General features: G+C 43.9%; 50 protein-coding genes and 1 riboswitch (2 of these 51 running past the window's edge). Of the genes, 27 read left to right on the forward strand and 23 right to left on the reverse strand.

Annotated elements, in window-relative coordinates; genetic code table 11:
* Both ccoN and AB6E85_RS04780 read right to left on the reverse strand, forming a co-directional pair.
* Positions 1-203: the 5' end (the start) of a cytochrome-c oxidase, cbb3-type subunit I gene (gene ccoN / locus AB6E85_RS04775; protein WP_019825043.1), read on the reverse strand. The gene continues 1222 nt to the left of window position 1, outside the view; 203 of the gene's 1425 nt are visible here — the first part of the coding sequence; its start codon is at positions 201-203; its stop codon lies off the left edge, out of view.
* A gap of 37 nt (positions 204-240) precedes the next feature.
* The gene (locus tag AB6E85_RS04780) at positions 241-615 is read right to left on the reverse strand and encodes a cytochrome c (RefSeq protein WP_372141660.1); all 375 of its coding nucleotides are present in this window, start codon (positions 613-615) and stop codon (positions 241-243) included.
* Between the two features lie 464 nt (positions 616-1079).
* Here AB6E85_RS04780 and AB6E85_RS04785 point away from each other — a divergent pair, with 464 nt between their 5' ends.
* Positions 1080-1535: a hypothetical protein gene (locus AB6E85_RS04785; protein WP_372141661.1), complete on the forward strand. Its 456-nt coding sequence runs from the start codon at positions 1080-1082 to the stop codon at positions 1533-1535.
* 9 nt (positions 1536-1544) lie between these two features.
* Complete coding sequence (locus AB6E85_RS04790; protein ID WP_372141662.1) at positions 1545-2570, forward strand: diguanylate cyclase domain-containing protein; 1026 nt, start codon at positions 1545-1547, stop codon at positions 2568-2570.
* A gap of 446 nt (positions 2571-3016) precedes the next feature.
* On the opposite strand, the gene AB6E85_RS04795 is transcribed toward AB6E85_RS04790, so the two are convergent.
* The 6 genes from AB6E85_RS04795 to AB6E85_RS04820 all read right to left on the reverse strand — a co-directional run bounded on the left by AB6E85_RS04795 (position 3017) and on the right by AB6E85_RS04820 (position 10875).
* Positions 3017-3904: an FRG domain-containing protein gene (locus tag AB6E85_RS04795; RefSeq protein WP_372141663.1), complete on the reverse strand. Its 888-nt coding sequence runs from the start codon at positions 3902-3904 to the stop codon at positions 3017-3019.
* Positions 3905-4435: 531 nt separating this feature from the next.
* Positions 4436-5383: a hypothetical protein gene (locus tag AB6E85_RS04800; RefSeq protein ID WP_372141664.1), complete on the reverse strand. Its 948-nt coding sequence runs from the start codon at positions 5381-5383 to the stop codon at positions 4436-4438.
* 18 nt (positions 5384-5401) lie between these two features.
* Entirely contained in the window at positions 5402-5983 is a 582-nt protein-coding gene (locus AB6E85_RS04805; protein WP_372141666.1) for a hypothetical protein, read from the reverse strand.
* Position 5984: 1 nt separating this feature from the next.
* Complete coding sequence (locus AB6E85_RS04810; protein WP_372141668.1) at positions 5985-6848, reverse strand: hypothetical protein; 864 nt, start codon at positions 6846-6848, stop codon at positions 5985-5987.
* A 592-nt stretch (positions 6849-7440) separates the two neighbouring features.
* On the reverse strand, positions 7441-9840 hold the full coding sequence (locus AB6E85_RS04815) for a putative bifunctional diguanylate cyclase/phosphodiesterase (protein WP_372141669.1): 2400 nt from the start codon (positions 9838-9840) through the stop codon (positions 7441-7443).
* A 3-nt stretch (positions 9841-9843) separates the two neighbouring features.
* Positions 9844-10875 (reverse strand): spermidine/putrescine ABC transporter substrate-binding protein, encoded by a 1032-nt coding sequence (locus tag AB6E85_RS04820; RefSeq protein WP_372141671.1) that lies wholly within the window; start codon positions 10873-10875, stop codon positions 9844-9846.
* Between the two features lie 362 nt (positions 10876-11237).
* On the opposite strand from AB6E85_RS04820, the gene AB6E85_RS04825 reads away from it, so the two are divergent.
* From AB6E85_RS04825 to AB6E85_RS04855, 7 genes are all read left to right on the forward strand, one after another.
* Entirely contained in the window at positions 11238-11888 is a 651-nt protein-coding gene (locus tag AB6E85_RS04825) for a LysE family translocator (RefSeq protein ID WP_372141672.1), read from the forward strand.
* 278 nt (positions 11889-12166) lie between these two features.
* Positions 12167-12967 carry a PhzF family phenazine biosynthesis protein gene (locus tag AB6E85_RS04830; RefSeq protein ID WP_372141673.1) on the forward strand — a complete coding sequence of 267 codons (801 nt, stop codon included), beginning with the start codon at positions 12167-12169 and terminating at the stop codon, positions 12965-12967.
* Between the two features lie 142 nt (positions 12968-13109).
* A complete protein-coding gene (locus tag AB6E85_RS04835; RefSeq protein ID WP_372141674.1) occupies positions 13110-13613 on the forward strand; it encodes a YgjV family protein in 504 nt (167 codons plus the stop codon).
* A gap of 59 nt (positions 13614-13672) precedes the next feature.
* On the forward strand, positions 13673-13987 hold the full coding sequence (locus AB6E85_RS04840) for a cupin domain-containing protein (protein ID WP_193840315.1): 315 nt from the start codon (positions 13673-13675) through the stop codon (positions 13985-13987).
* 127 nt (positions 13988-14114) lie between these two features.
* A complete protein-coding gene (locus AB6E85_RS04845) occupies positions 14115-14597 on the forward strand; it encodes a GNAT family N-acetyltransferase (RefSeq protein ID WP_372141675.1) in 483 nt (160 codons plus the stop codon).
* 165 nt (positions 14598-14762) lie between these two features.
* The gene (locus tag AB6E85_RS04850; protein WP_050633506.1) at positions 14763-15020 is read left to right on the forward strand and encodes a hypothetical protein; all 258 of its coding nucleotides are present in this window, start codon (positions 14763-14765) and stop codon (positions 15018-15020) included.
* Positions 15021-15151: 131 nt separating this feature from the next.
* Positions 15152-15448: a hypothetical protein gene (locus AB6E85_RS04855; protein ID WP_017064710.1), complete on the forward strand. Its 297-nt coding sequence runs from the start codon at positions 15152-15154 to the stop codon at positions 15446-15448.
* Positions 15449-15575: 127 nt separating this feature from the next.
* On the opposite strand, the gene AB6E85_RS04860 is transcribed toward AB6E85_RS04855, so the two are convergent.
* Positions 15576-16073 (reverse strand): fasciclin domain-containing protein, encoded by a 498-nt coding sequence (locus AB6E85_RS04860; RefSeq protein WP_372141676.1) that lies wholly within the window; start codon positions 16071-16073, stop codon positions 15576-15578.
* 204 nt (positions 16074-16277) lie between these two features.
* On the opposite strand from AB6E85_RS04860, the gene AB6E85_RS04865 reads away from it, so the two are divergent.
* Together AB6E85_RS04865 and AB6E85_RS04870 are read left to right on the forward strand one after the other, a co-directional pair.
* Positions 16278-17264, forward strand: coding sequence for a DUF2860 family protein (locus AB6E85_RS04865; RefSeq protein ID WP_048608552.1), 987 nt, complete (start codon positions 16278-16280; stop codon positions 17262-17264).
* A 166-nt stretch (positions 17265-17430) separates the two neighbouring features.
* On the forward strand, positions 17431-17925 hold the full coding sequence (locus tag AB6E85_RS04870; protein WP_333009120.1) for a GNAT family N-acetyltransferase: 495 nt from the start codon (positions 17431-17433) through the stop codon (positions 17923-17925).
* Between the two features lie 142 nt (positions 17926-18067).
* Here AB6E85_RS04870 and AB6E85_RS04875 read toward each other — a convergent pair whose 3' ends face one another.
* Positions 18068-18850 carry a response regulator transcription factor gene (locus AB6E85_RS04875; RefSeq protein ID WP_372078993.1) on the reverse strand — a complete coding sequence of 261 codons (783 nt, stop codon included), beginning with the start codon at positions 18848-18850 and terminating at the stop codon, positions 18068-18070.
* 167 nt (positions 18851-19017) lie between these two features.
* Positions 19018-19117: riboswitch (purine riboswitch) on the forward strand.
* Between the two features lie 88 nt (positions 19118-19205).
* Here AB6E85_RS04875 and AB6E85_RS04880 point away from each other — a divergent pair.
* The 3 genes from AB6E85_RS04880 to AB6E85_RS04890 all read left to right on the forward strand — a co-directional run bounded on the left by AB6E85_RS04880 (position 19206) and on the right by AB6E85_RS04890 (position 21483).
* Positions 19206-20231 carry an adenosine deaminase gene (locus AB6E85_RS04880; RefSeq protein ID WP_372141677.1) on the forward strand — a complete coding sequence of 342 codons (1026 nt, stop codon included), beginning with the start codon at positions 19206-19208 and terminating at the stop codon, positions 20229-20231.
* Between the two features lie 256 nt (positions 20232-20487).
* Complete coding sequence (locus tag AB6E85_RS04885; RefSeq protein ID WP_050712525.1) at positions 20488-21204, forward strand: Crp/Fnr family transcriptional regulator; 717 nt, start codon at positions 20488-20490, stop codon at positions 21202-21204.
* 120 nt (positions 21205-21324) lie between these two features.
* Complete coding sequence (locus AB6E85_RS04890) at positions 21325-21483, forward strand: hypothetical protein (RefSeq protein ID WP_017070406.1); 159 nt, start codon at positions 21325-21327, stop codon at positions 21481-21483.
* Positions 21484-21570: 87 nt separating this feature from the next.
* Here AB6E85_RS04890 and AB6E85_RS04895 read toward each other — a convergent pair whose 3' ends face one another.
* The 5 genes from AB6E85_RS04895 to AB6E85_RS04915 all read right to left on the reverse strand — a co-directional run bounded on the left by AB6E85_RS04895 (position 21571) and on the right by AB6E85_RS04915 (position 28168).
* Positions 21571-22236, reverse strand: a complete 666-nt coding sequence (locus AB6E85_RS04895) for a DUF2057 family protein (protein WP_050646096.1) — start codon at positions 22234-22236, stop codon at positions 21571-21573.
* 106 nt (positions 22237-22342) lie between these two features.
* Entirely contained in the window at positions 22343-22768 is a 426-nt protein-coding gene (locus AB6E85_RS04900; protein ID WP_372141679.1) for a hypothetical protein, read from the reverse strand.
* A 13-nt stretch (positions 22769-22781) separates the two neighbouring features.
* Positions 22782-25172 (reverse strand): ATP-binding protein, encoded by a 2391-nt coding sequence (locus tag AB6E85_RS04905; RefSeq protein WP_372141681.1) that lies wholly within the window; start codon positions 25170-25172, stop codon positions 22782-22784.
* Positions 25165-26253 (reverse strand): cytochrome-c peroxidase, encoded by a 1089-nt coding sequence (locus tag AB6E85_RS04910; RefSeq protein WP_372141683.1) that lies wholly within the window; start codon positions 26251-26253, stop codon positions 25165-25167. The genes AB6E85_RS04905 and AB6E85_RS04910 overlap by 8 nt, the downstream gene beginning before the upstream one ends.
* 352 nt (positions 26254-26605) lie before the next feature.
* Positions 26606-28168: an arylsulfatase gene (locus AB6E85_RS04915; protein WP_048611100.1), complete on the reverse strand. Its 1563-nt coding sequence runs from the start codon at positions 28166-28168 to the stop codon at positions 26606-26608.
* Positions 28169-28514: 346 nt separating this feature from the next.
* On the opposite strand from AB6E85_RS04915, the gene AB6E85_RS04920 reads away from it, so the two are divergent.
* From AB6E85_RS04920 to yegS, 10 genes are all read left to right on the forward strand, one after another.
* Positions 28515-30062 carry an arylsulfatase gene (locus AB6E85_RS04920; RefSeq protein ID WP_017060009.1) on the forward strand — a complete coding sequence of 516 codons (1548 nt, stop codon included), beginning with the start codon at positions 28515-28517 and terminating at the stop codon, positions 30060-30062.
* A gap of 192 nt (positions 30063-30254) precedes the next feature.
* Complete coding sequence (locus AB6E85_RS04925) at positions 30255-32663, forward strand: tetratricopeptide repeat protein (protein ID WP_372141685.1); 2409 nt, start codon at positions 30255-30257, stop codon at positions 32661-32663.
* 95 nt (positions 32664-32758) lie between these two features.
* Positions 32759-33742 (forward strand): MoxR family ATPase, encoded by a 984-nt coding sequence (locus AB6E85_RS04930; protein WP_052879668.1) that lies wholly within the window; start codon positions 32759-32761, stop codon positions 33740-33742.
* Positions 33743-33754: 12 nt separating this feature from the next.
* Positions 33755-34717: a DUF58 domain-containing protein gene (locus AB6E85_RS04935; RefSeq protein WP_048608531.1), complete on the forward strand. Its 963-nt coding sequence runs from the start codon at positions 33755-33757 to the stop codon at positions 34715-34717.
* Positions 34718-35278, forward strand: coding sequence for a DUF4381 domain-containing protein (locus AB6E85_RS04940; RefSeq protein ID WP_372141687.1), 561 nt, complete (start codon positions 34718-34720; stop codon positions 35276-35278).
* On the forward strand, positions 35271-36350 hold the full coding sequence (locus tag AB6E85_RS04945) for a VWA domain-containing protein (protein ID WP_050650505.1): 1080 nt from the start codon (positions 35271-35273) through the stop codon (positions 36348-36350). The genes AB6E85_RS04940 and AB6E85_RS04945 overlap by 8 nt, the downstream gene beginning before the upstream one ends.
* Entirely contained in the window at positions 36343-38049 is a 1707-nt protein-coding gene (locus AB6E85_RS04950) for a VWA domain-containing protein (RefSeq protein ID WP_372141688.1), read from the forward strand. Before AB6E85_RS04945 ends, AB6E85_RS04950 begins: the two co-directional genes overlap by 8 nt.
* Positions 38046-39428, forward strand: a complete 1383-nt coding sequence (locus tag AB6E85_RS04955) for a BatD family protein (protein WP_372141689.1) — start codon at positions 38046-38048, stop codon at positions 39426-39428. The genes AB6E85_RS04950 and AB6E85_RS04955 overlap by 4 nt, the downstream gene beginning before the upstream one ends.
* A gap of 78 nt (positions 39429-39506) precedes the next feature.
* The gene (locus AB6E85_RS04960) at positions 39507-40412 is read left to right on the forward strand and encodes a LysR family transcriptional regulator (protein WP_048613320.1); all 906 of its coding nucleotides are present in this window, start codon (positions 39507-39509) and stop codon (positions 40410-40412) included.
* Between the two features lie 19 nt (positions 40413-40431).
* Positions 40432-41337: a lipid kinase YegS gene (gene yegS, locus AB6E85_RS04965; protein ID WP_372141691.1), complete on the forward strand. Its 906-nt coding sequence runs from the start codon at positions 40432-40434 to the stop codon at positions 41335-41337.
* A gap of 62 nt (positions 41338-41399) precedes the next feature.
* Here the strand turns inward: yegS and AB6E85_RS04970 are convergent, their stop codons facing one another.
* Together AB6E85_RS04970 and AB6E85_RS04975 are read right to left on the reverse strand one after the other, a co-directional pair.
* Positions 41400-43874 (reverse strand): EAL domain-containing protein, encoded by a 2475-nt coding sequence (locus AB6E85_RS04970; protein ID WP_372141692.1) that lies wholly within the window; start codon positions 43872-43874, stop codon positions 41400-41402.
* Positions 43871-44989, reverse strand: coding sequence for a substrate-binding domain-containing protein (locus AB6E85_RS04975; RefSeq protein ID WP_372141693.1), 1119 nt, complete (start codon positions 44987-44989; stop codon positions 43871-43873). Before AB6E85_RS04975 ends, AB6E85_RS04970 begins: the two co-directional genes overlap by 4 nt.
* Before the next feature lie 81 nt (positions 44990-45070).
* On the opposite strand from AB6E85_RS04975, the gene AB6E85_RS04980 reads away from it, so the two are divergent.
* Positions 45071-46165, forward strand: coding sequence for a substrate-binding domain-containing protein (locus tag AB6E85_RS04980; RefSeq protein ID WP_372141694.1), 1095 nt, complete (start codon positions 45071-45073; stop codon positions 46163-46165).
* A gap of 138 nt (positions 46166-46303) precedes the next feature.
* Here the strand turns inward: AB6E85_RS04980 and AB6E85_RS04985 are convergent, their stop codons facing one another.
* Both AB6E85_RS04985 and AB6E85_RS04990 read right to left on the reverse strand, forming a co-directional pair.
* The gene (locus AB6E85_RS04985) at positions 46304-47986 is read right to left on the reverse strand and encodes an alkaline phosphatase family protein (RefSeq protein ID WP_372141695.1); all 1683 of its coding nucleotides are present in this window, start codon (positions 47984-47986) and stop codon (positions 46304-46306) included.
* 165 nt (positions 47987-48151) lie between these two features.
* Entirely contained in the window at positions 48152-48940 is a 789-nt protein-coding gene (locus AB6E85_RS04990; RefSeq protein WP_048608517.1) for an SUMF1/EgtB/PvdO family nonheme iron enzyme, read from the reverse strand.
* Positions 48941-49077: 137 nt separating this feature from the next.
* Here AB6E85_RS04990 and AB6E85_RS04995 point away from each other — a divergent pair, with 137 nt between their 5' ends.
* Both AB6E85_RS04995 and AB6E85_RS05000 read left to right on the forward strand, forming a co-directional pair.
* Entirely contained in the window at positions 49078-50409 is a 1332-nt protein-coding gene (locus AB6E85_RS04995) for an anaerobic sulfatase maturase (protein ID WP_048611131.1), read from the forward strand.
* Between the two features lie 87 nt (positions 50410-50496).
* On the forward strand, positions 50497-51555 hold the full coding sequence (locus AB6E85_RS05000; RefSeq protein ID WP_372141696.1) for a hypothetical protein: 1059 nt from the start codon (positions 50497-50499) through the stop codon (positions 51553-51555).
* Positions 51556-51702: 147 nt separating this feature from the next.
* Here the strand turns inward: AB6E85_RS05000 and ggt are convergent, their stop codons facing one another.
* The 4 genes from ggt to AB6E85_RS05020 all read right to left on the reverse strand — a co-directional run.
* Positions 51703-53433 (reverse strand): gamma-glutamyltransferase, encoded by a 1731-nt coding sequence (ggt, locus tag AB6E85_RS05005; protein WP_372141697.1) that lies wholly within the window; start codon positions 53431-53433, stop codon positions 51703-51705.
* 261 nt (positions 53434-53694) lie between these two features.
* Entirely contained in the window at positions 53695-54786 is a 1092-nt protein-coding gene (locus AB6E85_RS05010) for a sulfate ABC transporter permease (RefSeq protein WP_372141698.1), read from the reverse strand.
* A gap of 1 nt (position 54787) precedes the next feature.
* The gene (locus AB6E85_RS05015; RefSeq protein WP_017094534.1) at positions 54788-55264 is read right to left on the reverse strand and encodes a hypothetical protein; all 477 of its coding nucleotides are present in this window, start codon (positions 55262-55264) and stop codon (positions 54788-54790) included.
* A 9-nt stretch (positions 55265-55273) separates the two neighbouring features.
* Positions 55274-57671, reverse strand: the 3' portion of a protein-coding gene (locus AB6E85_RS05020; protein ID WP_372079262.1) for a response regulator. The gene runs 806 nt beyond the window's last position; only the last 2398 of its 3204 coding nucleotides appear in the window; the start codon falls outside the window, past its right edge — the gene reads right to left on this strand; its stop codon occupies positions 55274-55276.

Consider the following 57671-nt stretch of genomic DNA (forward strand, 5'->3'; position numbering starts at 1 on the left):
ACGAAGCCGTAAATTACTCCAGAGGTATGTAGCGGACGCAGTCGACCAAATTGGAAATATTGAGAATCAAAGTTTAAGACTGGCCAATATAATTGCGCGGCGAGAATCACGCCGATGATCATACCTACAATCGCCCACACTAAGGAGGCGATGATGAAGTACTTCACGACCTTAATGCTGTATTGCGTTGTCACTTGTTCCATAACAAGGCTCCTTGCCTAGATATTTTGAATCGCTGACTTAATTTGAATCTCTGAGCGAGCTTGCTTCGTTGCCGAGCACTGAATAGAAATAGGAAATGTCACGGATGTCTTGATCTGAGAGCGTGTCTGCTTGTTGCTGCATGAGAATCGCTAAACCACTGGTTCTTTCTCGAGTCTGATAATCTTTCAGTGAGGAGATGAGATATCCCACTTTTTGACCGCGAAGGTTCGGGTAGGGATCTTGTGTTGAGATGCCATCAGCGCCATGACAGGTCATGCACACTTTGGCTTTTTGTTTACCTAACTCGAATTGTTCTTGGTTAACTTCAGCAGAAACAGGAAACACGACCAGCGTCATTACTAGGGTAGAAAGTGTCGCCATGGGGTTAAATTTTTTTATATTCAAACTCATTCTCGGTTCCCTTGATTATGAAATGAGTAAGCTTTTTAAGATCAACGCACGAGATCAACTGGTGAAGTAGAAACGACTGGAACTCGTTATTAGGTCTCTTAAAGCTGCTTACGTTCGATTAAAGGTTATGCATCAACCAGCATTCTCGCTACTTACTTACTCATATTTATTGTTAATTTTGTTGTTTGATACGTATTCATAGGGGTTATTGGATTACTTCTAACGTTCAAAATATGTGTTTTTATCGCTAGACGGTCGAGAGGTAATGTTCAGGCGGCAGCACTATTGAGCCATTGTGGAGGTCGAAGGACTAAAGGAAAGGGAGACAGAGAGCTTGATAACACTTGGTGGATGCTGGGGGCTTGGCACAAAGTGATACCGTTCAATCCGAATGGCATCGATACGAGTTAAATGGTCATTTTAGGCTAGACTCAAATTAGTTACCTTTTTAAATGGAGTTTAGAATGAGAACTGTATTCCTGTTTGTGCTCTGGTTTTGCTCGTTTTCGATTTTTGCAGCCTCAGAGTTAACTGTGTTCGACCACTCCGGAAAAAAGCATGCGTTAAGTAGAGAACAACTCCTAACACTTCCTCAGACAGAAATTACCACCATCTTGCCATGGGTTGAGGGTCTGACCGTTTATAGCGGTGTGACGTTGCAAACAGTGCTTGAAAATATGGATCTACCCATATCACCGCAAGTCACTTTCGTGGCATTGAATGACTACAAAATTGCCGTGCCTAAAGAAGATTTCGATACCTATGAACCCATTATTGCGATCAAAAAGAATGGTGAGTTTATGTCTGTGAGACAGAAAGGCCCTTATTGGTTGATATATCCAATCTCTGCCAACCCTGAGACCAATACCCCTGATTTCCATGCCAAAATGATTTGGCAGATTCGTGATATTCACCTGTAGAGGCTAATTATGAAGAAGCTGTTGTCTATGGCGGCAATCAAAGTTGTTGTTTTGTCTTTGGCCGTGGTTGTTCTATCCGTCAATGTCTACAGTGTTACTCGAATTAATGACATCAACAAGAGTTTTTCTAACCGCCAAAATGAGGCTACTTGGTTTGTTTTTCAACTCGTCAAAGAGTATGCAAACTTCTTGATGGTTAGCCACGCAAAGACGATCGATTATGATGAACTGTGGTTGGCTTATGACATTACTTGGAGTCGCTTTGATATTCTGATCAACAGCACTGAATCGTCCAATTTTATTCGCTCAGCAAACTTTAAGCCGTACTTTACCGCAGAGTTTGAAAAATTTAAGTCGTTAGAGTCGTCAATCAAGTTGGTCAGTACAGGGCAATTACCTAAAGAATCCCTACAGAAGAAAGTCGATATTTGCTACACCACCTTGGTCGAGTTCATTAACGAAAAATTTCGATTACAAAGTCCTGTCATTGAAGAAAATACGTCCATGGTAGGAAAATTTGTTGTTGTTCACCAAATCAGCAGTGCCTTCCTTGTCTTGGTTTTGTTGATGACGGGCACCATTTTCTATCTCGACTTTGCCATCAAACGAAAACTTCATTCTACCGACTTCATTACCGGTTTTCGTAATCGAGTCTCTTTAATGAAATTTGTTAAGAACAGTTATCCAACAAACAATAACTTTGATCTCTACTTTGTACGAATCAGAAACCTCAATGAGATTAACCAAAAGTACGGTCTGGAATATGGTGACTTGGTGGTGAGCTCAGCTGCTAAGTCCCTGACGGCAAAGGTTCCGGAAAGTACCATCTCGTTTCGTAGCAGTGGCAGCCAGTTTCTATTCTTCATTCCTGAGCACTTGTACACAAGTGATGAGATACAGGAAAAGTTCAATGACGTGCTCAAGGATTATATCTCGGCGGGCAATTTAGAGTTGATGATTGATGCTGTAGTCAGGCATAAGAAGAATATCAGCTCTAAAGATATGATGGAGCTATTAACGACAATGCAGAGCTAATCCCCGCATTAGCCAAAAGTCAGAACGTTACGTTTAGTTGCTTTCCGCTCACCACGCTCCCGATTCATTAACATGGCTTTTTCCATCCTTTATTTGCCTCATCATTCAATGCTGAACCCACGTAGAGCTCCGATACTTATTGTCGGAGGACAATATAGTTTGATCTGAAATGTGCCTCTTTCAAGCTCCCCATAACGGTATGACCACTAACATTTGATCATTTTGAGGCGCGTTGCTAGCAACAAGACTTTGAGATATGACAGTAAAGATTGATCAATTCCTGAAACGTTTTTGGACATAAGCGTGTTACGTACTTCATATTACAGTGTGAAATCGCATAACGTCAGCTACTGTTAAAGCCCTTCAATTGCGTACAAAGTCATGGCCAATTTGACTAATCTACTACATTTTGGGGGGCAAAATGATACAGATTGAAAGTCGGCTAGTTAGGGGAGGTCGAATTTCTGCTTGGTTTTTTCAGCAGCAGCCTTTATTAAGTCTAAGTTAGGGTCTTCCACTACGTCTGGGTATACGAACTTTTCATTGACCTTGTATTCATTTTCCAATTTTTCAAGAATCTTAGGTTTTAGCTCTTTATTGATAACAAAGACTTTATTGAATCCATCATTGCATTTACTTGTGTGCATAATTCGATCAAAAGGAACATCATCACAATGGTATACAAAGACACCTTTTTGGTTGTAGATTCTTGCAGAGTACTTAACCTCATCAAGCTCAATTCTAGGAGTGACAGTTTTAGAACTCTCTTTGTCAATAGTTGTGAACATATTGAACATCATTTCATCTGTCTCAGCTTCTGTCAGGACTCGGTTTTCTGTAGGGTGTTTAAAGTAGCCCATTGGCATTGTTTGATTGCTCGGCATCATCGCTTTTACATGCCAAAGAATATCGCTCACGTACAAAGTGCAATCTTTGTCAGTGAACCACTCTTTTTCGTCAAGACACGCAAAAAATAGAGATATCTTAGGGTCGGCAGAAAAATCTATGAGATTTGTTGGTAGACCATAGTGTTGAGCTAGGTAAGCAATCGAGTTAAAAGACAGCTCTTTGCTACCAAGTTCACGTAAGCACTTGTAAAAGTAGTCGAGAATTTCAAATGAAAATTCTTTATATTGCTGCTTATCAACTTCAGGTAGGGACATTGTTACTCCAATGCCAACCTGTTGTTCACTCCAGTTCAAAGAGTCTTTGTTATCTTGCAAATATTGGCGGTAAAAAGATGAGATACAAATAAAGTCAGCGCTTGGCATACCTCGGAAATATACATACTCTGGAAAGTGTGCTTTTAGGACGTGCTGCTCAAGCTCTTCCATTGTGTCAATTCGTTGCTCATACCATTTTCGGTGTGGGAAAGTGGGAAAGTGGGAAACATATTTATCCTCTTCTTAGGCTGCGGGAGCTAAATTGAGATCTGGGAATGCTTTGTTTACTGCTTGCATTGATGGTGCTAATTACAAGCGAAACTATTCTGTGTCAGCTATCAAAAAGCCACCGTCGTGGGTGGCAATAGTTAAGGAACTATACTTCTAGATACTATACTGCTATAAAAATTTGAAACTATTAGAGATGTAAGTAAGTGTGATATCGTACTGTCGTAACTCATTTCGGGGCAAAACGTACCAGAGCCTCAGTCAGCAAGGTTCTGGACATAAACGTGTTATTGAATACTCTAAATTAGCATCTCATGGATAAATTCCGGTATTGTAAGTCTCCAATCAAGTGGCCAAATTCATTCTGTCACTAAACTTACCTCTAACATGGGCGTGTTTTCAGGTAATAGCGTAAAAGAAGAACCACCGACCAAGGCGGTGGTTTAGGAAAAAATAAAAAATCCGAAAGGAGCTTTATTCTAAAGTTTTCACTAACTCAACAGTTTGCTTTTCGTGTGCAGAATTAACATTGCTAGTACTCTTTTCCTGTTGTTCTGTTCCAGTGACGATAACGCCTTTTAGCTTGTTTTCAGTATTAGTAAGAGCTTCGGTTGTCTTTTGTGTATCAGCAACGATAGAGTCCCAAAACGATAAAGGACTTTTTAGGCTGTACATTCCCCAAACAAAGAATAATAACGCTAGTAGGACTATTGCTGTTGATACATAAACTCGCCGTTGCTTCGCTTTAGATTCAACCTGAGATAGTGAATTACATTCCCTTATTTCATCAAGCTCCCCATCACCTATATAGTATGTATATCTATCAACCAGTTCATTCAATTGAGTTCGCGCCAGCTCAGCGTTTGACACTATTTCTTTGCGTATCCAATGAAGATTTAATAATCCTCCCATAATGAAAATGGTGGATAAAGCGGCAATTTCAAAATTAAACACATTCTCTACTTTTCCTTTATCTATACCTGTAAAGACAATAATCGTGAAAAAGTAGGAGAGTGTAAGTATTAGTACATTTCTCGCCGAAGAGATACTGTCAGAAATCTTATCGCCGATTTTAGCTGTTGTTTCGTAAAGAAAATCAGATAGTTTCGATGTTACTTCTACATATTGCTCAAAATTATCAGTGATATAGACCTTATAGTTGGACTCCAAAATATCAAACACATAGCGTTTGAACGAGTCCCTAACATGCTGATGTTGAGCGATTACGTGATTTATAATGCTAACTCGCGTTGGGTGCCGTTCGTCGCAGTAACCCCACAAGTACATGTCGTAAATAACTTGCCCATAGCTATGATAAAACTCAATTTCTTCGTTCGCTAAGTCTAGTGTTTTACCTCCATCGAATACAAAACTAAGCCTATCTAATGCACATTTTCGACATAACACGGCAAGTGATGCCAAAGTTCTAAGTTTAAGTATTTAGTCAAATAATAAAGTATCGCTGAAGAACTTGTTATTAAGGTCACTCAAGTACTCTACGTAGCAACTTTCGATATCAATCACGTCATGCAGTGCACGCGTCTTGTTCGATAGGATATGGCTGTCTCCGCATGTGAATGATATATCTGATATATCTGCGTCAAAATTTACGTGCCTGATACCGTCATACCTATTCTTCAAAGTAGCTAGAATAAACTTAAATTGAAGCGTCATTTTTTTCGACTCAAGGTATGCTAGAAAATGTTCACTTGAGTAGACTTGCAAGACGCGGTCTGGGTTATCTTTTGTTGCGACAAGCTTTACCGCCACATTGGATCTATCGGTTTCATATTGAAATATCTCCAAAGTGCATACCTCAGTTTTAGCGAGTGCATGATCGTCAAGCGTGAAAGATTCTTCTTCTTCACCAAGATGGAAGACCGTCACGTTGTAGTTGGCTGAGTGATTGCTTGCACTCAGCACAGTATCAGAAAAGCTATTAAAGTGATTGACCCAATCTTGTTCATCTAATGTTAACGTACAAGAAAAAGTGTTCTCATCTTCAAAAAATTGAACTGTCATCTTAATCAAGTTCTTTTCTATTGAATCGCCCGCGTGGAGAATTGTTTTCAATCATTATGTAATCTTTATCATTATGAGTGACTTCATAGATGATATCGTTGGTGCTACCTTGAATAACCAGAGTGACACCCGCGTTCACAGTAATGGTCTCTTTAATCTTCTTTTTAATATACGTTTTGTCAATTTCAAATGAGCCGTCAAATTCTTTCGTTCTTTTCGCTTCACGTAGGTTCGAAACAAAGTCTTCAACTGTGAATCCTTCTGTCAAAGGAGTGTATGCGTCAATAGTCTCATCGATGAACTCATCAAAATTGAAGACTTCCTTAGTGTTGAAGTAAGAATTGACACAGTCTTTTAAACCAAAGAAGTCAGCTTCAGATACTTTTTTCACTTTACTCCGAAGCAAGCGGCCAACTAAGTCAAAAACTTCCTTAGTATTGGTTTCGTTGTTTCGTAGCGGTGTAGCGTCCAAGAAATCGGTATGCCAAAAAAACGAAATAGCACCATTTTTGTCCGTTAAGTAAATTGCGTCTTGAAAAGATTCATCCTGATTGATATTCACCAAACAAGATTTCAAAATCGCTTTGTCTTCAGGCAGGCCCGACTTTAGTCTGTATGTTTTCTCTTCAAAATACTTCTTAAAGTCAAGCTTCGTAAGTAAGTAGCAATGCCGTTGGTCTGTTTTTAGTTTGGCAATAATGAATGAACCATCCGATGTTTTGAAACGAGATTTCTCTTCTGCTTCATAAAGGTGATCGGCGATATTAGTTGAGTATAAGTCAGGGGCGCCCAAGAGTGATCTAAGTTCAGACTCCACATAAGCTTCATCATTAAAAGTGTAAGCTCTAGAAGAGTTACTATTCATCGTCTCCTGAGACAGTTTGATAAGAAACGATAGTCAGTCGGCGTTTTGAGATAAATCGATATCACTTTTTTTATAGCCAACTCCATGCTCTAAGTCGTATATACGTAACGTCTCAATTGGGTTTCCTTGGGGTGTTTCTGACTCGGTAGTTGATACCCAAATACCTTCACTCATAAATAATTGTCCTGAATATTTTTGTTAGAATTTAACAGAATGTGATATCAAAAACATCGTAAATTTATGCACTCAGTGATATAGCTATTATTTTTATATGGAAGTAGTAAGATTCATCTAGATGACTTTCCCTGTATTGTTTAACGGGATACTGGCGGCAGGTGTTGACTAGATTTACTATCTGAATGGATAACTTTTAGTAGAGCAACTGTACATTAACAAGAACGTGAATGAATGTTGGCTCTACCTTAAAATGGGGCAAAAGTGTTTTAGCTGACCTGCTCCCGTCTGACTACATACAGCCAAAAATCGATCAATCTTTATTGGAACTGATCAAACTTTGTCATCCGACACTTATTAAGGCAGTGAAGGTTGCTTACTTGTGACTATTAATAATGATTCCGTGCAATGACTCGTTTTAAGCACTCGATCTGGTAACGGATTTCGGATTTAAAATCGCTTGAGGGTTATGGTTTCGAACAAAGTCGATGAATTCCAGATAAGTGAGTGGCTGACTGAAGAAGTAGCCTTGTATTAGGTCACAGTTCGCTTTTCTGAGGTAGTGATACTGCTCTATAGATTCAACACCTTCACCGACGACTAACGTGTCACAAGAGTGGCCTAAGTTAACCATTGATTCGACCATCTTACGGTCGGCTTTGTCGTCTACCATGTTATCAATAAAGCTTTTATCAATTTTGAGCTCATCTACAGGGTAGTGAAGAAGCTGATTAAACGCTGTATAGCCTGTACCAAAATCGTCGAGGGAAACCTTTAAACCTAAGCTTCTGAGGCTCTCGATAGTCTGTACTGTGAGCTTGGTACTTTTCACATAACTGGTTTCGGTTATTTCTATAATAATATTGCCAGGTGGCACTTTATAACGTTCGAGTACTTTACGGATGTTGTCGGCAAAATTACGGTTGTAGAGCTCCATCGCCGAAATATTAATCGACAGAGTGCCATTGTACTTATGAAGTTCTGAAAGCTCTTTATAGCTTTTGATAGCGGTGCTAATGACCCACATATCTAGCCTGGCAATAAGGTTACTCTTTTCTGCAACTGGGATAAATTCTTCTGGGCCCGCATCGATATCAAATAAAGCTGGGCAACGAATCAGGCACTCTGCGCCATCTATCTGAAGTGTCTTGGCGTTAAAAATCGGCATAAAGCGAAGTTCAAAGTTATCACTTTCGCAGCACTCTAAGAGTCTTTTCTCTACAACGTCATGTCGTTCCAAGGTATGTAACAACTCTTCACCGTAAACAATGCGACTTTCCCCATCGCTATGAGACTTCGCGTTAGCCAACATTTCATCGATGCATCGGTGCCAAATATTTTCGAATTTGGGTGTGTCGAGCGGCAAAACGCCTGTTGCGAGCGATAGTCGGAACCCATAGTAGTCAAGGAATGTAGTGCCCGTCAGTGTATTGTTGATGTTCTCAATTTCTTCGTTGATCAGTTGATGCTTATCCGTCTCTAAAATCGCAATAAACTGGTTTCCTCCCAGTCTTGCTAAAGAGTAATCACTGCAACTAAAGCCCAAAGATGATTGCTGGTTTTGTAGCGTTTCTTTCAGTGCTTTGGCCAAGCTTATCAGTACATTATCACCAACTTTTGCACCATAGAGATCGTTGATTTTACGAAAGTCGATGATGTCCCAACAAACGACATAGCAGTGTGGGTTCATTGAGCTTTTTAAGCGTACATCTAGGTGTCTGATGAAAGAGCGGCGATTGGCTAACTTGGTGAGTTGGTCGAATTCAGCTTCGAATTTCAATTCCGTTAATGAGTCGATGTAAGCGTTTTTCAATCCATCAATTTCACTCTGTCCTGATGAACGTTTGAAGTATCTAAGTTTGAGCCCACCGATCGATATCTCTTGCAGTAAGTCTTTAAGCGGGCGCACAAGTTGGTAACGCACCACTAAATGTACGATTAACATGATCGTAAAGAGAGTACCAAAGCCACCCAACAAGGTTTGTTTAGCGATGATGGCTTTCTCATGGTTGAACTTTTGTTCTCGAATATTTACTTGCGCGATGAGATGTCGGCTGGTCATCTGCACATTGATATTATCTTGGGTTTGCTCAATTGATTTGATAACGAATTGGGTATTTTCGATGTTGGCAGCGTCTGAGGATGGCTCGATTAAGAACTGAATATTGTCATCGTCATTGTATTTGATTAATAAGCTAGAGAGTTGTATCAGAGGTCCGTCAGCAATCAAGATGTAGCGATCTAAACTGTTACTTGCACGTTTATCTTGAGGAAGGAGGTAAGGGTCAATTGCCGCAACATACGAATATCTGAGCTCGCCACTAATCGAGATATAAGAGAAGCCTTCGTAGGAGAGTTCCTTCTTGCTGATTAACGAGGTGTATATGTCGAAGACTCTTTCATAAATCTTGTCAGGGATTTTTAGCCCCTCGAAAGGATCGGTTCTGAGAGTCGAAAGCGTTAATTTGAACTTAGGGTCCACGATATAAACATTGCGTTGTCCAAATTGATTGACGTGATTCTGGCTTAATACACGAAGTACTCGTTTCTCCAATAGCGATAGAGTCGTGTAGTCGCCTGGGTTTTGAATATAGCGAAGAAACTGCAACGAAGACCCAATATCTTTGACCAGTAAGGATAAGCCGAGTTGCTCATACTCTGCAGCGACTAAAGCGGTATTCACATCAGATTGCACTTTGTCTAGGTACATATGCTTAGCGTGATTTGACGCGAAGTTGTATGACACGATTCCTGCGATCAGAAAGACCAACAGTAGCGTGGGTAAAAGTACGAAATAGAGCTTCTTCAAAACGGGCATGAGTTATCTCAAACTGTCGACAATACGATTGCGAATTTGAATGCTACTCGGTTCTAACGGCTGATAAAGGTAGCTGCGATCTAATACTGCTTTACTCGGGAAAAGCTCGGGATCGTTTTGATACTCCTGAGAAGTGAGTGCTTTTGCTTTTGAACTTGGTGTTGCAAACCATGAATCCATTGCGTTTTGAGCGGCTATTTCAGGTTGCGATAGGAAGGAGAGGATAGTGGTTGCCTGTGGAGATAACTCTCCGTTGTTAATTGCAGCCATACACTCTAACCATAAGGTCGTTCCTTCTTGAGGCACTGCGTAGGCCCAAAATGCTTCAGGTTCGGCATCATTAAGCACATAGCTGTCACCTGAATATCCGTAGGCGAGGTCGATATTGGCTAGACGCTCAAGCTGGTGGATGTGGTCGATGACATACTCATTGCTTTCAAGATGTGGTTTTTGCAGTTGTAGCGTTTTGTACGCAACACGAAGTTCTTGTTCATTATTAGTAAATGGGTCAAATCGATTGACCAATAACGCCGTGCTTACCAAGTCGGTGGGGTCGTAGTACATACTTATACGGCCACTGACTTTCGAGTCGGGTTCAAGAATCGCCATCCAAGATTCTGGGGCGGAGACTTTATCACTGCGATAAAGAATACCGGATGTTCCCCACGCGTAAGGAATTCCATACTCACCACACCCATCCGCCCACCTGGGGTCAAAATTGCTTTCAATGGATTGTTGTAAGTCACTTAGGTTATGGAAAAGGTTTTGTTTGGCTAATGCCTTAAGTTTTACGCTTTCGACGATGACCAGTTCAAAAGCGCCTCGACGCTCGCTTAATAAAACCTCATCCCTTATTGACTCATCAGAGAAGAATTGTTGCTTTAGTGAGATGCCGTAGGTATCACTTAACTGGGTAACGACGCTGTCAGATAAAAATTCATCCCAATTGTAGAGATAAATATCATGCTGCTGGCCAAATACAGGGCTAGCCAAAAAGGATGTTGACGCGAGAATTGATACACAAAACGCTTTCACTGACGGATTCCCTTTCGTACGTGATAACTAAATCGTAGCCCAAAATCTGCGACATGATTCAAATTTACGGCTCTTATTTTAGTACAACCTAATGCAATGCATGCGAACACAGACTTTTAATTACCAAAATAGAAGGAAAATGAGTCTTGGTTATGAGATCGCTAGGCAAAATAATGGATTAACTATCTGAACTAAATGTTGGAAAGTCGGTTATTAGATCGTCTTTACCTTACGAGGCTTATGAAAACGTGTTGCCCGTCTGATTCTCTTAGTATCGAAACATTAATTATGAACCAAAAAACCAACTACAAGTTAATTATGCGATAATAATGCATTAAATTTCACAATAAGGACATTGATTTATGGATGCAGGTTTAGTTGGGATTTTTGTTACCGTGGCGATTGCTCATTTTTTGGCGTTGTTGAGCCCCGGACCAGACTTTGTGATTGTAGTGAAGAGTGCTGTTCGAAATAAGGGAAGAAAAGCACTAGGCGTTGCATTCGGTATTGCCAGTGCGAATGCGGTTTACATTGCTTTGTGCCTAGTTGGTGTAGGCTCGATTTTGGCAGCATCCGTTTCTATTATGATTGCACTCAAGATCATTGGTGGTGTGTTTCTTGTTTATCTTGCTGTGCAAGCGATAAGAGCGAAAAAAAGCAATTACAGTAATTTCGATGTTGACGAAGAAGGTGCCTCCAATCAAACCACTTTTCTTAAAGAATTTGTTACGGGTTTTCTATCGGGAATCCTTAATCCTAAAAACCTTTTGTTCTATTTGAGCTTATTCACGGTTGTGTTGAACAATGACATTGGCTTCATGTTTAAGTTGGGGTTAGGTATTTGGATGACGGTGGTTGTATTTGTATGGGATGCGGCGATCATCTTCCTGTTATCTGCACCTAAAGTGCGTCAAGAGTTTACACGTGTTGCTTACTATATTGATAAAGTGACAGGAGTCATGCTGGGTCTGCTTGGCTTGACCATTGTGAAATCTGCTCTGGTACGTCAGTAGATTCACCATTGCTGAGTAACCTTACGTTTGTGGCACTATACAATGCCTATGTGCCGCGAATGTGTGTTTGTTTCCTACCAGGCAGATACGTTTTATCTCTTATCTGCCCGATAATAAACCTTCTGCTTAATCCGCCTATTATTTTCATAACTCTTTGTTTATCATTCTTTACTTCTTAAATAAGTATTAATAACGTTGCTGTTGAACACTTGTAGCACGGGGTGTTTGTGCTTATTGTAGGCAACAATATTTATCCAATATTAGAGCTAGGAACTATTGTGAATTTAGATATATATCAAGTGGACTCGTTCACAACTCAAGCTTTTAAAGGAAACCCAGCTGGGGTCTGCATTTCTCAAGATCTACTTGATGAGTCGCTAATGTTTTCAATCGCTGAAGAGATGGCGGTATCAGAGACGGCTTTTCTTGCGCTTAACACTATGACGCTTAAATGGTTCACTCCTGAAGTCGAAGTGAAGCTGTGTGGGCATGGCACACTGGCAACGGTTCATGTAATGAAAGAGCAAGGGCTGCTTGACACAGGTGATAAGGTCGTGTTTAACACTTTGTCTGGGGAGTTATCTGCCGCCGTTTGTGAATCGTCTATCGAGCTTGATTTTCCTAGTACACAGCTATCATTGCGTTCTGAACCCAATCTCAAGCTGCTTGAACACTTAGGAATAGAGCCGCACCAAGTCGTTTCATTTAGAGAATTTGACTCTAAGCAGTTAATCGAAGTTTCCAACGAACAAGCGTTATTGGAGCTTTCACCAAACTTTGATGCGTTAAAAGGCATTCAAGGTCGCGGTGTTGTGGTCACAGCATTGACAGCAAATACGGGACTTGATTTTGTTTCTCGTTACTTTGCACCCTGGGTTGGGGTTAATGAAGATCCTGTTACAGGGTCGGCGCATTGCGCATTGGCGCAGCACTGGGCAGAAAAGCTCAACAAAATCCGTTTCAGTGCTTATCAGGCGTCTCGTCGTGGTGGTTATATGTCGACAGAGCTCTTAGCTAATGGGCGAATAAAGTTAATCGGTTCTGCGACCACTGTGATTGCTGGCGTGTTGAAGCTTTAGATCTCTATAGAAGCTGTAGGTCTCTATAGAAGTTTTAGAGCGCTGTTTGACCTGTATCGTTGGAACCGCCTAGTACGTTTTATTCGACTGTTCACAGTTAAAAGAGGCGGCTAGAGCGTAATGTATTATTGAAGGAATCACCGTGTCTGCCTTTTACCTTTCTCAAGTATTAGTCGCGATAGCCATTTGTTTTGATCTTCTGTCATTCCAATTCAAGGAAAGGAAGAAAATCGTCACTTGTCTGTTCTTTGCTGGCGTTCTTATTTCGAGTCACTTTATCCTACTTGAACAATGGACAGCGGCGAGCTTAATGACGATTGCCACGATTCGCTATTTGACGAGCGTATTTTCTACCTCGTCTAAGTTTAAATATTTGTTTTGTTCGATGTCGGTGGTCGCAACCGCAGTGACTTACTCAGGGCTAACTAGCATATTGAGTTGCTTTGCCTCCGTATTTCAGACCTTTGCAGCCTTCAATAAAGATGACCGTCGATTAAGAGAATTGATGATCATTGGAACCAGCTTTTGGTTGGTTCACAATTACTTAGTTGGCTCGCCAACAGCGGTTGTGATGGAGGCGCTGTTTATCTGCAGTAACTTGGTGGGCTATTACCGTTTTTACTTCAGAAAGAGTGCCGCTGCTTAGGTTTACAGTGCAGTTAAGCCCAAATTGTTAATCAATTCAATGCTAGCTAGGAGAGCTTGATGCCAAACATTTACAATGATGTTCCTTCATCAATACCCAATGAGATATTCAATGATCTGATTGCCAACGATAGTGTTCGAATTGAAAGAATATTGTCGCATGGACACAGTTCACCAGAAGAGGGTTGGTATGACCAAGATGAGAACGAATGGGTGATGGTGATTGAAGGTCAAGGCGTCATCGAGTTTGAAGATGGACGCGTTGTTACCTTGTCTAAAGGGGATTACATCAACATTGCTGCGAGAGAAAAGCACAAGGTTGTTGGTACAGATAAAGATACGGTGACGATCTGGTTGGCTGTGTTTTATCGTTGATATCTTGTTCTAAAGTTGAGGCTGTTGAGTACAGGTTACAGAGCCTGTTGAGCTTGGACTATTGAGCCTGCTGATTCCGCTGTCTATTTGCACCTCTGAAAGAACTTAAGGCAAAAAGGAGTATGTCGTGGTTAGAATTCGAAACTATCAAGCGAGTGATGACAAAGCACTGTGGGAGATCTTCTTTCATACCGTACGTAACGTGAATGTTCGAGATTATTCTCAACAGCAAGTCGAAGCTTGGGCACCCAGTAGCTTTGACTTTGCGTTATGGCAAAAGCGTATGAATGGGTTACAACCCTTTGTGGCTGAGCTCGATGGCTGCGTTGTTGGCTATACTGACCTGCAACCCAACGGCTTGATTGATCACTTTTTCTGTCACCACGAATATCAAGGGAAGGGGGTAGGGAAAGCGTTGATGGAACATGTTTTCACTGTGGGTCGAGTTCGTGGCGTATCGAGATATTTCTCTGAAGTAAGTATTACCGCAAGGCCTTTTTATGAGCACCTTGGCTTTAAGTTAGTAAATGAACAGGAAGTCGAAATGCGGGGCGTAAAGCTGACCAATTACGTGATGGAAAAGATAGTTGAAGATGGACAAGGCAGCTGAATAGGTGGACTCGTGTTCTTAGGGATACAGACATCGAGTTTGAAATATTAATGAACCTTATTAAGGATAACTTTTCCTGATCTATTGATATTGTCGATGAGTTCAAATTGTGTGCAAGATAATTTGTCTAATCTAAACATTGAGTGAATACAAGGAGTGTTGTTCATGAGTCATGTGAGTAGATCTAAACTATATACATTAGTGTCGATGTTGTCCTTCGCTGTTGGCGTTCTTGCCTTAGATGCTGGGGTGTCGGGGCTATTTCCTCTCTTTGTTGTTGTCATTTCATTCTTTTCATTTGTCATCAACTCGTTTCTTTGTTTGTTCGGAGGTAAACGTGAAGATGGCTTTGATGCCTATCAAAAAGCAAATCAGACTCGTTCGGGAGCACTGGTCAAAGGCCTAGAAGACTCGAGCAAATAAACCTGTGCTTTCAGACGAACGGTAATCTCATTTTTGATACAGTTTTCACCTGCTTTTTGTTCTCTTATTCAAGAAAAATCATCACTTTAGAGATAATATTCACTTCAACTAATATCAGTGAAGGAAGAAAAGTGGGAATTGAAGCTTTAGCGTTTGTGATGGACGCATTAATTACCGCATGTTGCATGTACATCGCCTCTAAGATGTCTTTCGTGGTCGCAGATTTTAAATCCCTTCTTACTATTGCTGTTATCGTTGCATTGGTGTCATTGATTCCAACAGTGGGCTGGGTGTTAGGGTTGATTCTGTTTGTGTTCCTACTGGGGAAAGCAACGCACTCTAGTATTGGTGATTGCATCTGGGTGGTGGTCTTCACGAAGGTGGTATCGATGGCGGCCTTTCTGATATTCGGGCGCTTGTTTATGTAATGCGGGTTTTTGCTTATCTAAAGGCAGGCTCGACTAGTTTGATACCTATCTTTACTTGGTATTTAAACATGAAAAGGGTGTGAACCTGTCGCACCCTCTAAGAACCTTTGGACTGTGTTCGTCTTTGCTATTTAGGCAGTAACACACCATTGATCACATGGATGACACCATTGCTCGCTTCAACATCTGCCATCACGACCTCGGCTTTATTGATCATGACGCTACCGTGATCCATCCCTACCATTACCGCTTCGCCTTGCACTGTTACAGCACTATCAAGTTTCATCACTTCTGACGCCATTATTTTTCCTGGCACCACATGATAGGTCAGTACTGCGATGAGCTTGTCTTTGTTTTCAGGCTTCAACAGCATATCAACCGTTCCCTCTGGTAGTGCAGCGAACGCTTCATCCGTTGGCGCAAACACAGTGAAGGGACCATCACCTTTCAATGTTTCAACTAAGCCTGCCGCTTTTACTGCCGCTACCAAGGTATTGAAAGAGCCGTTTTCAGCCGCCACGTCAACGATGTCTTTCTTCATCCCGTGGTGATCAGCGTGAGCAAAAGCCGTAAAAAGAAGCGTCGCAATTAGCACTGACATGGTTTTGATTAATTTATTAAACATATTGTCTTCCTTTGAGTTTTGTCCGTTATTTTCGAGAGGTATTACGAAAGCCCAATCGTGATAGATCAATTTGTTGTGTCTTTGAGTGAATGGTTAATGATATCGACTGCGGCAAGCGAATAAATTTATATTGTTAAATGCTTGTTATAATTCCATTTTTATGCTTATAGTTATTTGATGATTATTCAAATAATGGATGTGAATATGAGGTTTGTTTTACCAGTAGTCTTTTCTGCATTGGCTTCAATGCCTGCATACAGTGGCCTTGCTCCAAGTGAAGGCTTCAGCGGTAACTTCAGTGTATTAGCTGGTTTCTACTCTGACAGTAGTAATTTGAGTACTGAACAAGATTCGAATCAAGCCACCAACACCCAGGAAGGGGAGAGTGAAAACCAAGGGCTACTCGGCTTTTTGGGTACTGTTCAATATACTTTTGGCGAATCGCTGACTCACCAAGTGTATGCGGGTACAACACGAGAGGATATTGCAACAGGTACCATTGCGTTTGAGATCGGTTATCGATATCAACTTTCTGGCGGCACCATATTGGATTTTTCTGTTCTTCCTACGCTTGTCTCGGGTAAGGCTTGGTCTGACCCTTACGCGGTTGGCGTTAATCGAAACGAAACCGATTTAAAAGGTAATGTTGGGCGATTGCAAATGACCAACATAGGCGGCACTGGCTTTCGAACGGATTTCGCGATTGGTGAGTCCGACGTTGATGATGAGCTGTCTGGGACTTCATTGGGGCTATCTGCTGAAGAGATAGCACTGCTTAATAGGGAACGAATCTATGTGTATGCCAAAGCAGGATACCCTTTCATCTTAGCTAACCAAGCGGGTGTGTTCGTTCCATCCATGGTGTATTTCCACTCTGATGCGGAAGGCGGAGCGTTTAGCTTTGATAGTTACGGTATTGAATTAAATTACGCCAAGAAAATTGGTCGTCACGGTTTTGTTGTCACGTTGGATGCACATGATCGTCAGTACGATGAAGCGAACCCAATCTATGGAAAAGCCCGTGATGAGAGCGAATACGGTGCTTTTTTAGCGTATGAGTTTGGTGGTTTGATGGGTTATAAAGATTGGGCGTTCATTACTTTACTGGGTCTAAGAAGCATAGACTCTAATATCGATTTCTATAACTCCGAGCAAGTATTAGCGAGTGTGGGTGTGGACTATAAATTCTGATATTCGTACTATGTTAAACATACTCATCAAAGCAAAAGTTTAAGTTCAGTCTTACTATTTGTTTAATTATTTCGGGCACTTACACCTTTAAAGATTGTAGGTGCCCGTTGCTATCCGTAATATGACAATTAGCTTATGGATAGAAATAATAGGATAAGGAAGCGCTTTGGAAATACAAATTAGACATTTAGAAGCAACGGATAGCCAAGATATTTTCGATATTTATCGCCGCCCTTCAGTTTCAGAAAACACCTCACAAAAGCCTTATCTTAGTTCTGAACAAGTGGAGCGACTGTTTGGTCATTCAGACCATTTCACTTTGGTTGCGGAAGTATCCGGCAAAGTAGTGGGTCACATTACTTTATTCATGACCACCAAGGTAAGAGACAGGCACAGCGCTGGTCTTGGTATTGCTATTCACCCGGATATGCATGGTAAAGGGGTCGGTAAGGCGTTAATGCAAGAAGCGATCAATCAGGCGGATAACTGGCTTAACCTCGTGCGTCTTGAGTTAGAGGTTCATGCTGATAACCACGCCGCGATTGCTTTGTATGAACGTGTAGGTTTTCAGTTAGAAGGCACAAAAAGACTCAGTACGTTCAAAGGCGGTAAGTACATTGATATGTTGTTGATGTCGAGAATACGACCAGATTACCTATGAAGGCGAAGTGACTCGATATAACTGAAACAGTTGAATAAGATATTAATTAACAAAGTCATTTTAATAAAACCCTCAAACTTTATTTGCTTGAGGGTTTTGTGTTTATAAGCATTCGTCACTATCAGATCTTTTAATAATATCGCTATGGATTATCGATGCCAAAGCCATTTCGCAGTGCAAACTGAATCAGTTCGGTATGGTTGTCGAGTTCCAAAATATCCAACATGCGGTATTTGTGTGACTCAATGGTTCTAGGGCTTAAAAAGAGGATCTCAGCACATTGCTTTGCGGTATAACCTTGTGCCAATTGAGTCAGAACCGCACACTGCCTTTTGGTCAGCAATAATAGCTTTTCACTCTCGTTAATATTATTGGTTTCATCGCTGGTGACACTACGCGTCATTTTGGAATGCTGCCAAAAACAGAGCCAGATATCACTCAGCAATTTGATTCGCTTCATGTCAGCCTCTTCAATTGGCTTATCGTAACGATTGAACCGTGAGAAGCCGATAGCTCCCCACTGCTGACCAAACAACGAAAGGCTTACAATCCCATGCCAATGAGCACCTTCTTCATAAAGTACACGTAACGGGTCGAGTTTATGGTTCTTTAGTGTTTCTTCAGGGAACAACTGCCAACACTCTTTTGAACGTAAAAGCTTAAGGTAATCAAGATAATTGCCTTTTAGAAAGCGTTCCATTTCAAGCGGTGGAGTATCTGTTTGGGATACGGAAATACTTTTTCCTGTATCCAGAAGAATCATTGAGTTTGGAAATAGGGTAAGTCTGTCGAGCTTAAACCAAGCGAGCGCTTCTCTTGCCAGTAACAAAAAAGCGCTATCGAAATCTTTGGGTTGGCATGCGGTCAAAGTGTTGGTTTGGTGAGAGAGGAGATCCTCAAAGCTCGCGAATGGGTTGTTTTTCATATCGACCGTCTTTTGTGGTTTTAGACAAAATAGCGGCAATAACTGAAGTGTGTCAACCTAACATTAGAATGTCGTTCTGAATAAGGTGTGGCGAGTATTCTGAAATGCTACTGAGTAATTTATTAGTTTTATCGAGAAACGATTAGTGAAATTCACACTGAACTCTGTATAGTAGCAACCGTTTGCTTCGTATAACCCCAATGATATGGTTTGGGGGTCTCTACCAGCTCCCGCAAAGTGCTGATTACGAAGGGTTTAGATCACAATTGTGTTCTTACTCTTTGTAATGGCGTTCAAAAATATCCTGTCTATTATTCAGAGTAAGTGCACACCTAAAATCCATAGTAGGTGAAACATGAACGCATTTATTCAAGGGCTCCCAAAAGTAGAGTTGCATTTACACATTGAAGGCTCGCTCGAACCTGAGTTACTTTTCCAACTTGCTCAACGCAATGGCATTGATCTGCCTTATTCATCCCCAGAACAACTAAGACGCGCATACGAATTTGATGATTTGCAATCATTTCTGGATATCTATTATCAAGGTGCCGATGCATTGCGCACGGAACAAGATTTCTATGATTTGACTTGGGCGTATTTAGAGCGCTGTAAAGCCGACAATGTTATTCATACTGAGATTTTCTTTGATCCTCAAACACATACGGAGCGTGGTATTGCATTTGAAACTGTTATTAACGGGATTCATCGTGCGCTCGAAAGTGGTCAAAAACAGTTAGGTATCTCTTCTCAAATCATCGCTTGTTTCTTACGACATCTGTCTGAAGAGAGTGCCATTCAAACGTTCGCTGATGTGTTGAAGCATAAAGATAAGATCGTCGGGGTTGGGCTGGACTCTTCTGAATTAGGACACCCACCCGAGAAGTTCAAGCGTGTATTCCAACAAGCGAAACAAGCGGGCTTCTTAACGGTGGCTCATGCAGGAGAAGAAGGGCCGGCTCAGAACATTGTCGATGCGATTGAAATGCTCAGCGTGAGTCGAGTGGATCATGGTGTGCAGTGCATGACAGACGAAGCTTTAATCGAAGAACTGATTGAAACTAAAATGCCACTGACGGTGTGCCCACTGTCGAATATTAAATTGCGCGTATTCAATGTGATGGAAGACCACAACATTGTCGAGCTGCTGAGAAAGGGCGTGGCTGTAACGATTAACTCGGATGACCCTGCTTATTTCGGTGGTTACATGTCGGATAACTTTAATGCGGTGAGCCAAGCTCATGAGATGACGTGCCAGGAGCTAGCGCAGTTTAGTTTGAATGCGATAGACGCGAGCTTTATTGAAGCGCCATTGAAGCAGCAATATCGAGAGCTTGTTCTAGGTTACTTAACTAAAACTAAAACTAAAGCTAATTCTGAGTAATCTGTCGTTTAGATTTCGACGGCCAAAACTCTGAAGCATAGCGCCTTATAACGACCGACATATGTTGGTCGTTTTTATATTGGCTGCAAGCGATTGTTAGACCAAGGAACAACATAACTTATTAAAGAATATGATCTTATTTAGCAAAAAACAGCTTACCTTGGCTGTGATGCACTACATTTAGAGGGAGTGTAGAGATACAGTAACCACGCTGTATAGATACAGAGTTAGCGATTGTCGGAGGAGGAATACAGCGTTGTTAGACCCAACAATCAGTGAACAAATAGAGTGGCCATGTGAATTGCCGCAAGAATTGATCGATAGCCTAATCGAAATTGCTGTTTTCAAAACGAGTGTTCATAGCCTCGAAATTACCCAAAAATTCCAAAACCTGCCTGGCGTTTTCTATATTCTCAGCGGCTCCGCGGGAATCTGCTTTTCTACCGAAAATATGAAAAGCATATCCGGTGGTGTGATCGGAAGGGGAGATTGGATAGGCGCTTTGACTATTCATGCCAACTACAACCTCTTCGCTGTGGCAGAGGAGGTCGAGCCTATCACTATGGTACTGTTTCCCGCCGAGAAAGTGTTAGCGCTGGCTGAAGAGCAGTGCATGGTATTCAAATGGCTGCTGCACAGTGGGACCAGAGCACAATCTATTTGGATGCAAGCTTACTTATCCTCCATTCATGAAAAAGAACAGAAAACCATTTACGTTTTGTTGGAACTTGCGGCGCGCCAGAACAATATTGCAGGTGCGACCGTGAGTATTAATATCTCACAAACTCAATTGAGTACCATTACCGGGATCTCGAGACCCAGATTGAATGAGGTGCTCAAAGGAATAGAGCAACAGGGCTTAGTGAAGATCCAAAGAGGGAAGGTGTTTATCACCGACATTGAGGGTTTGTATGAGCGTATTTCACCGATGAATTTGATGATGCGAGATCCTGTCGCTGATATTAAGGTATGAACTTCAATATCAAACGAAAAAAATTATGCACAGTGTTCTTTTAGGAACATACATCAAAAGAGAATACCTATAATGTTCACTCTAGATTTATAAATTGAATTAGAGCGGAATAGAATTGTTATGAAAATGGCTGTATTGGAATATAAAGTATTGGGACTTGGTGACTGGATTAAAACAAGGGTTTCTAGCCGCTGTGCCCATTTACTAGCAGCTGAGTATAAAGCGCTAGGATGGCCAACTAAAGTGGATGGTAAAGTGTTATCGACTGAGTCTGCTTAATCTCTATAAGCCTAAATCATCTAGATGAAGACAAAAAGAAGCTGGCAGTGTGCCAGCTTCTTTCATTTTTAAATTAAGACCATTGAGCTACTTGTTCACGTAGTCTTTGAATTTCTGCTTGGTTTCAGCATCCGCTTTTTCGTACCAGAAATAGAGCATCTCTTCAGCTGTATTTGCTGCATTTCCGTCAATCTTTGCTGGAAGCGTTACTGGTTGTGCTACAGCAGCCGCTGCGCCCGCGCTCGCACCTACTGTAAGTGCTGCGATGCCGCCTTTTTGGTTGTATTCCTTCGCTTCTTGCGGGTACTTACGACCAATCTGCATGCCATCTTTGATTAGCTTATCTTGCTTAACACTGATTGCATTTTGGTTTTCATCAACCAGTTTCCAATCTAAGTTTTGAAGGCCTTTTTTCGCTTCGTTGGTGTTACGGAACTTAGGCATGTCAAACGTCAATGCTGTGTCTGTCGCATCAAAAGTAGCAATGATGGTATCGCTATCGACAAACTCGCGGTCGTTACCTTGGCTGAAAGCCAGTTGATATTTGAAAACGATTTGGTTCACGCCATCTGGAACGGTGATCGTTTTGCTCGAAGAGAAGAAACCACCGTCGAGATCAGGTTTAGCCTCATTAACAGCTAAGACTTCGACTAAAGCATCTGCGCTAGAAGGAACTTCAATTGTTACGTCAGCTAACACTTGTGGCGCTGCGATAATTGTGGAAAGCAGCGCAATGGATTGTAATGTTTTCATAGTCATACAGTTATTTAGGTGAGTTATATTACACTCGCATGCATAAAGCAGTATTTCAAGCTACCTTGTCTCGATTTGGAAAAATTCACCGAAACTTAACCAAAGCCTAGTTTTTGAACGTGTCGATTGTACGGTTTCTGTGCGAGTGAGGGCGTGATCTTGCACTTTCCTCTGTCACGTCATCATCGACGTCCAGTGAGGCTTGAGGAGAAGGTAAAGAGATATAAATAGGAATAATTGCCGCCACCCAAATGGCATAGATGGTAATGACTCGGTTGAAGGCGACGAACCAGGTTTCGCTGCCGCTACCAGATAAGTAGTAACCTAATAAGGTAAGTAAGGTGCAGGCAATAGCCCACATCACGGCTGATAGTGGATCTTTCGTTGTGGCTGCGAGTAAGACTATCGTAATGTAGGGCACGGCCATGGCAATGCCCAAAGGTACATGACAGTCGACCACAAAAATGATGGTGGCACCGAGTGCTAAGAATAAATGTGGGCCAGTGCTAGGTAAATTTACATTCCATATCATATGACACCTTCTTTTACCCCGTTTTTCGTTGCTGGTGGAGTTTGTGTATTAAGCGTGTTGCTTGATGGCTGTTGACCATCAAGCGATTGATGAGTTGCTGAAGTAATTCAGCCTCGGGCATGATGTGCTTCTCCGTTACCTTTTCAGCCTCGGTTGAGAGCTCGAATACTTCACTCATTTCATACCTTGATGCAATCGCTTTAACCGCCTTTAATGTTCTGGAGAGGTCATCCTGTTTGGCGTCTGAAAATAGCTCTATCAACTCATCGATTTCGTTTTCTAGCTCATCAACGAGAGAAGTTAAGCATTTGAGCTTTTCGTCTGATTTAAGCTCATCGTTGGCTAAGAATTGGCTACGCGACAGTTCTTCTTCTGTGAGTGGCAGTTTGTTCTTAGGATGACGCGTTAATATGGTTACGTTGCTTTCTGCCTTGTTTGGAAGATTGTGTGCGTTAGCGGAGTTATGGCGGTTGACTTCAAACTGGTGATGAAATTCATTGATGGCGTTTTGTAAGCTGTTTTTCTGCAATGGCTTGGTGAGAACGAAATCTGCACCCGAAACGATGAATTCATCGTGAGCTTCTTTGAATACGTCCGCTGTACAGGCGAAAATAACGGTAGTGAGCTTGAGTTCTTCGCGGATTTTTTGAATCGCTTCGATACCACTCATGTTGGGCATGTGGTTGTCCATTATGATGAGGTCGTATTGATTTGATGCTAGCTTATCGAGTGCTTGCAAGCCGTCGTAGGCGTTCTCTACGGTTAAGTTGATCGATTCACAGAACTTCCTAATTACCATTGCATTGATTTTGTTGTCTTCGACTAACAATACCGACAAGTTATCGAGTACATCATTTGCTTTAAGCGTCTCTTTTTCGACGACTTTTTCTTCGACTTCATGTATTTCAAGAGGAAGTGAGATGGTAAATCGAGTGCCGAAATTAAGCTGGCTAGCCACTGTGATTGTGCCGCCCATCAGTTCGACTAACTGTTTCACAATGGAAAGCCCTAATCCTGTTCCGCCAAACTTACGAGTCGTTGATAGTTCGGCTTGTTCGAATGCCGTGAATATATGGTCGATCTTGTCTTCTGCTATACCAATACCCGTATCCGTCACTAAAATATTCACGCTTGGTGGAGTAGTAGGGGCTATCAAGAATTCTACTTCGACCTTTCCTGACTCAGTAAATTTGACTGCATTGCCTGCTAAATTGAACAGTATCTGACGCGTACGTGCTGAATCACCAATAAGCTGAAGATTGGTTGGGACATTGTCTTTAATGATAAAAGCGAGGCCTTTGTCTTCTGCAAGAGGCGTCAGTGTTTTATCCAGGTGTGTCACGACGTCGGTAACCGAGAAGGGGCTTAATTCTAGCTCCATCTTTCCTTGTTCGACCTTAGAAAAATCAAGAATGTCATTCAATATGGTGACGAGATGCTGACCAGAGTCGATGATGATTTGGGCGTGTTTACGAGTATTCTCGCTGTGTGAATCCTCCTTGATTATCTGAGCGATGCCTAATACGCCATTCATTGGGGTGCGTAACTCGTGGCTCATGGTCGCGAGAAAGAGAGATTTTGCTTTGCTGGCTCTTTCTGCTTTGTCTGCGGCTTCTTGGTAAGAGAGGTTGTTTCTCTTAAGTTCGAAGATTCTGAGGATAAATAAGGTGAACGAGAAGACCAAGGTCAGTAGCGCAAGTGTGAGGATCAGCTTAACGGTAACGCTTTTGAGTTGCTCTTGAAGCTCAGTAAATTGATGTTCTATGTGCTCAATATACTCAGTGCTATGTAAATCAAGAACTTGAGATAAAAGAAGGCTATGTTGCTGGTTAAGTTCGACAAATGTCTGTGAAAGATTAGCCAAGTCTGAATCTACGCCTGAATGTTGAATGTTAACGCTTGAAAACAACACGCTAGCAAGGAGCTCACTCTGAATGATGAAGTCAGATTCTACGCCAGAATTGTTATTTGTAGGCTGACTATTCGTGAGTCGCTCAGTCATGGATTGCAGAATGAACTGACGAGCGACACTGAGCCCAATGAGCTTGTCTAGTGTATCGACATTCGACATAGACGCATCATGGAATTGATCAAGCAGTTCCAGTGTAGGAAGGTGTTGAAAGAAGGTCGAGTGTATGTTTTCACCTTGATAGCTATCTCTGAGCGCTTGCAGTTCTTTTTCTAGGGTGACTAAATCTGCAGACATTTGGTAAGGATTGGAAATCTCGGTGAGCGCAGCGTTAGTTATGTGGTCGCGAATCTCCAGAACCTCATGCCCCAACTCACGAATGGCTCCTCCATATTTCGAGACTTTATCATGCTCTGAATACGTCAATACGATAAAACTGATCAAAACAACAAACAGGGAGATAAACACCAAAAAGACGAGTCTGACTTTATTCATTTTCAAACTCCAATAACATTTGAGGGCGGTTACCTGTTAGGGTTTCTAGGAAGACTTTGATATCGTTAATGGTCTGTTTTTCAAACGTTTTACCGAGTTGGCTTTCACCCATGATCTTTATGGCTTCCTCTAGAGTAGCGGTTTGTCCGTCGTGAAAATAGGGCGCGGTTATCGCCACGTTTCTTAAGCTAGCAACACGAAATAGATGCTTGTCTTGTGGTTGCGCGGTAAACATAAAACGGCCTTGGTCTTCACTTCGCTCGGCTCCTGTTTTCGATAACCCAAAGTAACCAAATCGCATTACCATTCCGCCACCAATATTGGTGCCTTGGTGGCAACGAATGCAGCCTTCTTCTTGAAAGGTTTCCCAACCACGTTTAGCGGTTTCAGACAGTGCTGCGTTGTCACCTTGTAAGTACAGATCGAAAGGGGCGTTTGGTGTCGTCAAACCCTGCATAAATTCAATAAGTGCTGCCTTAATTGAAGCTTCGTCAATGGGCGTCGATTGTTCTTGGAATAAATTGATGTAAGTATCCGAATGAGACACATAATCCGTAATGTGTTGCCAGTTTGAATCCATTTCATCGACGTTGTGCACCGGGCCATCGATTTGATCGTCGAGGTTGTTTACTCGACCATCCCAGAAGAACCGATAGTTAAAGACTGCGTTAAAAACGGTGAGTGAATTTCTCATTCCTGCGCCGTTTACGCCAATCGAAACAGGAATCACCTCTGCGCCGTTGGTTTGCAGGCTATGACAACTTTCACAGCTCACACTGCGATTAGAAGAAAGATTCGGGTCTTTAAATAGCACCCAACCAATTTTGGCAAGCTCATGATTTATCTCGGGAGAGTTTGGAATCGGAGATATGGGCTGGCTTGAAGCCACGGTTTTATGTGCGTGTTGTGAATGAGAAGAGTGTGGTGAAGCATGAGAGTCATCATGATCGCTTTCATGGGCGTGATTTTCTTGGTGTTCGAATGAAGTGTGCGTTTTTGAAGAGGCCGCATCATAAACTAGCAAGGCGATTGAAACGACAATGACAGTGATGCTGATTCCTGCTAAATATGGCGTTTTCATAACATTAGTCCATCTAGTTTTGACAAGTATGGCAACTCAGAATCCTTCTGATATCACCCTCACTTCACTTTCCAATGATAGGTGTTATTTATAAACCTAGTTGCGCATGGTTAATGTTGCAAGATAAGTGGTAGGAAATTAAATCGCTTGAGTGGTTATCTAGCGGGGGTTGATGGGGAGGTCTTAGTGATAATTGGATGAAGTTCTTTCAATTCAATTTAAGCTGAATGGCGTTAAACGAAAAAAGCCGTGGCCACTCAAGTGAGTAACCACGGCTTTCGTATTAGATTATGTATTTGCTATAAATCTTAGTGCAATACACATCTATACAGTTTGCATCGCCTAGATAGGCTTATTTAGCTTGCGCTGCTGCCGCTTCTAGTTGCTTAAGTTTACCTTGAAGCATGTATGCATTCTGGTTGAAGTTACCTGGGTTCAGTACTTGGCTATTCTGCATTGGGTAGTCAGGTAACGTGTTCATGAACTCTTGTACTTTGCCGCCTACTGGTACGAATAGCCACATGTTGTCTGCCATCCAACGTAGGTACATGCCAGATTCGTGTGGTGCTTTTTCGAATGGGTCTGCACGTAGGTGAACGACTTGAGGCCAGTTTGGTTGGAAACGTACAGCATCTGTGATGTTGCCGTCCATTACCGCGAATGAGATCTTGAAGTCATTCCAACGTACAGCGTTTAACTCAGCGTTTGCAGAGAAGTAAAGCATGCTATCACGAGGGCCTTTCTCTTCTTTACCTTGGAAGTAAGGTAGGAAGTTGTAACCATCTAGGTGTACGCGCCAGTTTTTACCGTTGTAAGTCGCACCTTTGTCAGACGCAAGTTTCTCAACTACTTTATCGTCACCAGCGGCTGCTAGTAGAGTAGGGATCCAGTCTTGGTGGCCCATGATGTCGTTGATCTTCGTTCCCGGTTTGATAGTTCCAGGCCAGCGAACTAGCTGAGGAACACGCATACCGCCTTCGTAAGTTGTACCTTTTTCACCGTGGAAGTAAGTAGCACCACCATCAGGCCAAGAAACTGTCTCTGCACCGTTATCGGTCGAGTAGATAACGATTGTGTTGTCTGCGATCTTAAGCTCATCAAGCTTGTCTAGAAGGATACCCACTTGGTCATCGTGCTCCAGCATGCCGTCTGCGTAGATGCTGATACCAGATTTACCTTGGTATTTCTCTTGTAGACGAGTCCACACGTGCATACGAGTCGTGTTGTGCCAGATGAAGAATGGTTTGTCAGCTTTCACTGCTTTTTCCATGAATGCTAGAGATTCTTCTAGGAACTCTTCATCCGCGTGTTCCATACGCTTACGCGTCATAGGACCTGTATCTTCAATCTTACCGTCAGAAGTCGACTTGATGACACCACGAGGGCCGAAGTTCTTACGGAACTCAGGATCTTTAGGGTAGTAGTATGTCTCTGGCTCTTCTTCCGCGTTTAAGTGGTAAAGGTTACCGAAGAACTGGTCAAAACCGTGGTTCGTTGGAAGGTGCTTGTCTTGGTCACCCATGTGGTTCTTACCGAACTGAGCTGTCATGTAGCCTTGTTCTTTAAGAAGATCTGCGATCGTTGGAGCCCAATCTGGGATACCGTGGTCAGAACCCGGCATACCGATAGTCAGTAGACCTGTACGGAAAGGTTCTTGACCGGTTAGGAATGCAGCACGACCAGCAGTACACGATTGTTGACCGTAGTGGTCAGTAAATAGTGCGCCTTCGTTAGCAATACGGTCGATGTTAGGTGTTTCGTAACCCATCATACCGTTGTTGTATGCACTGATGTTGAATACACCAATGTCATCACCCCAGATAGCAAGAATGTTTGGTTTTTCTGCTGCTGTTGCCGCTGAAGAAGCTGCTAATAAGCCAACACCTAATGCCAGTTTATTAATTTTAGTACCCATAAGGACTCCGATTCACTTTTAAGATTAATGCGTTAGAACAACACATCGATGAGCAAATGTTATTCCCAAAATTCCGTTCCGTCCTTTTATAGTGCTTATAACCAATCGTTATGATGTCTAGGTAACCTATTGATTAATATCAGTTCCAGTGGGTGCCTAGAATAAAGCCTTAGTTTGTATGTGTGATCCTTATCATGTTTGTTGGCGTAAACCTTATCGATGATTTCTGTATCCGTATCTCAATGAAAATGACAAAAAGATTAATAGCTTAGGGAATCTCGCGCATGCGTAAAAAATGAACTATACGTTGTAGGGCAGGATGCAAATAACTTACGAAGAGGTTTCTATGACAGCGAAATATGGCGCTAAACGTCGATTAGCGATTTTGGGTACAGCAATGATGGCCGCGTCCAGCGCCACTTTTGCGGCAGAAAAGCCAAATATATTGGTCATTTGGGGGGACGATATTGGTCAATCCAATGTGAGTGCATACACCTTCGGTCTCATGGGTTACAAAACTCCGAATATTGATAGCATCGCGAAAGAAGGGATGATGTTTACCGATTACTATGCAGAGCAATCTTGTACTGCGGGTCGATCTACCTTTATTACGGGACAAAGTGTATTACGAACGGGTTTGAGTAAAGTAGGCTTGCCGGGCGCAGACATTGGCTTACAAGCAGAAGACGCGACAATCGCAGAAATGCTGAAACCTATGGGTTACATGACAGGTCAATTTGGTAAAAACCACCTTGGCGATAAAGATGAATTCCTTCCAACAGCACACGGGTTTGACGAATTTTTTGGCAACCTTTACCACCTAAATGCTGAAGAAGAACCAGAAAATGAAGATTATCCAACTGACCCAGAGTTTCGTAAGAAATTTGGCCCTCGTGGCGTTATCAAATCATTTGCTGATGGCAAGATTGAAGATACTGGTCCACTAACGCGTAAGCGTATGGAAACGGTCGATGAAGAAACATTAGACGCGGCACTTGATTTCATGGATCGCGCAGTGAAAGCGGACAAACCATTCTTCGTTTGGTGGAACGCAACACGTATGCACTTTAGAACGCACGTGAAAGCTGATAGTAAAGGCGTAACCGGTGTTGGTAACTACGCTGATGGTATGGTTGAGCACGATCGACACGTTGGGCAACTATTGAAGCAAGTGGACGAGTTGGGAATCAAAGACAACACCATCGTTTTCTACTCAACGGATAACGGCCCTCACATGAACTCTTGGCCTGATGCGGGTACAACCCCGTTCCGTGGTGAGAAAAACACCAACTGGGAAGGCGCATACCGTGTACCAGCCATGGTTCGTTGGCCTGGTAAGATTGAACCAGGAACCGTATCCAACGAAATCATGCACCATATGGACTGGATGCCAACCTTCGTTGCCGCTGCTGGTGATGACCAAATCAAAGAGAAACTACTCAAAGGTCATACTGCCGGTGATAAAACGTTCAAGGTTCACTTAGATGGTTACAACTTCCTGCCTTACCTAACGGGTGAAGAAGAGAAAGGCCGTCGCTCGGAGATCTTCTACTTTACCGATGATGGTGATTTAGCGGCGCTTCGTTACAACCAGTGGAAAGCGGTGTTCATGGAGCAGCGTGCAACGGGTACCATGCAAATCTGGGCTGAACCGTTCGTGACATTACGTCTTCCTAAGCTGTTTAACCTGCGTATGGACCCATACGAAAACGCCGACATTACATCGAACACATACTACGACTGGTTGTTAGACCACGCTTATATGTTCGTTCCAGCACAAGCGTATGTAGGCAAGTTCCTAGAAACCTTTGCTGAATATCCGCCACGCCAAAAAGCCGCGAGCTTTAGCTTGGATCAGGTAATGGAAAAACTTCAGGAATCTCATAACAAGTAAGTGATTGTTTGAGTGAGACTGAACAGATTGAAGAGCTCTTAGGAGCTCTTTTTTTATGCGCATATCGATGAGTAAATCCCGGTCGTGAATACGAGTCACAACTATGGAGCTCATTGCCACTAAATAATTGTAAATTCGTTGTTTTTACGTCTACCTTATTAAGCATAAGGATGTATAAAAACAAGGAATGTTATGTCTGCATGGTTGTGCTCACTGGTAAACGGATTGAAACACCAGCGAGTCGCAGTATTATCCGCAATCTTGTCTTCACTGATGTTATCGCTGTTCAGTTTGAACGCTTATGCCAACGAGCAAGATCCTAATATCAACTCTGATATTTCAAAGACCAGTTCTGTAGCTTCACACGTTAGCTCTGACGCTTTACCTATCGGCTCTAAAGCCACGTATGTCGGTTCGGAAGCGTGTATTGATTGTCATAGTGAAGAAGTCGAAGCGTGGGAGGGCTCTCATCATGATATGGCGATGAAGCACGCTACAGACGAATCTGTATTAGGCGATTTCAACGATCAAACAGTCACTCATGACGGTAAACCCAACCGATTTTTTCGCAAGGGCGAAGAGTTCTGGGTCAATATCGAAGGGCCAGACGGCCAGTTTAAAGATTACAAAATCAGCTATACCTTTGCCTTTGAACCACTACAACAATACATGGTTGAATTTGAAGACGGCCGTGTACAGTTGATTCCTTTCGCTTGGGACTCTCGCACTGAAGGCGAAGGCGGTCAACGCTGGTTTCACCTCTATCCTGATACCACCAACACTGATGAATTCTACTGGACCAACAGCGGTCAAAACTGGAACTTCATGTGTGCTGATTGCCATTCAACGAATCTAGAGAAAAACTACGACAGCGCGAGCAATACTTACAACACTACTTGGTCTGAGATTAATGTTGGTTGTGAAGCGTGTCATGGCCCTGCAAGCGAGCACGTTGAGCAGGCCAAGCTAGCCAAAGCTAACGGCGGAAAGGATGTTCAAGTCTCGGCGCATTATGGTTTTGATCGCGACTTGTCGAAGTCGGTCAAAGAATGGATCTATCAAGAGGGTAATTCAACCCTGCAACCAAAAGACATCATCCATACCAACCAAGTTCAAACCTGTGCTCAATGCCACAGCCGACGTACTCAGTTGAATGAAACAGGTGACCACGTAAACGGATCATTCTTTGATAAGTATCGCCTGAGCTTAATTACTCCTGAGCTTTACCATAACGATGGTCAAATCTACGATGAAGATTACGTTTACGGATCTTTCCTTCAATCCGTGATGGCGGAAAAAGGCGTTACATGTACTAACTGCCACGATCCCCATACCGCTGAACTAAAAATTGCGGAAGAAGCCGTGTGTAGCCAATGTCACATTGCATCGGAATACACGCCTGAAAAGCACACATTCCACGAAGCCAATACCGAAGCCTCACAATGCACGACTTGTCACATGCCAGAGACGACTTACATGGAGGTGGATCCAAGGCGTGACCACAGTTGGCATATCCCACGTCCTGATATTAGCCAACACATTAAAACGCCGAACGTGTGCACTAGCTGTCATGAAGATCAAACCGACCAGTGGGCAGATAAGCAAATCGGCGAATGGTTCCCAGATTCTAAGTATCGTAATCAGCAGCATTTTGCCGTGGCCTTTTATGCTGACTCAATAGGGCACCGAGGGGCAGAGGATGCGTTGGCGTATTCGGCTCAGGATTCCAGCTTAAGCAATATCATTCGAGCATCGAGCTTAGAACGTTTGGGCGGTAATACGGGTAAGAATACGCTTATCTCGCTGGCAAGAGCGGTGAAACACGATGACGAGATGATCCGTTTGGGTGTGGTGCAAGGCTCGTCTGGTTTCCCATTTACTGATCGTTGGCAGATTCTAGAGCCGCTACTGAAAGATCCTGTATTGTCGATTCGTTCAGAAACCGGAGGCGCATTAGTGCGTTACTGGGGAGAAATGAACCCTTTGCAGAAAGACCAAATCAAACCTGCACTGGAAGAGTACATTGAGATACAGCAATTTAATGCCGACAGAGGGTTTGGACGCACTAACCTAGGTAACGTTTACCGAGATTTAGGCCAGCACGATAAAGCGATTGAGTTCTATTTAGGTGCTATCGAGATTGAGCCTTACTTCGAAAACAGCTACGCCAACTTGGCGGATCTGTATCGAGCGCAAGGTAACGAAGCAAAAGCGTTGTCGACCTTGAAGCAAGGTATTGAAGCTCAGCCTAAATCGAGTGTATTACCATACAGCACAGGGTTATCTTTGCTTCGTGTGAAAGATTACGAACAAGCAACGGACTACCTTAAACAAGCTGCTGAAACTGCACAAACCGACCCTCAATATTGGTATGTGTACGGATTGGCTTTGGAAAAATCGGATGTGCTTGCGGCAAGTCAATCACTGCATAAGGCTTACCAATTTAGCCGTAACCCACAGCACCTGTATGCCCAGTGTGAAGTGTTGGCGCGAAACAGCCATATACCGGGCGTACCAAAGGCGTTTGAGCAATGTATTTCATCATTGAGCAAAGTGGCTCCGCCGGAGGCCATTAACCAATTGAAAGCTAGGTTTAAATAAAGCGATGAGGTGAGCTTGGCTATCGAGCTTATAACTAATAGTTATGGGGCTTGTGAGTAGGATGTACGCAGCCAGATTGAATTAAGGGAAGACCTATGAACCATGCGCAACAAGCAATAAACCAACTGATTGAACAAACAGAGAAAAGTGTTATCGGTCAGAGCCACGTCGTTCGGGCTCTGGTGATAGGGTTATTGACTAATGGCCATGTGCTTTTAGAGGGACTTCCCGGTACAGCGAAAACTCGCTCAGTAAAATCGCTGGCGAATCTACTGAACACCAGTTTTGGTCGAATTCAATTTACGCCAGACCTGCTGCCATCTGATGTGACGGGCACGGAGGTGTATCAGGAGCTTGATGGAAAGCCTCAACTGCATTTCCAACCGGGTCCTATTTTCAATAGCATTGTATTAGCCGATGAAGTGAACCGTGCGCCCGCAAAGGTACAAGCGGCTCTGCTTGAAGCGATGGCGGAAGGGACGATTACGGTGGGTGGTCAAACTCATATTCTGCCAGATCTGTTCATGGTCCTCGCTACGCAAAACCCAGTTGAGCAAGAAGGAACGTATCCACTGCCTGAAGCACAAATGGACCGTTTCATTATGAAAGTGACGGTCGACTATCCAGAAGATGAAGCGGAACGTGACATCATTCGACTAGTCCGCAGTGAAGAGTTGGGTAGCGAGACGAGTTCAGAATTAGTCACTCCGGAGCATATTGAACCTGAGTTGGTGCTTGAGGCTCGCCGCCAACTTCCAGACATTGCCGTTTCCGATTTAGTTGAGAACTACATTGTGGCCTTGGTGATGGCGACTCGTAAGCCAGAGCGTTACCCAGAATCAAACTTGTCTAAATGGATTGAGATTGGTTCAAGCCCGCGTGCTTCCATCGCGTTGGATAAATGTGCTCGCGCTTATGCATGGCTACAAGGGCGTGACCACGTCACGTTAGACGATGTGCGTGCCATGTTGCCAACCGTGTTAGGTCACCGATTCTCGCTGTCTTACGACGCATTGGCCGATGGTATTGACCATCAAAGAGTGGTTGAAGAACTGCTCGATAATGTTGAGATTGGATAACTAGGGGGCGTCATGGCGAAGCCAACACAAGCTCCCAGATCGCAAGGCCTTGATCCACGACTGTATTGTGATTACTCAAGGTTAGTGCGAATTCAGGCTCAAGCTGAGTCGTTTTCTCTATTGCCTCACCTAAAGGCGGGCAGCGTGCTGTCGGGTAGACACAATTCATTGTTCCGTGGTCGAGGCTTGAATTTCGAGGAGTTACGTCACTACCAACTTGGTGATGACATTCGTAACCTCGATTGGAAAGTTACGATGCGAACAGGTAAACCTCATGTTCGTAGTTATACCGAAGAGAAAGACCGTAATGTGATGATCTGTGTTGATCAACGCAGCTCGATGTTCTTTGCTTCTCAGAATACCATGAAATCTGTTGTGGCCGCTGAAGTCGCAGCATTGTGTGGATGGCGAGTGCTGAAAGATGGTGACCGTGTCGGCTTCGTTTTAGCCTCACATCAAAAGCTCTTTCATACCAAAGCGCAACGTTCTCAATCGGATTTATTGGCTCAGCTAAAACATCTTACCAAAGCCAATCAAAGCTTAGGTGTCAGTGTGAGCGATAGCGAAGGTGTTGGGTTTAGCCAGTGGATTGAACTGATCAAACGAATGAGATTAAAGCAATCGACCTTAATCTTTATTAGTGATTGGCGAGATTGCCAAGAGCAACATCTTGACCGACTAAAGCAACTGCAACAACACAACGATATCTTAGCCATTATGGTCACCGATCCATTAGAACAATCGTTGCCTCAAGATCTGGCAAGCGCAAACTGGGTGGTAGGTGATGGTCGCTTTCAACTGAATCTGGATAGCCAATCTAAGGTTAACCTCGCAAGTGAAAGCCTTGCCCAAAAAGCGGCACTCCAGAAGCAGTCCCTTGCTAAATTGATGGCGATGAAAAACCTTCCTTATATCGAATTAGACACCTCGGGCAATCACATATCACAGCTGCAAAAGCTGGTGGGAGGGCGCTAGATGGCCGTTGAACATACGCCTCCAAGTACTTATATCCTTCGCGATCTGCACGATGTAGCAATTCCTGAGAGTGTGAGCTGGATGCCGCAAACCATTGGTTGGAAGATCCTCGGCGTTGCCTTGCTGTTGGTTGTCATCTATCTGGCTTATCGTTTGGCGCAGAGATGGTGGAATAACCGTTATCGTAAAGAAGCGCTTCAAGAGCTCATGGTATTGGATGCACGAGACAAAAACTCAACCGAACGAACCTTTAAAGTCCTCAAAGTGGTGCTTCGTTACCTAGACAGCAGCAATGCCAAGCTGTTTGGCCAAGCCTATGTAAACCGTTTGAATGCTTATCTGCCTGTTAGCGCTAACACCAGTGAAAACAGCAATGCGTTCTTTGCCGATGAAGTTTCGGAATTATGGATGCAGAGCTTAATTGACCCTAATGTCCGTTTGAGCTTTGAACAGCGTTTAGAGGTGATTCAAACCGCGATGATGTGGCTAAAGCTTCATAAACCCGATGTACAAACAAAACCGAATGTACAGGTAATGGCTGAGGGGCAAGACAATGTTTGATGTTTTATCTGCCAGCTTTGAATTTGCGCACCCGCTATGGTTTATCGCGCTGCCTCTGCCGTTGTTGGTCTACTTTGCGGTGCCAGCTTATCGGACTAAGCAAATGGCGATTAAGGTGCCATTTTTTCGAGATCTGGTTGACGCGATTGGGGAAGCGCCGTCAGAAGGTGCAAGCCAGTTAACACCAAGCTGGTGGCAACGAACCACGCTCATAATTACTTGGGTATTGGTTGTGTGCGCGTTAGCGAAACCAACCATTCTTGGTGAGCCACAGGTTCGTGAACAATTAGGTCGTGATGTGATGGTGGTGGTCGATTTGTCTGGCTCAATGGCGGAGCAAGATTTTACCTCTAAACAAGGCGATAAAATCTCTCGTTTAGATGCGACCAAAGAGGTGTTAGCCGATTTTGCGAAAACCAGAAAAGGGGACCGACTCGGTTTGATCTTGTTTGGTGATGCAGCGTTTGTACAAACACCATTTACCGCGGACCAAGATGTCTGGCTTGAATTGCTTAATCAAACCGATGTCGCGATGGCAGGGCAAAGTACCCACCTAGGTGATGCAATCGGCCTTGCGATCAAGGTGTTTGAACAGAGTGAAAAGCAAAGTGCTGCCGTTCAAGATTCAAACGTCGACACCAACGAAAAAGAGAAAGTCGTGATCGTATTAACAGACGGCAATGATACGGGAAGCTTTGTTGAGCCTATCGATGCCGCAAAAGTCGCGAAGGCTAAAGGCGTTCGAATTCACGTTATTGCGATGGGCGATCCGCAAACCGTTGGAGAGGTTGCTCTGGATATGGAAACCATTAAGCGTGTGGCTCAAGAGTCTGGAGGCGAAGCCTTTGAAGCGCTTAACCGCGACGAACTGACCAAAGCTTATGCTCAGATCGGTGAATTAGAACCTCAGCTGTATGAAAGTACCACTTATCGCCCTAAACAGGGGCTGCACCACTACTTGATGGCGATTGTGGTAGTGATGTATTTGACCGCATTCAGCTTAGCAACGATACGCCGAAGATCGCTGCTCGCTTCTTCGGCTAAGAATTTGAAAGGAGAGAGTGATGCCTGATTCTCTCACGATACAACAGTTCTTTACCCAGTTTCATTTTATCCGACCATTATGGTTGTTGGCCTTTATCCCAATGTTTTTCCTGTTATGGATTCGTTGGAGAGAAGAGACAAAACCAACGTGGAAAGACATTTTACCTGCACATTTACGTGATGCATTGACGATTGGCGAAACAGGCTGGCGCAAGCAACTGCCGTTGAAGCTATTGGTAGTGATTGTGACTATCGCCATCATTATCTGTTCTGGCCCAACATGGCAGCGTGAGGCTTCGCCTTTTGGTGAAGACAAAGCGTCGATGTTGGTAGTTCTTGATAATAGTGAATCTATGCTCGCTAAGGATTTGCCTCCAAGTCGCTTGGAACGATCTAAGCAGAAAATTAGAGACTTATTGGCCGCTCGCAAAGGTGGTAATACGGGCTTAGTGGTTTATGCAGGCAGCGCACACGTGGCGATGCCCGTCACTCAAGACAGTAAGGTATTCGAACCGTTTCTTGCGGCTATTACACCCGACATCATGCCGGTTTCAGGTAAATCAGCAGAAGAAGCGTTGCCACTCATAAACCAACAATTGTCTGGTGAGTTAGGCTCGTCAGTGTTGTTGGTATCAGATGGTGTGAATCCAAGTACGACACGAGCTTTTGAAACCTTCTTTAACGAAAACCCGTATCAGTTGCTGATTTTGGCTGCCGGAAATAGCGATGTGGTGAGCGATAACCCTGTCGACCTTGATTCATTGCGCAATTTATCAAACAAGACCGGTGGTCGAGTAATTGAGGTGACCGTTGATGATTCGGATATCCAACAACTGAACAGAGCGGTTGAAAGAAACATGCAGCTTAACGGCGAATCTTCAATGCCATGGAAAGACATGGGCTATGGTCTGCTTATTCCAATGGCGATCATCATGTTGTTGTGGTTCAGAAAAGGATGGTTGGTACAGTGGTGTGTCGTTGGCCTAGTGATTTCAGGCAGTATTTATTCACCAAGCACTTTGGCGAAAACAGTCAACTTAATTGCTGAGAAACCCGTTGTGGTGGAGTCGCTTACAGCTTGGGATAAGACCACTCAATGGTGGTGGGACTTATGGCTAACGCCCGACCAACAAGGTCAACGTTTGTTGAACCAGAAAGAGTACCTTCAAGCTGCCAAACATTTTACTGACCCAATGCGAAAGGGCGCGGCTTATTACTATGCTCGTGATTTTAAGCTCGCTCACAGTGCATTCCTGCAAACCAAAACTGACCTTGGTTTGTACAACGCGGCGAGCGCGTTAGCCAGGCAGCGTGAATACCTTGCTGCGCGAGACCTTTTGAAATCATTAAGCGAGAAAGAGGATCTGTCACCAGAACTAAGAACGGATGTGGAGAACAATCTTGCTGTGCTTAGTGGAATTGTCGAAGAGGTAAACCGAACCAGTGAAAGCCAGTCTGGAACCACAGATGGCCCTGAAGAATCTTTAGAACTCGAAGACGATCAGCCGCGAACGGGTGATGGTGCTGAAGAAGAAACGGTAGCGGAATTGATGCTCAAGGAAACGCTTAACGCCAATGAAATCTTGGGCAGCCAAGAGCTTGCCGACAAGTGGTTAAAACGCGTCGAAGCGGATCCTAAGTTCTTCTTGAAGTCGAAATTTCAAATTCAATTAAGAGACCCTGCACCGTCTATCGAACAGACGCCAAAACAGGAGCAAGCACAATGAGTCGATATGATTTAGCTCTTGAAGCGATTCAATCAAAGGGAGTGCGATTCACAGCCCGTACATGGTTGCTGTCGATGACTCTTATGTTGAGTTGGTTTTTTCCTGCTGTTGCTTCAGCTGCCGATATCTTCGATTTGCAAAAAAGTGGTGACGTTGAGCTTATCGCTTGGGTCGGTGAGAAACCCAAGTCAGGCGACAAGATAACGCCGACCAAAGTCAGCGTAAATGAGCAGGTCATTCTGAACATTGAGGTGGCGACACCGCGCTGGTTAACAGGCGGCACTCGAATTGGCAGTATCGAAATCCCTAACGTGATCGCTAAGCAGCGTAATCAACTTGCGACGAACTACACAGAAAGAGTCGGTGGTACTACATGGTCACGTCAGCGTTGGGAAGTGACACTTTATCCGATGACTTCTGGCGAGTTTGTTATTCCAACCGTACCGGTTCGTATCCAAGTTTCTGCTCCTGATGGTTCAAACGTGGGCGGTACGCTTTACACGCAGCCGATTAAGTTTGAAGCTTCGTCGCCTTCAGGTTTACTCGATAATGAAACGCCTTGGTTTTCTGCGACAGAAGTCGATGTAGAGCAGCAATGGCAACGCTCAAGTGAAGAGCTAAAAGTTGGCGATGCTATTACTCGAACTATCACGATTAAGGCAAAAGACAGCCTTTCTGTGTTGCTGCCAGACGTGCTAACCAATGAGTCCACTCAGCAGTTCCAAGCTTACCCACAGCCCAACCGTTTGGATGATACTCAAGAACGAGGTGATTATCGCTCAAGCCGAGTTGAAGAGACGGTATATGTGATTCAACAAGGTGGTGAGTTTACTCTGCCGGAGTTTTCATTTCAGTGGTGGGACAGCAAAAATCAACGCCTTGAAAACGTGGTGATAAAAGGAGAAGTGTTTGAAGCCAAACACACAGTCCAATCTTTCATCAAAGCCTACATGTCGGTGTTTATTACTGTTGGTTTGGCGTTATTAGTCTGCATTGCGTTGATTGTTTCCGTTAAGCGTTACTACGCAAATCGTCCAACACCAAGTTGGTTGGTATTACGTCGTTTACTCAAGCAAGGTAATTGGGCTGCATTAAGAACCTTTATCTACCGTCAATTGCGAAACGAAACCTCTCAGTTAGAACTGAATAAAGCGCAACTTGATAAAGAGCAACTGGGTAAAGCGAACGGACAAAAGCGTTGGCTAGAAGATAGCGAAGCCCTTCAACAAGGAAGTGAAGATAAAAACGTGTTCACTCGTTTATGGAAAGGGTTACGTAACTTGCCCGACGACAAATCAAGCCAGAGTAAACCTCGTTCAATTGCCGCTCGCTTGAAAATCCCTAAAGCCTTGCCAGACTTAAAAGATAGAACTAAGTAGCAAACTTTAGTCATTCGCATCGAACATAATCGGCAGGTTCTCTACTATGGGGAACCTGCTTCTTTAATATGGAACTGTATGAAAAGTACCGAACTAAATCTAATTCCTATATTTGTTGCTATCTATGAAGAGCAGAACTTATCTAGGGCTGCTAATCGCATGGATATAAGCCAACCAGCAGTGAGTAAAGCACTTGCAAGGTTGAGAGATATCTATGATGAGCCACTGTTTCACCGCACCACATCAGGCGTAGAGCCAACCACATTTGCTATTGATATCTATCCTGCAATGGCTGCCGCACTTAAAAACTTTACTTCTACCTTGTCCGCATCAAGAGACTTCGATCCTAAAACATCTGGCCGTGTGTTTTCCATTGCCTGCGTCTCGGCAGCGAGCTACGAAATGATGCCAAAAGTCATGCAGTTAATCAGCCAAGTCGCGCCAGGTATCGCGTTAGAGGTTCACCCGCTGTTTACCGAAGACTATGAGTCCGATTTAAGGCTTCAAAGACATGACGTGATTGTTGATATGACGCCTAAAGGAAGAACCATGCTTAAGCATGAGGTGATTTCTACAGAAGAGCTAGTCGTGGTGTGTAGTAGTGATCACCCTACGGTTGGCGATACGATCGATATGGAACAGTTCTTAGCACTCGAGCATGTGGTGGTCTCTAGGTGGCATGCGCGCAAAAGCTTATTAAGCTCTGAGCACTACAGTGACCTTGAGAAACGTAGAATCGTGTATCGCGCAGCGGGCGTTGTAGAGATGCTTCCTGTTATCGAAGGCTCTGAGTACATCGGAGTAATGCCTATTTCATCGGTGCGTTGTTTTGCTGAAAAGTACGCCGTAAAAACACTGCCATTACCCTTCGAGTTGGAAGATCTTGATATGTGTATGATTTGGCATCCAAGCCGCACTAATGAACCAAGCCATAAGTGGTTACGAGCTAAGATCAAAGCGGCAGCAAAAGAGTTATCAAGTTAGCCTATACAAGGACATAGCCATGGAAAGCATTCGCGCGATTTTAAACGGAAAGAAAGCCAATATCCCGGAACTAAGGCAAGCCATCTTTGCGGCGAGGGACAATGATATTGACCTGCCAGTTAGAGTGACTTGGGAATCGTCGGACATGTTCCGTTTGGTAAGTGAGGCAATATGCGATGGTGTTAAGCGTCTGATTGTGGCGGGTGGCGATGGAACGGTGAATGAAGCCGTTAACGCGCTCAACCAGTTCCGTGCCAGTGAAAGACCACAACTGGCGATTATCCCGATGGGCACGGCGAATGATTTTGCTACCGCAACGGGAATACCTAATGATATTTCGGGTGCTTTTGAACTAGCGCTGGAAGGCAAGGCGTTTGCTGTTGATAGCGTGCGTGCGAATGACCGCTACTTTATGAATGTCGCTGCGGCGGGTTTTGGTGCTGAAGTCACAGCTGAAACGCCAGTCGAGCTTAAAGATTTTCTCGGTGGCGGTGCGTATACACTAACAGGTGTGGTGAAAGCACTAGGCTTTAAGCCTTACAGTGGCACGTTGACCATAGACAAAGGCAGCTTTACCGGGGAGATCCTTGTGGGTGCTTTTTGTAATGGTCGATTAGCGGGTGGAGGACAAGAGTTAGCGCCAAATGCATTGATTGATGATGGTTTGATGGATCTTACTTTGGTCAAAACCTTTGTGGCTTCTGATTTGCCAAAAGTCATCGAAGAGCTCAAGCATCCAGCCGACGACGGCAAATACATTGTCCATACTCAAGCTCGCTGGTTAGAGATAGATTTCCCACAATCACTGCCAATTAACTTAGACGGTGAACCGTATCGTTCCAACCAAATACGTTTTGAAGTCATGCCATCTAGCATTTGTTTGGTGTTGCCAGAAAACAGTCCTTGTTTGGTGAAAAACCGGTAAACCACTTCGGTTGGGTAAACGGAGTGATCGACCGATTGGGTCATTCACTCCGTTAAGATTCGTTATGCCTCTTTTGGCGTTTGCTCTGAATTAAGCAAAAAGTAAGACAACCAGTCATCAATCGGCAAAGGACGCGCAAAGAAATAGCCCTGAGCGTATTTACAACCGATCTGGCGCAGTGTCTTCACATGGCTCTGGGTTTCAAGGCCTTCTGCAATCACCGAAAAATCGAGTATTTGTGCGAGTTTAAGCACCGCGCAAGTAATCTCGTAATCAACCTTTGATGAGTTAATATCTTCAATAAAGCTTCGATCTAACTTTACGCAATCAGCTGAAAGATTCTTCAATACCGACAGCGAAGAGTAACCCGTACCAAAATCATCGATAGCAATCTTATAACCTTTAGAATGAAGTACCTCAATGGTTCTCGAACAGGTTTCAAAATCACGCATCATGTCTCTTTCGGTAATCTCGAGTAGCAATTGATGAGGTTGGCAATCCGTTTCATCCAGTATCACTTGTAGCTGCTCGGCGAGGTCGGTCATGTAGAACATTCGCGCTGAGAAATTGATTGAGAAAATCACGCCTTGTAGGTCGATTCCCGTTCGTTGCCATTCAGTAATCAAGTTCGCTACTTTCTTGAACACCCACTTATCGATGTCGATAATGAGGTCACTTTTCTCTGCCACTTCAAGGAAATCAATCGGTGGCAGTAAGCCCAATTTAGGGTGTCGCCAGCGAATAAGTGCTTCGGCGCCAATGATGCCTTGTGAGTCTAAGTCGACTTTGGGTTGGAAGAAAACTTCAAGCTCGTCGTTAGCTATCGCTTGATGAAGCCCGTTGTTGGTTTCGATTAAGTCGTTCACTTCGTGGGTCATTTTATCCGCGTAGATTCTGTACTGGTCTCTACCATTGCGCTTGGCGTGATACATGGCGGTATCCGCGTTGCGAATTAAGGTTTCACGATCCAAACCATGAGTAGGGTACTCACACACACCAATACTCGCGGAGACGAAGATAGAATTATTATCGATGTAATACGGCTTTCTTAATGCTTGATTCAAGCGATCGGCGATCGGTTCACCTTCTTCTAGGCCAACGTTGGAATACACAACCAAGAACTCGTCGCCACCCATTCGAGCAACAAAGCCTTTATCGCCGACTAAGCTACTCAGGATGTCAGAGACATTGACTAATAAGTTGTCTCCGGGCGCATGCCCTAAGGAGTCGTTAATGGTCTTAAATTCATCAATATCGAGATAAAACAGTAAGAAAGAGGCGTTGCTCTCACTGGATTTTCTAATCTCTTCATCCAATTGTTTGGTGGCCAACAGTCGATTAGCCAAATTCGTCAGTGGGTCATGGTGCGCGAGGAAGTCGAAGTTCTTCTTCTCTTCAGTGAGGTCGAGATAGGCCTCAGACAGTCTTAAAGCCATGTCGTTATAGGCTTTTTCTAAGTGAGACCATTCGTCACTTCTGCCCAAGTTGATCGGGTTTTTGAGGCTACCGGATTCTAAACGGTCGAAGCCATGCCTAAGGGCATTGAGTGGTTTTCGAATGTGGTGTCTTACAACGTGGCTAACCAGCAACATCGACAATACGACGGCTGAAATGCTGATAACAATCGCATTGAGCCTTGATAGACCAATCTCTTTTTCAAGCTGGTCTGTCAGTTCTAAGGCTTGGTTTTGTACGCGTGATTCGGTTTTTTCTACCATCTCCAACAAATCACTTTGGGCAACTAGCAGTGATGCCATCACCAACCAACGCTGTTCCAGATTCGCTCGAATGCGTTTTAAAGCGGCGTTGTATCGTTTCACCGTTCGATTGATTCTTTTCTTCTCAGCAATCACCGCTGTTGTTTCGATATCAACGTTTTCTAAATGGAGCAAAAATATATCGAGCTCTTTCTCGACCTCGATAAGCAGGACTTTCTCCGTTTCTGGCGTGATGCGACTGTGAATGTCACCGACCATTTTTCCTGAGGTGAGGAACGACTCTCTCAACATGTTGATGAGATCTAATTCATTGTTATAACGAATGAAATTAGGTTGGTCTAAGTGTTTTAGCTTGCTGTCGGCTATCGCAAATTCGAGTTGATCAAGTTGTTCGGCTAAGGTGGCGTCGATTTGATTAGTCTGCTTAAGGATTCGATTCAGTGCTAGCGAACTGCCTAAGAAACGGTGGAAGTTATCGATAAAGGCATCGATCTTTTGCGAGAAACCTTCGTTGGTCGAGAGATCTCTCAGTCGTTGCAGTTGGAAATCAACATTGAACGCTTCTTCAGACAGCGTGGTTTCACTGAACAAAAAAGTCTGTTCCAGCAGCTTAACTCGAGAGGTGAGCGTAAACACGCGACGACTGATTTCAGAGTTAACAATCAAATCTGACACGTGTGTCGAGGTTTCCGTTTTGAGCGTTGACTCGACGTAATAGAGCGAGCGGATCACCATGATGACCGCAAGGCTCACAATCAAAAGCGAAACCAGATTCGAAATAATGAGCCGTTGGGTGATGTTTATCTGAGGTAGTTTCATTGTGGCTTCCAAATTTTCAGATACGCTTCACGGTAGCCATTTTTAGGGTCGTAGATGCCTTTGTCTGACTGGCTGATGAGTTCTTCAACATTATCGGGCGTGACGAGATGCACAGGGGCAGAGTAGCCACTTGGAGGCATCTGGTTGAATGCTCGATTGAGCTCGTCGACAATTTGCCAACCTTGTAGATATAAGGGTTCAGGTACAGTTGCCAGTTGGAATTGACCGCTATTGATTCTTTTGTACGCGGCTTTGCTGCCGTCACCCGCTGAAATGTTTTGTGGTATTAGTCGATACTCTTCGAGGTTAGATTCCAAAGAAGGGATCGCATAATCAATGTAGAGGTCGTTGATGGCTAAGATATGCGTTATTTTTTCGCCATATTGCTCATCAAGGTTCTTCAACGTCGCAGGCATCTGTTCGGCAATTTTATCGAGCGGTAAGTAGTTCAGATCAAGTACGTCACAGGTCCCGCAACGCTTGATGGTGTTGACCATCGCGTTGGCTTTGATCATCGCAATTTCGTAGTTCGGGTCGGTAAACACCACGGTTTTTGCTCGCCCATTTGAGTTCACAATCGCGAGTAGCGCGGCTACCTCTGCCACATCGAGAGGGTCGGTTGTGATGTTGGTGTATAAGCCGATTTCAGGGTTGCCACCGACCAGTTCAGTCGCGTGCCAGCCAATGACAACGATTCCGCGATCTTCCGCTTGTTTCAAAATGGTTTTGTGTCGAACAGCATCAATGCCTCCAAGCACAATGGCGTCGGGTTCAAAGCCAATCGCTTTTCGGATAGCTGCACCCTGACGTACTTCTGAGCCTAAACCATCAATGAACCTCAGATGCCAATTGATGTTTGATATGGCCTCGGAGATGCCTTTACCCACCCCGTAAACGCCACCATTACGTAAATCAGACGCGACAAAAATAACGTTTTTTTCATGACGCACCGCAGGGCCTTGCATTGGGCCATCCCAAGTTCTCTGATTGGAAACCGCACGCATCACTTTTTCTTCAGCATATTGGAAGAAATCGTCTTCATGATTACCCGCAAAACTCTGAGAGTAGCAAGTAGTAGCGAGCAACAAACTCGCAAAATTTAATCTCTTATTCATATGGCTTATAAAACGCTTTAACTTATAATCGCTCTATATTTATAATATTGTTAATAAACATTCAAACATTTGGTAACAGTTATGCCGGGTCAACTTTATAAAAATGTTTTACCAACTCTACTGACAGCATGTTTTTGCCTCCCTTTGTACGTCAATGCTGACGGGGTAAAGTCTGAGGCTGATGTAAAGAAACTTGAAAAATTTCAAGAGACTGTAAGTGGCGAGCCAATTTCATTAGCTCCGATGTCGGTAGAAAAACCGGTAAGAATTGCGCTGATTTATCCAAGTGCAGATATTTCTGACTTTTGGACAAGAAATTACACTGCATTGAAGGAAAGGCTCATCGCTTTGGATCTGCCTTTTGAGATCAGTGAGTTTACCTCAAGGCAAATTGAGCACTCATTACAAACCCAATACACCGAGCAAGTCCTGAATTCTGAGACGCCTTATGACTTCGTCATTTTTGGTCCTTCTGAACTGGGTATCCAAGCCGGCAACATTCAAAAACTGTCCGCTTCCAAAGATTTCAAAACCTTTATTTGGGCGTTTCACACACCGAATGAGCAATGGAAACATCAACCAGACAGCTGGTTTGATTTCTCAAGCGCGATGGGGGCTGAGGTGCTTTGTGACCATGTGGTGAAAGAACTCGGAAATGAAGTCGAGTTTTCAGCCAATCGAGGAATTCCGGGAATAACAGATACTCAACGTTCACAAGGTTTCATTGATTGCGTAGAAGAAAAAGGCGATTGGTTAACGGTATATGAGCACTTCGGGCAATACCAGAAGATAGGTGGCGCTGATGGGATTCGTTTGGTACTCGGTAACTTCCCCGAAGTGACCATGGTTCACAATGCTAATACTGCGATGACCATGGGAGCGGTGGATGCTTTAAACAAGGCTGACATGTTGTCTGAAATCTATGTGACGGGTTGGGGCGGTACTGCGAAAGAGATAGAAAAGATTCGTTCCGATGAATTAGACGCGACGCCTATGCGAATGAGTGATGACCTTGGTGTGGCAACGGCTGAAGCGATTAAATTTCACTTGGAAGAGAGAGAGGCAGAAGTCCCGTTGGTTTATTTAGGTCGTATCACCGTTGTGCACAACAAGATGAATGACGACCAATTAAATCAGCTAACCAGAGAAGCGTTTCGTTACTCGGGCAAGAATTAGGTTCGATTCAATCTATCCGTTATCAACCAAAGAGCCGTTTATCTGTTTCGACCTAGTGAGTCAGAATTAGATAAACGGCTCTTTTATTGAGTGGGTGCTGGATTCGAAATCTAGCAAACGAAACCTTAGAGATTGAGTCTACTCCGTGATTTCTTGTAGCACTTCTCCAATAGACCCACTTGGTTGGGTGATCCCCAGTTTGTTCGACAGTGTCGGTGCAATGTCATAAGGCGTCACTGCTCGTGATACCTTCTGAGCCTCAACATCGTAACCTGCGAAGATCACCGGCACATGTGTGTCATATTTCCATGGAGAACCATGTGTAGAGGCAATCTGGAGTCCTTCCATGTCGTTAATGTAGCTGCGCGGTGCAAATACCACGTACACGTCGCCAGAGCGAGCAGGGTGGTAGTTGTTTTTAATTAGCTGCATTACATGCGTATCTGGGACTCGGTTGGCTGCGATATCACTGCTTGATACAGCAAACGCAACGCCTTTCACTTTTGCAATCTCATCAGCAATGGCTTCTTGTACCTTAGCAAGTTCAAGCTTCTTCTCAGCGATCAGATCATGATTCAGATAGATATAAGGTTGCGCATACAAGCGAATCGCGTCTTTGGTTAGACCAAATTCATCCTTCAATCGTTTCTCAACACCACTCGAGAGTAGTGTGTCTTTATTGAAGTATTGAGCTTGATTGAAGCCAAGCGCATTTGCCGCAGGTGAAGATTCAGGAACGCCGTGGTCGGCAGACAGCACAATTAATGTGTTTTCTAACCCGACTTGGTTATCCACGGTTTTGAAAAGCTTAGCAAGAGTCTTATCAAGTCGGATAAGGTTGTCTTCTGTTTCTAGGCTTTCAGGGCCGTAAAGGTGCACCACGTAGTCATTTGATGAGAAACTCACTGACAGATAATCAGTCACGTCGCCTTGGCCAAGCTTCTCTTGCATCAACAAGGTGCTAGCGAAGTTTTCCGTGATCTCGTCACCAGCAGGGCTGACGGTTAGGGTGGTGCTGTAGTACTTGTAACTTGCCGGGCCGTATGGGTGAGGGAAGGTACGTTGGAAATCACCGAGTTTCACTTTGTGTTCGGTATCGTGTTCTTGCAACGTGTATTTCTCACGCGGTAATGAGAGCTCCCATTTCTGTTTGGAATACTGAGCAGCAATCGCTTTCTCGTTCCAGCGTGATACCCAATCTGGATACTCGTCGTAGTAATAGTTACTGGTGACAAACTCAGATTGTGCTTTGGAGAACCAGAAGGCTTTACCGCTGTGTCCCGCCAATGAGATTGCGCCGCGGTCTTTCACAGATACACCGAACACTTTTGATTTGCCACTATTGGAAATAGTCAGCTCATCACCAAACGTGGTGGAGAGTATTGGCTCAGGAGAGCGGCCGTCGCCTTGTGCTGTCTTCTGCGTTGGGTCGATCTCTGTTGCTTTATCGACACCCGCACCAGAGGTCAGCATTTGGTAGTTACCGTCTTCTACGTTATACACCAAACGTTCTTCGCTACGGTCATACCAAACGTTACCTACCATGCCGTGTACGCTCGGTGGAGCGCCGGTTGCAAGCGATACATGGCCCACAATCGTTTCCGTGTTGCCATGTTGGTAGTTCGCGTTGGTGTAGTAGGTACCATCATCCATTAAGTACCGGAAACCGCCTTCACCGAAGTTGTGCTTATATCGCTCGATTAGATCTGCGCGCAGGCCATCTACCGTGATTTGAAGGACTAGATTTGGCTTTTCCGCAGCCGAAGCGGGAAGAGCGCAGAGTAACGCGAGGGTTAGTCCTGAAAGCTTGGTGTATTGCATAGAGTTTCCTTATTCACTATTGCCGCTGAGTTCTAATGTTTGGTCAGGTTTCTAACGTTTGGCCAGATTTCTAACGTGTGTACAGTGCGAATCGTATTTTTAGTATTGTTGGTGACGATTAGTGAATCATAACCGTCGGCATCTTTAACTAGTTCACAGCTTTGGTTAGTTCGTATCCTTAACTAAACGCAAACCCATATCTGACATGGTGATCGATTGACTTGCGAAGTCACGACGGTAACTTTCAGATTCATTTTCGTCATAAGCAAAGCTGCCACCGCGAACCGATTTGTGTGATAAACCAACGTCGCTGTGTTTTGCGTTGTTTGGGTTGTCTGTTGGACCGAATCGATAGAAGGTGTCATCGAAGGCATCGATAACAAACTCGCCCACGTTTCCTGTCATGTCATATAAGCCTAGCTCATTTGGTTTCTTTAGCCCGACTGGATGTGCGCTATTTTTAGAATTTGCTGAGTACCACGCAACATCATCTAAGTTATTGGAACCACTGTAAGTATAGCCTTTACTTTTATTGCCACCTTTGGCTGCAAATTCCCATTCAGCTTCAGTAGGCAGACGGTATTCTTCACCCGTTAATTCATTCAACTGCTCAACAAAATAGTTTGCTTGCTGCCAGCTAAGGTTATTGACCGGAACTTGTGGGTTTTGGAAATAACTGAGAGATGAACCCATCACCGATTCGAACAATTCTTGAGTCACCTCAAACTTCGCAATATAGAAACTATCTACAGTTACATTACGTGCAGGACGCTCTGCTTTGGTCGCTTCTGGATCGTTCGACCCCATGGTGAATGTGCCGCCTTCAACCAACACCATCTCTTGGTCAATTTGTTGGGCGATGGGGTGTGTAGGCACGCTTGCACAGCCACTCAGAAGAATAGTCATGGTGACGCTGCTAATTGTTGCTAACTGTTTGTAATTAAGAAATTTCATCACGTGCCTCAGATGTTCGAAATAGGGTCTAATTCTAACGTTTAAGGTCATTCCTATTGGTTATAAAGGGTATAACATGTCACCTGATCGAATAGGAATTATGATGGGTCCAGAATACTAAAATAGGTAGGTAAATCATGCATATTACTCAAGGTCCACAATATAACGGTAAAGCGTCTAAGCGCTTGCATGTCATGGCTAAGCCGATTGGCGCAGCATGCAACATTGACTGTAAATATTGTTACTACCTAAGTAAGCAAGATTTGTTGGAGTACAAGAAAGGCAGTTCTCCAAGAATGGATGATGAGACATTAGAAACCTACATCCGACAATACATCGAAGGTCAAAACACGCCAGAAATCATCTTCTCATGGCAGGGCGGTGAACCGACCATGCTAGGTTTGGCGTATTTTGAACGCGTGGTTGAGCTACAGAAAAAGTACCAACCTGAAGGTGTATTGATTTCAAACGATTTACAAACCAATGGTACTTTGCTGAATGATGATTGGGCTGAGTTTCTTGCGAAGAATAACTTTCTGATCGGTTTGAGCATTGATGGTCCTGAAATGCTGCACAATGCCTATCGTGTTAACAGAGCTGGCCGTGGCACATTCAAACAAGTGATGGCGGCGGTGGAGCTGCTGCACAAACACCAAGTGAAGTTCGCAACGCTTACCTGTGTGAATAACCTTACCAGTCAAAATGCACTTGAGGTCTATCGCTTCCTACGTGATGTGGTGAAGTCACCGCAAATGCAGTTTATTCCTATCGTTGAACAGAAAACGTTTAGAACGGTTGCACCACAAACATCTCAAGTGAGTGAGCAGCTCAAACAAGGCGATAAACGCCTGATCCCCGGCCATAAAGACTCGATCATGGAATCGTGGTGTGTGTCGGACTTGGCTTGGGGTAATTTCCTTATTTCTGTATTTGATGAGTGGGCTAAGAACGACATCGGTAAGGTGTTTGTTCAGTATTTTGAAGCGAGCGTAGAAACATGGATTGGGCGTCCGAACCCATTGTGTACCTTGAACGAGATATGCGGAAAGGGTTTGGCAATGGAGCCAAATGGCGACGTGTTTTCATGCGACCACTATGTTTACCCTGAATACAAGATTGGCAATATTCATCACGAGAAGCTTGATGACTTAGCGTACAGCGCACCACAGCAAAAGTTTGGTTTTGCTAAATCACGCACACTGACGAGTCAATGTCAGCAGTGTGATTACAAGTTCGCTTGTCATGGTGAGTGTCCTAAGAACCGCTTTATCAAAACTCGTGCAGGCGAACCGGGCTTGAACTACTTATGTGCAGGTTGGCATAAGTTCTTTTCTCATGTCGATAAGTCGATGGCTTACATCGCTCGTGCAATGGGGCATCCAGTAGCTCACGGCAAATTCAGCGACTCAGTATTGATGGCGCATCGAGCAAAACAGGCGCAACAAGCCACGTTTGAGACCAAGTTTTAACTTGTTCTTTGGATCAACAGGTCCAAGATAAATTTAATCAGATACGAGTCTAAGGACAGGCTAAGTTCTCCAGTTTAAGGTAATACTATGATGAAGAAGAGTTTAGCGACGGCTGTTGCTTTATTGGTTTCAACGTCCGCATTGATTTCAACGTCTGCGATGGCTACGAATAGCGTTCAACAAACGGTTGACGCGCCAGCACAAAATATCAATCAAGTGCTTGAAATGACGGACACTCAAATCCGCATTCAACAGTTGTCTTACATGGCACAAGATCAGAATCAATCTGTTGAAAATAGAACTGGAGCACTGCAAGAGCTTGCTTCATACCCAAGCCAAAATGCGCTGGTGGCGGTGGCAAGAGGCTTAAAAGATCAAAACCCTGAAGTGCGTGAAGCGGCGGTTATCGGTTCTGAACCTTACCAACTTGAACATCGTTGGGCATTAGTTTCACCTCTGCTAAAAGACAGCGATACCATGGTTCGCCATACGGCAACGTCAAACCTAGTCCGTGACTTCAATGCATTAGATGATGAACAGAAAGCACAAATTGAACCACCAGTCACAGAGTTGATTAGCTTCTTGGAAACGCAAGAAGCTGAAAAGTACCAATTACTGTTTGCTGATGTGCTTCGTTGGCACAACGATTGGGATAAGGCGGAAACGGTTTATCTAGAGCTGATCAATACGCATCCAAAAGAAGCGCAAGTTTGGTTGAGCTACGCAGATAATTTTCGAGCTCAGAACAAAGATAAGCAAGCAGTCGAAGTATTAGATCGTGGTTTGGAGAGCGTGCCAAACAACGCCGCTCTGCATTATTCGAAATCGTTGACTTTGGTTCGCCTTGAAGACAAAACTGCGGCAGCCAAAGAGATTGAAGTGGCCGCGAAGCTAGCGAAAGATAACAGCTACTACTGGTACCTAAATGGGGTATTACAAGAAGAGTTGGATATCGACAAGTCGACTAAATCGTTCGAGAAAGCATATTTGATCTCTGGTTCTCCAGAGCAGTTATACGCGGTCTGCGATATCTACGTACGCTACGGTAATGAAAAGACCGATGATTGCTTGGGTGAGCTAGGTAAAGTGGCTCCTGATTATGTTATTGAGCAGTTGAAAGAGAAACGAGTAGCGCCAAGCTCATAATATCCAAATGAGTAAATAGCGAAGCCGATAATGAAAAGCCAGTCGACACGTTCGACTGGCTTTTTCGTGTCCATGAACTGCTTAGACAAGGTTCAAGCAACTAAAGACAAAATAAGGGCAAGCCTGTTACTTGCCCATTTCGTTTTATTATTCACCCATAGAGCTTGATGCACGGCGTCTGTCGGTCGCGCCATAGATCTTGCCATCTTTGACTTCAATGGCATTCAAGCCACTGACGACTGGAATGACATGCACTAGATAACCGAGTTGCATGAACTCTGGTACTAACATTTCGGCGTAGGTTTTCTTCTCGACGAGTAAACCTGTTGGGTCATAAGGCTTGGTGCGATCAATCTTGGTGCCATATTGAATGTTTGGAAGGTCAATGGCTTCTTGCGCAGACAGATCCCAATCGAGAACACCTACCACGGCTTTCAACACGTAACCCGGAATTTGCGAGCTACCAGGAGAGCCGACAACTAAACGCAGGTCGTCTTTTTTATCCATAACCATTAACGGTGTGATTGCTGAGCGAGGTCGCTTACCCGCTTCGATGGCGTTTTGAGTCGGTTTACCGTTTATGGTGGGTTTGGTGGAGAAGTTTGCCATTTGTGCGTTAAGAATTACACCATCGACCATTACTCCAGAACCCATACCTGTGCCGACAGTGCTGGTCATAGCTATGGCATTACCGTCTTTGTCGATAATGGATATGTGCCCGGTATCTTGGCTATCAAAACCTTGGTACTGAGCGTAATCAGTATCGGATAGCTTGCCTGCTTTCGGCTTTGTTTTCGCAATACCACTCTCTGGAATGAGCTTACGTCGCTCATCGATGTAGGACTTGTCGAGTAGGGCTGCTACGGGCGCTTCAATGTAATCTGGGTCACCTGCATAAGCGATGCGATCGGCCTTGGCGATTCTCATGGCTTCGGTCATCAAGCGCCAAGGTTCAACATCGGTTTTAGACATGTCGGCTAAGTCATAGGGTTCCAACATTTCAAGGCTTTGAGCAACCATTACGCCACCAGAGGCTGGATAACCAAACGAGACAATCTTGTTGCCACGATAGTCGCTTTCGATAACTTCACGTTGTTTCACTTGGTACTGTTCAAAATCTTCAATAGAGAGCTTAGCGTGGTCGGCATCGATTCGGCTGTTAAGTGATTCAACGATGTGCTTACCAAACTCGCCACCATAAAGGTACTTATCGCCTTGTTGAGCAATGTTGCTCAGAGTGCCGGCAAGCTTTGGGTTCTTCATCAATGTGCCGGTCGGTTTGATTTGGTCGCCATTCCAATACAGGGCTTCGATTTCTGGATCTTCAATCAATCGTTCTTGTTCACGAACCACGATGTCGTAGGTGTAGCTGTTCATCGCATAGCCCTTGCTTGCCAGTTCAATTGCGGGTTGAACAAGCTCAGACCATGGCAGTTTTCCGTATTGTTGATGAGTGCTATAGAGCAAACGAAGTGTGCCGGGAACCGCTACAGAACGAGCCCCTAAAATCTCGTTTCGACTTAGCGCTTCTCCATTTTCCATGAACATGTCTGGAGTAGCAGTTGAAGGGGCTTCATCTCGTCCATCAAGTGCGAGGAATTGATCTTTGTCTTTTTGGTAAAATAGCGCAAAAGTACCACCGCCGATCCCTGTCATATCCGGTTCAACCACCGACATTGTCATCTGCATCGCCACCATTGCATCGACTGCATTACCGCCTTTTTTGAGTATCGAATACCCAGTGCTGCTTACGTATGGATTCGTTGCACTTACCATAAACTCTTCGCCAGTTTCGTCTGGCGTAATTGGAAAAGGATTTGGCTCAGCCGCGAAACCGACTGCTGAAACCAAACTTAAAGATAAAGTAGCTATTCGCATGCGTTCTCCGTTTAAGGTATCTGTTTATTCGCTCTTAGGTTGACCAAATTAAGGTAGTGAAGTTCGTGAGTTTGCAGCCTTCTTACACAATATTGACGGCTCTGACATTAATCGCCAAATCACCTAAATGTTTCTGTATTGAAGGATAGTTAAGACCAATGTTATGGCTTGTTAAGCATGACAATTCAAAGACATAAAAAAGCCCAGACTGTTTGATTAGCTTGGGCTTTTGTTTCTATTGACGATGATTTTTACGCATGATTAGAAAACGAAACTCAGCATGATGGTGTAAAGGATGGCATCTTTGTCATCAAAGCCAGTGAGCGCGTTAAAATCTTCGACAAACGCACCGTTTGACTTGCGAGCTTCGAAGTATTGCACTTCACCATTGATAGAGACGTTTGGTAACACATCGTAATCCACACCAATCAGGTAGCTGTTTCCTGTTAGGTGTTCGTGAGAATCAAACTCTGCTCCATAAACGACGTATGGAGTGAATAAATCTAGTCTATAGCCCAAACTCGCGTACATCGAGGACGAGAAGTCACTGATCTGTCCTTCACTTGCGAGCACCGCTTGACCTAATTCATACTCAGCACCTAACGACCAAAGTTGAATGTGTTGGTTGTCTTGTTTGCTGCTGAATGGAGCTGTTATCGAAGTTCCAGGGATTGTAATCGTGCCAGAAACGGTTTGATCAAAATTGGAGTCGAGGAATGACAAATTCCAACGATAGTTTTCACCGCTCAATTGAAGATTGGCACCGAACATTCGGTTGGTTTCAAATTCCAGCTCAGTACTTGAATTAAAGTCGACCTCGTTTTTGTCTTTTACACCGAAGAAAGGTGAGAGCAATAGCGTTGCTTCATCACTGACATCATGAGTCCAGCTCACTTTTATGCCGTTGAAAGCTGTGATTCCGAGAACGCTGTTATACACCTCTGTCGGTGGCCTTGCTGTCATATAGGCTTGGCCCACATAGTAGTACTCAGAGGCAAGGAATAGTGGCAGTCGTAATCGACCAACGCTGACATCAAAGTCATTAAATTCATAGCCCAAGTAAGCCCACTCTAGCTGGGGCTCACTCCAATCATATTGGGGTGGCTTGACAACTTGTACGGAAGCTTTGAATGAGTTGTAGAAGTAATCGAGTTGAACACCAAATGTGGTATCACAGTCGTAACAGCTCTCATCAGTAAAACCGCGGTTGATGATTAATGGATTATCGTTATCCGATGTTGCCCAAGACGTTGAGCCAAAGCCACTCAAGGATAAATTATCGGTAAGTTCGATATTCGCAAAAGCCGGAGAGGCCATTGAGGCACATAACACTGACGTAATTATTCTTTTCATATTATTTCTCCGAACTTATAACGTAGAGAACGTTGGCATTTTGAGGAACCGAAGAGAGTGGGGAGTAACCAATACGGTTTGGTTTGTCATCAAGCCAGTCCACTAAGCTGTCGGTTGATGCCGTTTTGATTTCTCTTGGATAACGAGCTTTTCCTGAAAAAGATAACCCAGCCCAATGTGCATTCATTTGAGCGGCATTTTTTCCAAGTAAAAGCTGATAAAATTGTTCTCTTTCGGCGCTGTTCTCAGGCCAGTCTGATAGTTCTACACGTTTGCCATTTAGGCGCTTGGTTTTTCCTCGGTATAGCTTTCTCGCTTTGTTTATCGATATCTCTTCAAACCCAGAGTCTAAAGAGAATATGGCGTAATCTTCTGCGGCATGGGCGGGGCTGAGAAGGAGTAAGCTTCCTAACAACCCTATCACTGCGGGTAGCAGCGCTCTGCACGAGAGTGTTTTAATTGTTTTGATCCAATCCATTGGTTTCTCCTAACAAGTCGCACTTTCTATTTGGTGGAACAGTTTTTCTTTTCTTACGGGCTTCGCTACGTACCCATCCATTCCGGAATCAAAGCACTTTTGAATATCATCATCGATAACACTGGCGGTTAACGCGATAATAGGAGTTTTGCTTAAGCCTTGGTTTTTCTCGTGTTCTCGAATCTCCTTAGTTGCGGTGAAACCGTCCATAACAGGCATCATGCAATCCATCAAAATAATGTCGAAGCTACTGTCGTTCTGGTACATATCAACGGCAATTTGTCCGTTGTCTGCAATTTCAAAGGCGTAGCCGGCTTTTTTAAGCATCACTGAAGCGACTTTCTGGTTCACGCGATTATCTTCAACCAAGAGAATCTTCTCAGATTTGCTTGGTACCGTGTTCAACTCAGGTTGCTCTGGCAATGTTTGTTTGGCTGTTTGTACGCTATGAATCGGTGTGACCGTTGAGTTTGAAGGTGTTGCAGGTGCGCTTTGCGCCGTCGGCAGTGGCATGGCCTCTACTGCTGCGAGAACCTTCTCTTTCAACATCTCGAATTTGAATGGCTTAGGCACGTAATCGTCCATGCCTACGTCGAAACATTTTTGAATATCATCATCAATCACACTGGCTGTAAGAGCGATGATAGGAATACGACGAGCGGAATTGGCCTCTTTTTCAACGCGGCGAATATTAGCAGTTGCTTCAAAGCCATCCATCACTGGCATCATGCAGTCCATAAGAATTGCGGCGTAATGCGGGTTAGCGGTAAACATGTCGACCGCTTCTTGTCCGTTATTAGCGAACTCGAATTCGAAACCGCTTTTTCCAACGTGAAGCCCCGCGATTTTCTGGTTGATCTTGTTGTCCTCGACGATAAGAATCTTGTGCTGAATTGCCTGACCTTGTTGATTGGCTTCGGACAGCTCAGCTAGACCTTGTGAGTCACAAAGTTCAATGGCTTTTATTAAGCGCAAGCCGAGTAGGGGCTGTGATACTTGAGCGGTAATACAGTGCCCAATATCTGCAGGGTCACTTAGGAATGAACGAATCAAACAAATCGTTGCGCCATTCTTGTGGAGTTTGTCTAGGTTGTCTGAATAGTCACTCGCTTGGAATGAATCGTCCTCAGCAAAAATAACGGTGGTTGGTTTGTCGTGTTTTTTCGCAGAAATTTGCTCGTTAATGGTATCCGCGCTGTTGGTTTGCTGAGTAACTTTCAACCCATAGAGATTAAGGTCGCTTTCTATACGTTCAGAAAGCATGTTCTCGTTACCTAGAATATAGATATTTGCTGAGGCAGTGCTTGGTTTCGGTAACATCAAATCAACGGCCAATGTTAGGTCGAAGTAGAAACAACTACCTTCACCTTTAACTGAATCAAGTTGTATCTGGCCACCCATTAACTCAACCAACTGAGTACTAATAGCAAGGCCAAGACCGGTACCACCGAATTGTCTGGTTGTTGAATCATCCTCTTGAGCGAAGGGTTCAAATATTTGTTTTTGTTGCTTTGAATCGATACCAATACCTGTGTCGCGAACGGCAAATCGAATGGTGACATTATCGTCCGATTGTTCGAGTGTTTTGATCGATAGTGTTACGCCACCTTCAGCCGTGAACTTAACCGCATTCGACATAAAGTTCATCAAGATCTGTCTTAAACGGTGATCGTCTATCATCACGCGTGCCGGTGTATCAGGGCTGATATCGACGTTAACCGATATTTTTTGCTCTTTGGCTTTAGGTGCAACAATAGATGCTATGTCGTAAATCGATTCTCGAATTGATGCTGAATGAGGGCTGATCAACAGCATGCCAGATTCGATCTTAGAGAAGTCCAAAATGTCGTTAATCAGGCTTAATAGCAATTGAGAAGAGGTCTCAATGGTATCGACATAATCGCGTTGTGTTGGTGTCAGCGGTGTATCAGACAAGATCTCAGAAATACCAATAACCCCATTCAATGGAGTACGAATCTCGTGTGACATGTTTGCCAAGAAGCTACTTTTGGCCTTACTGGCTTGTATCGCGTGATCTTTTGCTTCTTCAGCGTCTTCTTTAGCTCGCTCGGCGTCTTCTTTTGCTACCGTCAGTCTATCTTTCGCGAGTTCTCGTTCGATGGTCAATCGTTCAACTTGTTGAGCAAACAGACTGAGTTCATCTTTACCTTGGATCAATTTATCTAGACAAGGGCGCGTGTCATCATTTTCGCTTTTTAAGAAAGCTAACACCAAATTTAGGTTGTTGGTGACTTGTCTTGCCAAGCTTAGGGTTAATCCCATAACGATCATTGCGAGCACAGCAACAATGGAAATAAACAAGGTTCGTTGTACTTGCGCGTCGTAGATGGCTTGCTCAACCTCTTGTTGGAATTCTTGCTTGATCACATTGCCTAGGCTTTGCAAT

Source organism: Vibrio sp. 10N.247.311.51, from assembly GCF_041467855.1.
GTDB lineage: Bacteria > Pseudomonadota > Gammaproteobacteria > Enterobacterales > Vibrionaceae > Vibrio > Vibrio coralliirubri.

What these genes read in the sequence shown, in the direction of transcription:
- AB6E85_RS04780 (WP_372141660.1), bottom strand. Translation starts at nt 615, where the DNA reads ATGAGTTTGAATATAAAAAAATTTAACCCCATGGCGACACTTTCTACC.
- AB6E85_RS04810 (WP_372141668.1), bottom strand. Translation starts at nt 6,848, where the DNA reads ATGAATAGTAACTCTTCTAGAGCTTACACTTTTAATGATGAAGCTTAT.
- AB6E85_RS04875 (WP_372078993.1), bottom strand. Translation starts at nt 18,850, where the DNA reads ATGAAAAACAACCCATTCGCGAGCTTTGAGGATCTCCTCTCTCACCAA.
- AB6E85_RS04815 (WP_372141669.1), bottom strand. Translation starts at nt 9,840, where the DNA reads ATGCCCGTTTTGAAGAAGCTCTATTTCGTACTTTTACCCACGCTACTG.
- AB6E85_RS04940 (WP_372141687.1), top strand. Translation starts at nt 34,718, where the DNA reads ATGGCCGTTGAACATACGCCTCCAAGTACTTATATCCTTCGCGATCTG.
- AB6E85_RS04985 (WP_372141695.1), bottom strand. Translation starts at nt 47,986, where the DNA reads ATGCAATACACCAAGCTTTCAGGACTAACCCTCGCGTTACTCTGCGCT.
- AB6E85_RS04785 (WP_372141661.1), top strand. Translation starts at nt 1,080, where the DNA reads ATGAGAACTGTATTCCTGTTTGTGCTCTGGTTTTGCTCGTTTTCGATT.
- AB6E85_RS04915 (WP_048611100.1), bottom strand. Translation starts at nt 28,168, where the DNA reads ATGGGTACTAAAATTAATAAACTGGCATTAGGTGTTGGCTTATTAGCA.
- AB6E85_RS04920 (WP_017060009.1), top strand. Translation starts at nt 28,515, where the DNA reads ATGACAGCGAAATATGGCGCTAAACGTCGATTAGCGATTTTGGGTACA.
- AB6E85_RS04790 (WP_372141662.1), top strand. Translation starts at nt 1,545, where the DNA reads ATGAAGAAGCTGTTGTCTATGGCGGCAATCAAAGTTGTTGTTTTGTCT.
- AB6E85_RS04900 (WP_372141679.1), bottom strand. Translation starts at nt 22,768, where the DNA reads ATGATATGGAATGTAAATTTACCTAGCACTGGCCCACATTTATTCTTA.
- AB6E85_RS04930 (WP_052879668.1), top strand. Translation starts at nt 32,759, where the DNA reads ATGAACCATGCGCAACAAGCAATAAACCAACTGATTGAACAAACAGAG.
- AB6E85_RS04860 (WP_372141676.1), bottom strand. Translation starts at nt 16,073, where the DNA reads ATGTTTAATAAATTAATCAAAACCATGTCAGTGCTAATTGCGACGCTT.
- AB6E85_RS05015 (WP_017094534.1), bottom strand. Translation starts at nt 55,264, where the DNA reads ATGGATTGGATCAAAACAATTAAAACACTCTCGTGCAGAGCGCTGCTA.
- AB6E85_RS04805 (WP_372141666.1), bottom strand. Translation starts at nt 5,983, where the DNA reads ATGACAGTTCAATTTTTTGAAGATGAGAACACTTTTTCTTGTACGTTA.
- AB6E85_RS04910 (WP_372141683.1), bottom strand. Translation starts at nt 26,253, where the DNA reads ATGAAAACGCCATATTTAGCAGGAATCAGCATCACTGTCATTGTCGTT.
- ggt (WP_372141697.1), bottom strand. Translation starts at nt 53,433, where the DNA reads ATGCGAATAGCTACTTTATCTTTAAGTTTGGTTTCAGCAGTCGGTTTC.
- AB6E85_RS04975 (WP_372141693.1), bottom strand. Translation starts at nt 44,989, where the DNA reads ATGAATAAGAGATTAAATTTTGCGAGTTTGTTGCTCGCTACTACTTGC.
- AB6E85_RS04945 (WP_050650505.1), top strand. Translation starts at nt 35,271, where the DNA reads ATGTTTGATGTTTTATCTGCCAGCTTTGAATTTGCGCACCCGCTATGG.
- AB6E85_RS04925 (WP_372141685.1), top strand. Translation starts at nt 30,255, where the DNA reads ATGTCTGCATGGTTGTGCTCACTGGTAAACGGATTGAAACACCAGCGA.
- AB6E85_RS04795 (WP_372141663.1), bottom strand. Translation starts at nt 3,904, where the DNA reads ATGGAAGAGCTTGAGCAGCACGTCCTAAAAGCACACTTTCCAGAGTAT.
- AB6E85_RS04970 (WP_372141692.1), bottom strand. Translation starts at nt 43,874, where the DNA reads ATGAAACTACCTCAGATAAACATCACCCAACGGCTCATTATTTCGAAT.
- AB6E85_RS04980 (WP_372141694.1), top strand. Translation starts at nt 45,071, where the DNA reads ATGCCGGGTCAACTTTATAAAAATGTTTTACCAACTCTACTGACAGCA.
- AB6E85_RS04955 (WP_372141689.1), top strand. Translation starts at nt 38,046, where the DNA reads ATGAGTCGATATGATTTAGCTCTTGAAGCGATTCAATCAAAGGGAGTG.
- AB6E85_RS04905 (WP_372141681.1), bottom strand. Translation starts at nt 25,172, where the DNA reads ATGAATAAAGTCAGACTCGTCTTTTTGGTGTTTATCTCCCTGTTTGTT.
- AB6E85_RS04880 (WP_372141677.1), top strand. Translation starts at nt 19,206, where the DNA reads ATGAACGCATTTATTCAAGGGCTCCCAAAAGTAGAGTTGCATTTACAC.
- AB6E85_RS04850 (WP_050633506.1), top strand. Translation starts at nt 14,763, where the DNA reads ATGAGTCATGTGAGTAGATCTAAACTATATACATTAGTGTCGATGTTG.
- AB6E85_RS04960 (WP_048613320.1), top strand. Translation starts at nt 39,507, where the DNA reads ATGAAAAGTACCGAACTAAATCTAATTCCTATATTTGTTGCTATCTAT.
- AB6E85_RS04990 (WP_048608517.1), bottom strand. Translation starts at nt 48,940, where the DNA reads ATGAAATTTCTTAATTACAAACAGTTAGCAACAATTAGCAGCGTCACC.
- AB6E85_RS04865 (WP_048608552.1), top strand. Translation starts at nt 16,278, where the DNA reads ATGAGGTTTGTTTTACCAGTAGTCTTTTCTGCATTGGCTTCAATGCCT.
- AB6E85_RS04840 (WP_193840315.1), top strand. Translation starts at nt 13,673, where the DNA reads ATGCCAAACATTTACAATGATGTTCCTTCATCAATACCCAATGAGATA.
- yegS (WP_372141691.1), top strand. Translation starts at nt 40,432, where the DNA reads ATGGAAAGCATTCGCGCGATTTTAAACGGAAAGAAAGCCAATATCCCG.
- AB6E85_RS05000 (WP_372141696.1), top strand. Translation starts at nt 50,497, where the DNA reads ATGATGAAGAAGAGTTTAGCGACGGCTGTTGCTTTATTGGTTTCAACG.
- AB6E85_RS04935 (WP_048608531.1), top strand. Translation starts at nt 33,755, where the DNA reads ATGGCGAAGCCAACACAAGCTCCCAGATCGCAAGGCCTTGATCCACGA.
- AB6E85_RS04825 (WP_372141672.1), top strand. Translation starts at nt 11,238, where the DNA reads ATGGATGCAGGTTTAGTTGGGATTTTTGTTACCGTGGCGATTGCTCAT.
- AB6E85_RS04995 (WP_048611131.1), top strand. Translation starts at nt 49,078, where the DNA reads ATGCATATTACTCAAGGTCCACAATATAACGGTAAAGCGTCTAAGCGC.
- AB6E85_RS04895 (WP_050646096.1), bottom strand. Translation starts at nt 22,236, where the DNA reads ATGAAAACATTACAATCCATTGCGCTGCTTTCCACAATTATCGCAGCG.
- AB6E85_RS04890 (WP_017070406.1), top strand. Translation starts at nt 21,325, where the DNA reads ATGAAAATGGCTGTATTGGAATATAAAGTATTGGGACTTGGTGACTGG.
- AB6E85_RS04950 (WP_372141688.1), top strand. Translation starts at nt 36,343, where the DNA reads ATGCCTGATTCTCTCACGATACAACAGTTCTTTACCCAGTTTCATTTT.
- AB6E85_RS05010 (WP_372141698.1), bottom strand. Translation starts at nt 54,786, where the DNA reads ATGAAAAGAATAATTACGTCAGTGTTATGTGCCTCAATGGCCTCTCCG.